44 protein-coding genes and 1 other RNA gene are annotated in these 51,451 nt (G+C 45.8%); 24 read left to right on the top strand and 21 right to left on the bottom strand.

Going from position 1 to position 51,451, the window contains the following annotated elements; translation table 11 throughout:
- Positions 1-189: 189 nt before the first annotated feature.
- Both QZ938_RS13965 and QZ938_RS13960 read right to left on the bottom strand, forming a co-directional pair.
- Positions 190-441, bottom strand: a complete 252-nt coding sequence (locus QZ938_RS13965) for a hypothetical protein (protein WP_293363288.1) — start codon at positions 439-441, stop codon at positions 190-192.
- Positions 425-3,268: a CHAT domain-containing protein gene (locus QZ938_RS13960; RefSeq protein WP_293352087.1), complete on the bottom strand. Its 2,844-nt coding sequence runs from the start codon at positions 3,266-3,268 to the stop codon at positions 425-427. Before QZ938_RS13960 ends, QZ938_RS13965 begins: the two co-directional genes overlap by 17 nt.
- A 392-nt stretch (positions 3,269-3,660) precedes the next feature.
- Between QZ938_RS13960 and QZ938_RS13955 the strand changes: the two genes are divergently transcribed.
- Positions 3,661-3,912 (top strand): hypothetical protein, encoded by a 252-nt coding sequence (locus QZ938_RS13955; RefSeq protein ID WP_293208993.1) that lies wholly within the window; start codon positions 3,661-3,663, stop codon positions 3,910-3,912.
- Complete coding sequence (locus tag QZ938_RS13950; protein ID WP_363318840.1) at positions 3,909-4,034, top strand: type II toxin-antitoxin system PemK/MazF family toxin; 126 nt, start codon at positions 3,909-3,911, stop codon at positions 4,032-4,034. Before QZ938_RS13955 ends, QZ938_RS13950 begins: the two co-directional genes overlap by 4 nt.
- 150 nt (positions 4,035-4,184) lie before the next feature.
- Here the strand turns inward: QZ938_RS13950 and QZ938_RS13945 are convergent, their stop codons facing one another.
- Positions 4,185-4,511 carry a nucleotidyltransferase domain-containing protein gene (locus QZ938_RS13945; RefSeq protein WP_293352085.1) on the bottom strand — a complete coding sequence of 109 codons (327 nt, stop codon included), beginning with the start codon at positions 4,509-4,511 and terminating at the stop codon, positions 4,185-4,187.
- Between the two features lie 139 nt (positions 4,512-4,650).
- Positions 4,651-5,766, bottom strand: a complete 1,116-nt coding sequence (locus QZ938_RS13940; RefSeq protein ID WP_293352083.1) for an HlyD family efflux transporter periplasmic adaptor subunit — start codon at positions 5,764-5,766, stop codon at positions 4,651-4,653.
- 464 nt (positions 5,767-6,230) lie between these two features.
- On the opposite strand from QZ938_RS13940, the gene QZ938_RS13935 reads away from it, so the two are divergent.
- From QZ938_RS13935 to QZ938_RS13915, 5 genes are all read left to right on the top strand, one after another.
- Positions 6,231-6,458: a secretion protein HlyD gene (locus QZ938_RS13935; RefSeq protein WP_293352080.1), complete on the top strand. Its 228-nt coding sequence runs from the start codon at positions 6,231-6,233 to the stop codon at positions 6,456-6,458.
- A gap of 173 nt (positions 6,459-6,631) precedes the next feature.
- The gene (locus QZ938_RS13930; protein ID WP_293352078.1) at positions 6,632-6,823 is read left to right on the top strand and encodes a hypothetical protein; all 192 of its coding nucleotides are present in this window, start codon (positions 6,632-6,634) and stop codon (positions 6,821-6,823) included.
- Between the two features lie 363 nt (positions 6,824-7,186).
- Complete coding sequence (locus QZ938_RS13925) at positions 7,187-7,384, top strand: hypothetical protein (protein ID WP_293352076.1); 198 nt, start codon at positions 7,187-7,189, stop codon at positions 7,382-7,384.
- Between the two features lie 375 nt (positions 7,385-7,759).
- On the top strand, positions 7,760-7,948 hold the full coding sequence (locus QZ938_RS13920; RefSeq protein WP_293352074.1) for a hypothetical protein: 189 nt from the start codon (positions 7,760-7,762) through the stop codon (positions 7,946-7,948).
- A 134-nt stretch (positions 7,949-8,082) separates the two neighbouring features.
- Complete coding sequence (locus tag QZ938_RS13915; RefSeq protein WP_293352072.1) at positions 8,083-10,293, top strand: peptidase domain-containing ABC transporter; 2,211 nt, start codon at positions 8,083-8,085, stop codon at positions 10,291-10,293.
- Between the two features lie 437 nt (positions 10,294-10,730).
- Here the strand turns inward: QZ938_RS13915 and QZ938_RS13910 are convergent, their stop codons facing one another.
- The 3 genes from QZ938_RS13910 to cimA all read right to left on the bottom strand — a co-directional run bounded on the left by QZ938_RS13910 (position 10,731) and on the right by cimA (position 13,518).
- Positions 10,731-11,237: a hypothetical protein gene (locus tag QZ938_RS13910; RefSeq protein WP_293363286.1), complete on the bottom strand. Its 507-nt coding sequence runs from the start codon at positions 11,235-11,237 to the stop codon at positions 10,731-10,733.
- Positions 11,230-11,568, bottom strand: coding sequence for a type II toxin-antitoxin system RelE/ParE family toxin (locus QZ938_RS13905; RefSeq protein WP_293352116.1), 339 nt, complete (start codon positions 11,566-11,568; stop codon positions 11,230-11,232). The genes QZ938_RS13910 and QZ938_RS13905 overlap by 8 nt, the downstream gene beginning before the upstream one ends.
- Positions 11,569-11,850: 282 nt before the next feature.
- A complete protein-coding gene (gene cimA, locus QZ938_RS13900; RefSeq protein ID WP_293131820.1) occupies positions 11,851-13,518 on the bottom strand; it encodes a citramalate synthase in 1,668 nt (555 codons plus the stop codon).
- 117 nt (positions 13,519-13,635) lie between these two features.
- Here cimA and QZ938_RS13895 point away from each other — a divergent pair, with 117 nt between their 5' ends.
- Positions 13,636-13,974, top strand: a complete 339-nt coding sequence (locus tag QZ938_RS13895; RefSeq protein WP_293148139.1) for a 2Fe-2S iron-sulfur cluster-binding protein — start codon at positions 13,636-13,638, stop codon at positions 13,972-13,974.
- Between the two features lie 819 nt (positions 13,975-14,793).
- Positions 14,794-15,879 carry a glycine oxidase ThiO gene (gene thiO / locus QZ938_RS13890; RefSeq protein WP_293352068.1) on the top strand — a complete coding sequence of 362 codons (1,086 nt, stop codon included), beginning with the start codon at positions 14,794-14,796 and terminating at the stop codon, positions 15,877-15,879.
- A gap of 283 nt (positions 15,880-16,162) precedes the next feature.
- Here thiO and QZ938_RS13885 read toward each other — a convergent pair whose 3' ends face one another.
- From QZ938_RS13885 to QZ938_RS13870, 4 genes are all read right to left on the bottom strand, one after another.
- Positions 16,163-16,630: a hypothetical protein gene (locus QZ938_RS13885; protein ID WP_293148143.1), complete on the bottom strand. Its 468-nt coding sequence runs from the start codon at positions 16,628-16,630 to the stop codon at positions 16,163-16,165.
- Positions 16,631-16,898: 268 nt separating this feature from the next.
- Positions 16,899-17,732, bottom strand: a complete 834-nt coding sequence (locus tag QZ938_RS13880) for a sulfurtransferase (RefSeq protein ID WP_293352066.1) — start codon at positions 17,730-17,732, stop codon at positions 16,899-16,901.
- A 45-nt stretch (positions 17,733-17,777) separates the two neighbouring features.
- Complete coding sequence (locus QZ938_RS13875) at positions 17,778-18,203, bottom strand: MAPEG family protein (RefSeq protein WP_293352064.1); 426 nt, start codon at positions 18,201-18,203, stop codon at positions 17,778-17,780.
- 12 nt (positions 18,204-18,215) lie between these two features.
- Entirely contained in the window at positions 18,216-18,644 is a 429-nt protein-coding gene (locus tag QZ938_RS13870) for a DUF6220 domain-containing protein (protein ID WP_293352062.1), read from the bottom strand.
- 90 nt (positions 18,645-18,734) lie between these two features.
- On the opposite strand from QZ938_RS13870, the gene QZ938_RS13865 reads away from it, so the two are divergent.
- The 5 genes from QZ938_RS13865 (at position 18,735) to QZ938_RS13845 (ending at position 23,640) form a co-directional block, all read left to right on the top strand.
- On the top strand, positions 18,735-19,454 hold the full coding sequence (locus QZ938_RS13865) for a helix-turn-helix transcriptional regulator (protein WP_293352060.1): 720 nt from the start codon (positions 18,735-18,737) through the stop codon (positions 19,452-19,454).
- A 236-nt stretch (positions 19,455-19,690) separates the two neighbouring features.
- Positions 19,691-20,833, top strand: coding sequence for a fatty acid desaturase (locus tag QZ938_RS13860; protein ID WP_293352057.1), 1,143 nt, complete (start codon positions 19,691-19,693; stop codon positions 20,831-20,833).
- A 176-nt stretch (positions 20,834-21,009) separates the two neighbouring features.
- The gene (locus QZ938_RS13855; RefSeq protein ID WP_293352051.1) at positions 21,010-22,017 is read left to right on the top strand and encodes a methyltransferase domain-containing protein; all 1,008 of its coding nucleotides are present in this window, start codon (positions 21,010-21,012) and stop codon (positions 22,015-22,017) included.
- A gap of 405 nt (positions 22,018-22,422) precedes the next feature.
- The gene (locus QZ938_RS13850) at positions 22,423-23,202 is read left to right on the top strand and encodes a methyltransferase domain-containing protein (RefSeq protein WP_293352049.1); all 780 of its coding nucleotides are present in this window, start codon (positions 22,423-22,425) and stop codon (positions 23,200-23,202) included.
- 108 nt (positions 23,203-23,310) lie between these two features.
- Entirely contained in the window at positions 23,311-23,640 is a 330-nt protein-coding gene (locus QZ938_RS13845) for a cupin domain-containing protein (RefSeq protein WP_293152232.1), read from the top strand.
- A 297-nt stretch (positions 23,641-23,937) separates the two neighbouring features.
- On the opposite strand, the gene QZ938_RS13840 is transcribed toward QZ938_RS13845, so the two are convergent.
- Complete coding sequence (locus tag QZ938_RS13840; protein ID WP_293152229.1) at positions 23,938-24,639, bottom strand: Crp/Fnr family transcriptional regulator; 702 nt, start codon at positions 24,637-24,639, stop codon at positions 23,938-23,940.
- A 45-nt stretch (positions 24,640-24,684) separates the two neighbouring features.
- Between QZ938_RS13840 and QZ938_RS13835 the strand changes: the two genes are divergently transcribed.
- From QZ938_RS13835 to QZ938_RS13815, 5 genes are all read left to right on the top strand, one after another.
- Positions 24,685-25,194, top strand: coding sequence for a hypothetical protein (locus tag QZ938_RS13835; RefSeq protein WP_293152226.1), 510 nt, complete (start codon positions 24,685-24,687; stop codon positions 25,192-25,194).
- A complete protein-coding gene (locus QZ938_RS13830; protein WP_293152223.1) occupies positions 25,178-26,209 on the top strand; it encodes a thiazole synthase in 1,032 nt (343 codons plus the stop codon). The genes QZ938_RS13835 and QZ938_RS13830 overlap by 17 nt, the downstream gene beginning before the upstream one ends.
- A 78-nt stretch (positions 26,210-26,287) precedes the next feature.
- Complete coding sequence (locus tag QZ938_RS13825; protein WP_293152220.1) at positions 26,288-26,455, top strand: ssl1498 family light-harvesting-like protein; 168 nt, start codon at positions 26,288-26,290, stop codon at positions 26,453-26,455.
- A gap of 570 nt (positions 26,456-27,025) precedes the next feature.
- Positions 27,026-29,254 (top strand): tetratricopeptide repeat protein, encoded by a 2,229-nt coding sequence (locus QZ938_RS13820; protein WP_293352047.1) that lies wholly within the window; start codon positions 27,026-27,028, stop codon positions 29,252-29,254.
- A gap of 129 nt (positions 29,255-29,383) precedes the next feature.
- Complete coding sequence (locus tag QZ938_RS13815) at positions 29,384-30,076, top strand: response regulator transcription factor (protein WP_293152214.1); 693 nt, start codon at positions 29,384-29,386, stop codon at positions 30,074-30,076.
- Between the two features lie 286 nt (positions 30,077-30,362).
- Here QZ938_RS13815 and hemG read toward each other — a convergent pair whose 3' ends face one another.
- The gene (hemG, locus tag QZ938_RS13810) at positions 30,363-31,829 is read right to left on the bottom strand and encodes a protoporphyrinogen oxidase (RefSeq protein WP_293352045.1); all 1,467 of its coding nucleotides are present in this window, start codon (positions 31,827-31,829) and stop codon (positions 30,363-30,365) included.
- A 36-nt stretch (positions 31,830-31,865) separates the two neighbouring features.
- Here hemG and QZ938_RS13805 point away from each other — a divergent pair, with 36 nt between their 5' ends.
- On the top strand, positions 31,866-32,051 hold the full coding sequence (locus QZ938_RS13805; protein WP_293352043.1) for a hypothetical protein: 186 nt from the start codon (positions 31,866-31,868) through the stop codon (positions 32,049-32,051).
- A gap of 95 nt (positions 32,052-32,146) precedes the next feature.
- Here the strand turns inward: QZ938_RS13805 and QZ938_RS13800 are convergent, their stop codons facing one another.
- Both QZ938_RS13800 and QZ938_RS13795 read right to left on the bottom strand, forming a co-directional pair.
- On the bottom strand, positions 32,147-32,401 hold the full coding sequence (locus QZ938_RS13800) for a DUF2811 domain-containing protein (RefSeq protein WP_293152247.1): 255 nt from the start codon (positions 32,399-32,401) through the stop codon (positions 32,147-32,149).
- Between the two features lie 735 nt (positions 32,402-33,136).
- On the bottom strand, positions 33,137-33,796 hold the full coding sequence (locus QZ938_RS13795; protein WP_293152205.1) for a class I SAM-dependent methyltransferase: 660 nt from the start codon (positions 33,794-33,796) through the stop codon (positions 33,137-33,139).
- A 137-nt stretch (positions 33,797-33,933) separates the two neighbouring features.
- Here QZ938_RS13795 and QZ938_RS13790 point away from each other — a divergent pair, with 137 nt between their 5' ends.
- The 3 genes from QZ938_RS13790 (at position 33,934) to QZ938_RS13780 (ending at position 38,102) form a co-directional block, all read left to right on the top strand.
- Entirely contained in the window at positions 33,934-34,224 is a 291-nt protein-coding gene (locus QZ938_RS13790; RefSeq protein WP_293365546.1) for a hypothetical protein, read from the top strand.
- Positions 34,225-34,564: 340 nt separating this feature from the next.
- Positions 34,565-35,836, top strand: coding sequence for a transposase (locus QZ938_RS13785; protein ID WP_293352039.1), 1,272 nt, complete (start codon positions 34,565-34,567; stop codon positions 35,834-35,836).
- A 187-nt stretch (positions 35,837-36,023) separates the two neighbouring features.
- Positions 36,024-38,102, top strand: a complete 2,079-nt coding sequence (locus tag QZ938_RS13780; protein WP_293352037.1) for an ATP-binding protein — start codon at positions 36,024-36,026, stop codon at positions 38,100-38,102.
- A gap of 169 nt (positions 38,103-38,271) precedes the next feature.
- Here QZ938_RS13780 and QZ938_RS13775 read toward each other — a convergent pair whose 3' ends face one another.
- The 6 genes from QZ938_RS13775 to groL all read right to left on the bottom strand — a co-directional run bounded on the left by QZ938_RS13775 (position 38,272) and on the right by groL (position 49,231).
- Positions 38,272-39,369 (bottom strand): Gfo/Idh/MocA family oxidoreductase, encoded by a 1,098-nt coding sequence (locus QZ938_RS13775; RefSeq protein ID WP_293352035.1) that lies wholly within the window; start codon positions 39,367-39,369, stop codon positions 38,272-38,274.
- Between the two features lie 187 nt (positions 39,370-39,556).
- The gene (gene rnc, locus QZ938_RS13770) at positions 39,557-40,264 is read right to left on the bottom strand and encodes a ribonuclease III (protein WP_293152190.1); all 708 of its coding nucleotides are present in this window, start codon (positions 40,262-40,264) and stop codon (positions 39,557-39,559) included.
- Between the two features lie 251 nt (positions 40,265-40,515).
- Positions 40,516-40,950, bottom strand: an RNA gene (rnpB, locus tag QZ938_RS13765) — RNase P RNA component class A.
- Positions 40,951-41,384: 434 nt separating this feature from the next.
- Positions 41,385-42,548 (bottom strand): magnesium/cobalt transporter CorA, encoded by a 1,164-nt coding sequence (gene corA, locus QZ938_RS13760; RefSeq protein ID WP_293152187.1) that lies wholly within the window; start codon positions 42,546-42,548, stop codon positions 41,385-41,387.
- A 111-nt stretch (positions 42,549-42,659) separates the two neighbouring features.
- Positions 42,660-46,895: a PAS domain-containing protein gene (locus QZ938_RS13755; RefSeq protein WP_293352033.1), complete on the bottom strand. Its 4,236-nt coding sequence runs from the start codon at positions 46,893-46,895 to the stop codon at positions 42,660-42,662.
- Between the two features lie 635 nt (positions 46,896-47,530).
- Positions 47,531-49,231: a chaperonin GroEL gene (groL, locus tag QZ938_RS13750; protein WP_293152181.1), complete on the bottom strand. Its 1,701-nt coding sequence runs from the start codon at positions 49,229-49,231 to the stop codon at positions 47,531-47,533.
- Positions 49,232-49,540: 309 nt separating this feature from the next.
- Between groL and QZ938_RS13745 the strand changes: the two genes are divergently transcribed.
- Positions 49,541-51,289 (top strand): ABC transporter ATP-binding protein, encoded by a 1,749-nt coding sequence (locus QZ938_RS13745; protein WP_293352031.1) that lies wholly within the window; start codon positions 49,541-49,543, stop codon positions 51,287-51,289.
- Positions 51,290-51,451: the final 162 nt, after the last annotated feature.

The raw sequence follows: 51,451 nt of genomic DNA, 5'->3' as shown, positions 1-51,451 counted from the left end.
TTACGAATCAAAACCAACCAACTAATAAACCCGCCCCCACCCACGATACCGGGGCGGGTTTTTGGGATTTACGGTGTGGTTTCACAGACAGTAGCGAACCCGCCCCTACAGCAATTATATCTATTTTATACAAGATCAAATTCCCAATTTCAACAAATTTGTAGGGGCGGGTTCACCGAGATTTACGAATCAAAACCAACCAACTAATAAACCCGCCCCCACCCACGATACCGGGGCGGGTTTTTGGGATTTACGGTGTGGTTTCACAGACAGTAGCGAACCCGCCCCTACAGCAATTATATCTATTTTGTGCGACATCACATCACCAATTTCAACAATTTTGTAGGGGCGGGTTCGCCAAGATTTATGAATCAAAACCAACCAACTAATAAACCCGCCCCCACCCATGCAAAAACCCTTAAGCTTATTGTCCAACTGCACAGAAAGCCGCCCAGTATACGGGAGACTCATAAGGTTGATAATCCTGTTTGTAACCGCGACTGTATCTGTCTTGAATTTTCTGTTTATGTTCGCGACTCAGCAACTGCGACGCTTCCACCCATTCTAGCAAACCTTTGACAGTCAAACTCCGCAGCCACAACTGAGACTCCCGCAAAGCCACAGCCACAGCGGGCCGATTTTCCCCACGAAAAAGTTCGTAGAATTTGATGGTTAAAATCGCTGTAGATACATCATTCACAGCCCACAACGTGCTGAGTATACTCGTCACCCCGGCATAGAAAAAACCGCTAGTCAATCCGATATATTCATCTGTGGTATTTTTGGCATCGGTTAACCCAGTTTCGCAGGCGGAAAGGACTACTAAACTGCATTTGCTTAACTGTAAATCAAAGATTTCTGTCAGAGTCAGGCATTCTACGATGTCGTAGTTTTCGCCTCGGCGGGAACGAATATAACGCTTTTCGTCGGAGGGAACCCCAGGCTGGGCGGGCACGGGGGCACCGCCCCTACCAAGGTGGGGAGTTTCATTCTCAGACAAATCATCGTTTTGTAGGGGTAGTGCCCCCGTGCCTACCCTCCCCTCAGACAAATCATCGTTTTGTAGGGGTAGTGCCCCCGTGCCTACCCTCTTCATCAAGGATTTTGCAGGTGTTTCAGGGATTAGGGCGGGCACGGGGGCACCGCCCCTACGAAGAGGGGGAGTTTCTTCTCCTGTCTCCCCCCTTACCAAGGGGGGATTAAGGGGGGTTACTTTTGCGCCGGCTAGGATTAATGCGGATTTTTCGGGATTGAGAAAGTCGAAAAAGCCGTGACAGGAAAAGTGGGCGATATCGGCATTTTGCAAGCTGGCAATTTGTTGTTGCAATCCTGCTTTGCTGGCATTTTGCCGACTCAATATTTCGGCGGGATTGAAGGATTTGGCAATGGCTTCGACTTCGATGTCGGTGAAGTCTAAATCTTCTGTGGGGTTTTGGATGGCAAAAAATTTGCTGGGTGATGTGTCTTCGACAGTCAGATTTACCCGCTGAGATAATTGCAATAGTTGGCAACTGGGTGTGTATCTCACGCCGCCTGGGAAAAGTTCGAGAAGACATCCAGTTTCTACGGTTTTGTCGGCTTTTTGTCGGCTGCTGGTGAGGGCGTGTAGGGGGAATAGGTGCAGGTATCGGAAGGGAACTAAGATTAGTTTTTGGCAGTTTTCGGGGAGGCGAGAAATTATTTCGTCGATGTGCAGAATCTGGGCTAATCTTTCCAGGCGGCTGTCTAGTTGGTTTTTCCAGTTGTCGTATTTTTCCTCGTCTTTGATGTCGTCGAGATATTCCTGTTGTAACTCTTGTAATGCTTGCAAGTCTTGAGAGGAAGATTGCCAGATATCCGGTTGAGGAGAGTCGCGGGTGACAATGAAAACTTTAAAGCCGTTGTCGGTAATGTACCATTCTAAAATTGCTTCGTTTTCAGCTAACAGGCTGCGAATTTCTGCAAAACTAATCCGCTGTACTTGGCTGGGGAGGCTGCGGGCTTTGTGAAACAATTCTACTAGGTTTCTGGTTTTGCTACGTTCGACGTATTCTAGGGCGGCAGTGGAGTTTTCCATTTGTAGGCAAACTTCTACCATTGACTGATAAAGTTTATTCCATTCTTCAGCTAATTTCTGTCTGTCTGCTTCGCCGCCGATAATGATTTCACTCCGCATTAATTCGACTGTCTCGATGGCAGAGTTAAAGGTATTGTAAGCTTCTGGGAGTTGGGAATTATTCTGGTAGGTAAATCCGAGATTATATAAGGTTCCAGCATGATCTATAGGAAATGCGTCGCGGGTGCGAATTTTTAAAGCTGCTTCAAAAGCTGCGATCGCCAATTCCAGATTCTCGGCTTTTTCCCCTCTGATTCTGTAGAGGTACGCCATCCCCAAATTATTTTGACTCCTTGCCCATTCAAAGGGAAATGCGTCGGGGGTGTAAACTTCCAAGGATGCCTCAAAAGCTGCGATCGCCAATTCCAGATTCTCGGCTTTTTCCCCTCTGATTCTGTATAAGTACGCATTCGCCAAATTATTTTGACACGTTGCCCATTCAAAGGGAAATGCGTCGCGGGTGTAAACTTCTAAGGATGTCTCACAAGCTGCGATCGCCAATTCCAGATTCTCGGCTTTTTTCCCTCTGATTCTGTAGTGGTAGGCAGTCGCCAAATTATTTTGACTCCTTGCCCAGTCTTCGGGAAATGCGTCGCGGGTGTAAACTTCCAAGGATGCCTCAAAAGCTGCGATCGCCAATTCCAGATTCTCGGCTTTTTCCCCTCTGATTCTGTAGAGGTACGCCATCCCCAAATTATTTTGACTCCTTGCCCAGTCTTCGGGAAATGCGTCGCGGGTGTAAACTTCCAAGGATGCCTCACAAGCTGCGATCGTCAATTCCAGATTCTCGGCTTTTTCCCCTCTGATTCTGTTTTGGTACGCACTCGCCAGACTGTTTTGAAACCTAGCCCATTTTTCTGGATACGTTTCGCGGGTGACAACAGTTAATCCTATCTCCAGACAAGCAATAGCCACCTCTAAATTACTTGCCCGACTACCTTGCCGAAGATTTTTAAAACTAATATTCAAACCGTATAAAATATTAGCACAATTATATGCTTCTTCTGCATCCAAGGTTGGCAGAGTTTCAGTTGCCCACTCTCGCAAAAACTGGGCAAAACCATCATCTATTAATTCTAGGTTAGCTTGCAGAATCTCGATTTCTTCCTCGCTGGGACAGGTGAGGAGAGAATAAATCAGATTTTGATAGGCTTGGCGACGTACTTCGTTCATTGCTTACAACCCATGTTTTTAGAATTTTACATTCTTTGTCGGGGAAAAACAAGGGGGGAACCCGACTTGCTGAATCGTCTGGAGTCGTTGGAGTGTGCGTCATACCTCAATACGGTTTACTTAAGACTATTTATGCCCCGGAGATCCCCCTAAATCCCCCTTAAGAAGGGGGACTTTAAGAGCTTTCTTATCCCCCCCTTATTAAGGGGGGTTAGGGGGGATCTGTCTTAACTTAACCGTATTGCGTCATAAGCTGCTACGCAACTATGTCGTATAATATAGAAACAAGATAAGTAAGCGATCGCAATAATGAATCTATTCGGAATGGGCCCGGTCTCATTCAAACAAATCTCGATGATTTGCGATGGGGCAAAAAACAAGAGGAAACTAAAATGATTTCACAAACTTTAGTAGAAATTGAACGTTCTATTAGTTCCCTATCGATAGAAGAACAACTTTGGCTGCTGGAACGTATCGCTTGCCGAGTGCGGGAGAAAACTTACATAGCTAATAAACTCGCTAATGCTAAATACCTGGAAGCAGAGATAGCAGAGATGGCCAACGATCCAGATATTCAAGTTGAGATTGCTGCGATCAATCAAGAGTTTATTGTGGCAGAAATGGATGGTTTAGAAGCACTATAAGCATTCAGCGAGGGAAAATTTATTTTGTCAATCTTAACCCAGTTCATGGAAGAGAACAAGCTGGAATGCGACCTGTTTTGGTGCTTTCCATTGATACTATCTTACTTATACAATTTTTTTAAAATCGTCCAACACTCTTCGACCCCCCCTAGCCCCCCCTTGCAAAGGGGGGGGACAAGAATACTGTTGCATTCTTTTTTTAAATTGGTATTATTTAAGGTGGCGGTAGAAGACCAATTAGATTTTGAGGAGTAAGTTTAATTGAGCGGGTGTCAGATTAAAATTCCCTCTCTACGGATATTTCTGAGTAAAGGGCCTTGATAATTAGTAAACCGTTCCTCATTCATAAAGTTGCAGCTAATTACTACGTCATTGTGGAGAGACAAGTCTGCTACAATTGGAATAGTTCGATCGATTTCTTCACCGACTTGGACTTGTCCTTTGAGAACCACCAAAACATCAATATCTGAGTCGGGTTCTGCATCGCCCCGCGCTTGGGAACCGTAGAGTACCATTTGGGTAAGCCGATCGCCATACAGGAGCTCGAAGTGCGATCGCAATTCAGCTAAGATGGTCTTGAGTTTATCGTTGATTTTCATATTGGCGATCGATGTTATTTATTTACTATAGATATAATTACACTCGGCGGTTTAAATCGCACACTCTTCAACCCGCGAAGGCGGGTTTAGTTTGTGTAGACGCGGTTTAAACCGCCGTCTCAAAATAACAACTGACTGATTACCAATCTGTCAGCAACCTTGCTTTCCGCAACACAAATGTCAAGACGGTTTCTTCCCCGGTAATAATATCGGCTCTGCCCTCCATTCCCGCTTGAATTGAATACTGGCGGGGGACATTTGCCTCGGACTTTCCTGAGAATTGACGGCTGCCGGATTCGAGTTTTGTTAAATAGGTTTGTTGGGGCTTAATTGAAACTTCGTAATACGATCCACCTAAATTATTAGCGGGATTTTGAGGCGCGATCGCATCTGGGGCGATCGCACTTACTGTTCCTTTTAGTGTCCCGTAATCTGGGAAGGGTAACGCGGAAATCCTCATCTGCACGGGTTGGCCGATTTGGATGCGGGCGATGTCTTGGGATGTCACTTTGGCTTTGACTACCAGGGGTACGTCGCTGGGGACGATTTGGGCGATCGCACTTCCGGCTTGTACGGTTTGACCGGTACTTTGTACTTCCAATCTGAGAACTGTACCATCAGCCGGCGCGCGGATCACGCTATTTTCGAGTTGTGACTGAATTTGATTGAGCTCTTTTTTAGCTTGAATTAATTGTTGTTGAATGGACGATCGCTTGACGAGCAAAACCCGCCGACTTCTGCCCAGCCTCTCGGCGACATCTGGCTGCGATGTGGCGATTTTGACAAGAGCGGACTCGACTACTTCTTGGGCGGCGGAATTTTGATTTTGGATGGTTTGAAATTGGCCGCTGGCTAAAATTTGATTTTCCAAGTCCCGCAGTTGCTGGTTGATTTGCTGTGCTGCTGTTTGAGACTGATTGACTGTGTCTTGGAACTGCTTTTTTTGACTTCCCAAACGCGAAGCGTTGACAACTGCGATCGCATCTCCGGCTTTTACTGTCTGATTTTCGCTGACTGCAATGCTTTCGATGGTTCCTTCGGTTGCTGCTTGCACGACGCGCACTTCTCCGGCTGGACGGACGATCGCGTCTGCTTTGACTGTAGCACTGTATTTGGTGACGCTCGCAAGGGCGATCGCCCCGCCAAAGGTTGCCACCATCAAAATTCCCCCCAAAGTCGTCCAGCGGCTGACAGGGGGCAAAAACTCGTCGTTATCAAAGGTTTCTGCGGGCATGGGTTCGGTAGTGCGAGGCATGGCGGCTATGGGGGGTGAGAGGAATCGTTGTGAATTTTGAGTTTTTAGTTGGGCCCAGGAGGAGGCTTTTGAGTTTTCATGCCAGTTCAAATAAAGAATGCAACTCTAAGCCAAATCCAAACCCTGATTAAATCAGTCATTTTCTAACTTCAAATCTCAAATCTCAAATGGTATGACTTGGAACAGAGAGAGCGATCGCCTATTTCTTTGGTCACATTTATTTTTTAGCTTTCCGGACACCAAGCATAAGTTTAGAAGTCTAAATCAAAATTCACAGGGTTAAGGTCAAAATCCGCACAGCTTTGCCTTCGCCACCCGGAAATTTCCCCAAATATCAAGAATGGTGTACCCAGCGGGCAACTGCCATGAAAATATAGCGTTTCAGCAAGGATTCTTGGTGCTGTTACCCGGTTTTTCTGGGATGTGTACGTAAGTAACTATATATGTCTTAATAGGAGTTCCTTATGCCGGACAATCAACAAAATTCACTGTTTACCGAATTAACCGATCGAGAATCTGGGACTGTCAGCGGTGGCAGCAGTACCAGCGGTTTCAGCAGTACTAACAGTAACAGCGATACCAAGAACAGCACCAGTAATGGCGTCAATACCCTGTTTTTCGTGCCACAGCCGAGCCAGCTTTTCCTGTACGATCCGATTCGCAATCGCCCTTACAAAACTCTTGTGGTCTAGATAGCTGAGTAAAGTAGTGCGATCGGATAAATCTTAAAATTTTCTCAGTAATATTCCGGGCGATCGCCGAGGCATGGAGAAGTATTAGTTAGTAATTACACGAGGCTATCGAAATTATATAAAGTTTCTAGTTTTCGTTCAATATCATCAACTTAAATGGAGTCCAATTCATCATGCAAGAAACAAAGGAAAACTCATTGTTTGCTGAACTCACCCCTGAAGAATCAGCTAGCGTCAACGGTGGTCACTACTATTCCGAACGCTATTATGGCCGCGGCAACTGTGGCAGCCGGCGCCGTTGGGTCGTGTACCGCCGCAATTGCGACGGTTCCTTCAGAAGAGTAGTTCGCTACGGCTACTGGTAAAGTTTAGTGCCGTGAATGCCGCGATCGCGCTTATTACAAAACCTCAATAGTCTAGATAGGTGAGTCAGGTAGTGCGATCGGGTGAATTTTCAAAACTTCTCAGTGGTATTCCTGACTTTGCACAGGTATTGAGAAGTATTAGTCAGTAATTACCAGAAAGAATTGGTTGAAAGCCGGAACCTGCTCGGGAGAAATTAAAATCCGACTATTCATTACTCCAATCCTCTTCCTCCTAGGTAGAAGTCGTTCTCAAACTGTCAACTGTCAACTGTCAACTGTCAACTGTTGAAACGAGGCTATCGAAATTATATAAAGTTTCTAGTTTTCGTTCAATATCATCAACTTAAATGGAGTCAAATTATCATGCAAGAAACAAAGGAAAATTCATTGTTTGCTGAACTCTCCCCTGAAGAATCAGCTAGCGTCAACGGTGGTCACTACTCTTATTCCGAGCGCTATTATGGCGAGCGCCGCAACTGTGGCAGCCGGCGCCGTTGGGTCGTGTACCGCCGCAATTGCGACGGTTCCTTCAGAAGAGTAGTTCGCTACGGCTACTGGTAAAGTTTAGTGCCGTGAATGCCGCGATCGCGCTTATTACAAAACCCTAATAGTCCAATACGGTTCACTTAAGACAGATCCCCCCTAACCCCCCTTACAAAAGGGGGGGACAAGAATACTCTCAAAGTCCCCCTTCTTAAGGGGGATTTAGGGGGATCTCCGGCGAATAAATAGTGTCAAGTGAACCGTATTGCCTAATAGTCTAGATAGGTGAGTTAGGTAGTGCGATCGGGTGAATTTGCAAAACTTCTCAGTGGTATTCCGGATGAGCGCACAGGCATTGAGAAGTATTAGTCAGTAATTACACGAGGCTATCGAAATTAGATAAAATTTCTAGTTTTCGTTCAATCTCATCAACTTAAATGGAGTCAAATCATCATGCTAGAAACACAGGAAAACTCATTGTTTACTGAACTCACCTCTGAAGAATCAGCTAGCGTCAACGGTGGTCACTACTATCGCGATAGCTATTATGGCGACAACTGTGGCCGCCGGCGCCGTTGGGTCGTGTACCGCCGCAATTGCGACGGTTCCTTCAGAAGAGTCGTTCGCTACGGCTACTGGTAAAGTTTAGTGCTGTCAATTCAGCTCTATAACTGTGGAATCGAGAAAGCACCCATAACTTTATGGGTGCTTTTTGCTGATTGGGTAGTTGGTGATGAGTAATCTTCTTTATGCTCTACCATTATTCATTTTGCAAAATGTTAAAGAACATCCCTTTGATCGGCAAAATGCCATTATTCGGACAAGTTAACAGGTTTAAAAAATATCAGGTTGTACTCCAGCAGAGCGAAGAAGACTGCGGGGCAGCTTGTTTGGCATCCATCGCCAAATTTTACGGACAGAATTTTCCCATTAGCCGTTTGCGAGAATCTGCGGGTACAGGCCAAAAGGGGACGACTCTGCTGGGCTTGAAACAAGGCGCTGAGGCGGTGGGCTTTAATGCTCGATCCGTGCGAGCAGCGGCTGCTATTTTAGACAAAATTGACGAAGCACCTTTACCGGCTATTATTCACTGGAGCGGCTACCACTGGGTTGTTTTGTACGGAAAGCAGGGCGACAAATATGCGATCGGCGATCCGGCTGTCGGTATGCGCTATATTTCCAAAGAAGAATTAGCAGCAGGTTGGACAGATTGGCTGTGCTTGCTAGTAGACCCAGATCCCGATCGATTTTTTGCCCAAGCAGACGGTCAAGTGCCCGCCAATTCCTTACAAAAATGGATGCGTCGGGTTTGGATTTACCGCCAGCTTTTAATTGAAGCACTGTTGCTGAATGTGGTGTTGGGTTTGCTGTCGATTGCTTCGCCTTTTCTAGTGCAACTGCTCACCGACGACATTCTGGTGCGGGGCGACACGCAACTTTTGGCAAGTGTGGCGATCGCAGTTATAGTTATGAACTTATTTAGTAGCAGTTTAGGATTGGTACAGTCGAACTTGATTGCTCAATTTTCCCAGCGTTTAGAGTTGGGATTGGTCATGGAATTCGGGCGTAAATTCCTGCGATTGCCTTTAAGCTTTTACGAAACCAGACGCAGCGGCGAAATCGTCAGTAGATTACAAGATATCCAAGAAATCAATAAATTAGTTTCTCAATTTGCGATCAGCTTGCCCAGTCAATTTTTTATAGCCGTAGTTTCTTTTGTTGTCATGTTGTTTTACAGCAAGGAACTGACACTGGCTGCTACAGTCATCGCCTTGTTCATGACTGCATCTACAATAGTTTTCCTGCCCGTATTGCAGCAAAAAACGCGGAATTTATTTGTACTGGAAGCAGAAACTCAAGGTGTTTTAGTAGAAACCTTTAAAGGCGCGCTGACCGTGAAAACGACTAGCAGCGCCCAGCAACTTTGGGAAGAATTTCAAAGTCGCTTCGGCCGCTTAGCGAGTCTTACTTTTCGCACTACACAAATTGGCATTCTCAACAATATTTTTTCTGGCTTTGTTGCTTCAGCGGGCAGCATTACCCTGCTGTGGTTGGGCAGCAGTTTGGTGATTGACAAAGCATTGAGTATCGGTCAGTTGCTCGCATTTATTAGCATGAATCAAAACGTTACTACTTGGGTAACTTCCTTGGTTGAATGTACTGATGAAATGGCTCGCGTGCAGACAGCAACTCAACGGCTTTCGGAAGTCATAGACGCCGAACCAGAAAGTAAAAGCGATATTAATAAACCTGCGGTAACGCTTCAAGACCGCGATGAAATTGTTTGCAAAAATGTGAATTTTCACTACCCAGGCAGACTTGACTTGTTAGAAAATTTTTCTGTGACGTTTCCTGGCGGTCACGCAATTGCTTTAATCGGTTATTCTGGTTGTGGAAAAAGTACCCTAGCTAAGGTAATTGCTGGTCTGTATCCGCTCCAATCTGGTAATGTGAGAATTGGCGGTTACAATTTACAGGATTTGTCTCTCGATTGTCTCAGACAGCAAGTGGTTCTTGTTCCCCAAGAAGCTCATTTCTGGAGCCGTTCGATTCTCGATAATTTTCAGTTGGGGAGTCCCGATGTCACTTTTGAACAGATTGTGAAAGCTTGCAAAATTGCCGGGGCGGATGAATTTATCAGCCAATTACCGGATAAATATCAAACTGTTTTAGGGGAGTTTGGGGCAAATATTTCTGGGGGACAAAGACAGAGATTGGCGATCGCCCGTGCCATTCTCAATAACCCGCCCGTGTTGATTCTAGACGAGTCTACCGCAGGGCTAGATCCCGCCAGCGAAGCGGAAGTCTTGGAAAATTTGTTGATGTACCGGCAGGGGAAAACTACGATTTTTATCAGTCACAGGCCCCGAGTGATCGATCGCGCAGATTGGATTATTATGTTAGAGCGTGGCAGGTTAAAACTGCAAGGATCTGCTGCAAAATTGCGATCGATTCCCGGAGATCACTTAGACTTTTTGGAACCTTAAAAACTTGTAGGGTGCGTCAGCTACGATTGTCTAATCTAGAAATCGATAGACTCTAAGCTGACGCACCTTATTGCTTATACCTTTTATCAAAAATTCTCAAACAAACAATTGTTGGGCTGAGTCAAACTCAGGGTTGTTTGTCCACCCGATGTGTCAGGTGCGTCGCTACTCGAAAGTTCGATTTAATTTAAGGATTTTTATTGGCGACGCACCCTACGAATACTTAGGGCTTGCTGAATAAAACTAGAAAGCTTGCCAGATAAGGAATTTAAGCTTTTTTGGCTAAAAAAAGTGCAAGTTATAGGATTATAGAGGCTCAAAACCCTTGCACTTTCGTTATTAGTTTCTGGCGAAATTTGGGAATGCAAGCAAGAAACCTAGTATTTTTTAAGCTGTGTAGCGTCGTTTTTCCACTACGCACACTTTTTCAGCAAGCCCTACTTATTATCGAATATCCAGGAAACCCGGTTCTTTGGTTGCCAATAAAAAAAAATCAAGATTTTCACAAATTCAGAAGCTTCATTTGAATCATCTTGATTTTTTATTAGTTTTTGAAGTTGCTCTAATTCACTAATGAATGTCTTATCGTTATCGAACAATTGTTGTGCTAAAACTCTTGTGTATTCACCACTTTGCCTACAATCTTTTTGTCTCACTCCAATCTGTGTTTTTAATCCTAAAGTTTTCAGCAAACCAATAAATCGGTAAATTTCTTCTCCCCCTGATGATTTCAGCAATTCTTGGAGTTTTTCCCAATTCTGTAGCTCTTCTTGGGCGATTGTAGAGACTTCACTTTGAGATTTAACTACATCTCTGAGTACAGTCAGTAATAGTTCAGGTTCTGGTGCTTCTTCTTCTAAAATTGCTTGAATATAAGCAGCAGATTCTTCAATCTCTTTGAGGGATTCAATTAGATAATCATGGTAGCTGTGGGTTTTAGGCATCGTCTCTAGTCCTAAATTCACTGAAGTATTCTTTAGCTTTGCGAATATCTCGATCTTGGGTACTTTTATCTCCACCGCAGAGGAGCAGTATAATAGTTGAGTCTCTTTCTCCAAAATAAACTCGGTAGCCAGGGCCACAATCGATTCTTAACTCTGAAACACCCTCTCCTACTGATTTGCAGTCTCCTAAATTACCAAGAGCAACTCGCTGAAGTCTAGCTTTTATTTTAGCTTTCCCTTCGCGATCGCGCAAAGAGTTAAGCCAATCTTCAAAAGGGATTTTTCCCTCTAAGGTTTCATAGGTCTGAATTGCTCTGGGTTGGGCTTCCATACATATAGTCATGGTAACTAGGAGTTTATTGTACGATCGCCCAGGAATCTTCACAAGCTGGATATCCTTAATTGCGATCGCGATCGGGTACACCACAAGCACCCAGCCCTGTCAAGGTGTATGCTGAACCAAGCTCAAAAGCGACCTTGACACGGCTGGCAGTGTGCACCCTAATGCTTAGGAATGGCAATTTAATAACTTAAGCAATCTCGATCTTTCAATCCTTGCCTGCAAAGCTAGCGGGCGTAAAGATGCTGAAATTATTGAATTTTCATTCCTTAGTTAATGTACGCGACAAACTAGAGGAATCGCCTCTTGATTTTCCAACACCAAACCGTACTCCAAACCCTCAACCACAGCCTGACAAGAAGCATCCAAAATATTAGTAGAAACCCCCACAGTAGTCCACCGCTGCTGATGGTTGCTCGATTCCACCAACACGCGAGTTTTAGCACCAGTACCCGCACCGGAATCCAGAATTCGCACCTTGTAATCTGTCAAGTAAAAATGGGCTATCGCCGGATAAAAATTCACCAAAGCTTTCCGCAAAGCCGCATCCAAAGCCGAAACCGGGCCGTTTCCTTCCGCGCATTCCAGAATATTTGTACCGTTGACTGACAATTTCACAGTGGCTAAAGCCGTACAATCTTCGCCAACCTTATCGCAGTGAACTTGAAATCCATGAATTTCAAACCACCGCTGCCGCTTTTCCAAAGCTTCCCGCATTAACAATTCAAAAGACGCCTCAGCACCCTCAAATTGATATCCCTGACTTTCCAAATCTTTCAACTTTTCCAGAATTTGGCGGCAAGCAGGATTTTTGCGATCGAGTTCAATACCAAAAGTCTTAGCCTTCGCCAAAACATTGCTCAAACCCGATTGATCCGAAATCACAATTCGTCGGATGTTGCCAATTTTTTCCGGTTCCAAGTGTTCGTAAGTTAACGGATTTTTTGCAACCGCCGATACGTGAATTCCGCCCTTGTGAGCAAAAGCGGAAAGACCGACAAAAGGAGCGTGGTCATCGGGAGCAAGATTAACAATTTCGCTGACGGAGCGACTGACTTGAGTTAATTTCGCTAATTGCTCATCTTGAATGCAATCATAACCCAACTTGAGCTGAAAATTAGGAATCAAGGAACACAAATTAGCATTACCGCAGCGTTCGCCATAACCGTTAATAGTTCCCTGTACCATCGTCACCCCTTCCCGCACACCAGCCAGAGCATTAGCAACGGCAACTCCAGAGTCGTTGTGAGTGTGAATTCCTAACTGAATTTTAGACTTTCTCCCCTCCTTAATAAGGGGGGGTTGGGGGGGGTGAATTTCCGATTCCGAAATATCCCAAGTTTCTATTATTCCTGCCACATCACGCACAACTTGACTAACTTCGTCAGGCAAAGTACCGCCGTTAGTATCGCACAACACCAGCCATTCTGCACCAGCATTCGCCGCTGCCATTAAAGTTTTAATTGCATACTCGGGATTGTGTTTGTAGCCGTCAAACCAGTGTTCGGCATCGTAAATAACGCGCCTTCCCTGACTCCGTAAATATTCAATAGTATCTCGAATCATCGCCAGATTTTCTTCTAGCGTTGTCTTCAAACTTTCAATTACGTGCAAATCCCACGACTTGCCAAACAGCGTTACCCAGCGAGTTCCCGCCGACAAGATAGGCTGCAACATTTCATCATTAGCTGCCGTTTTTCCCGGTCGTCTGGTCGAACAAAAAGCGACTACTTCTGCTTGAATTAATGGCTGTTCTTTGAGCTGCCAAAAAAATTGTACGTCTTTAGGATTTGCTCCCGGCCAGCCACCTTCAATAAACGGAATTCCTAAACTGTCTAGCTGTCGAGCAATTCGCACTTTGTCTTCGAGAGATAAGCAGAGTCCCTCGCACTGAGCGCCGTCTCGCAGCGTGGTATCGTAGATCCAGAGCCGATTTTTCATGGGGAATTCTCAATTATCAATTGGTAATATATCACTTATCATATTAGATGAAATTATTTGAAATAAATGCGATAATATATAGGAAAATTAACATAAATGTAATCGGGGTAAATTACTGTGGTCAAGGTACAAGCGCAAGGAAAAACATTTGAGTGCGATCGCGGATCGAATCTCCGTGAAGTCTTGCTCAAAAACGGCATCGATCTCTACAACGGCAACGCCAAAGTCATCAACTGTCACGGTTTGGGGACTTGTGGCACCTGCGCCGTCACCATCGAGGGCGAAGTTTCTGACTCCGAGTGGCGCGAAAAAGCGCGGCTTTCGCTTCCTCCCCATTCTGCGGCATCAAACCGTCGTTTGTCCTGTCAGACTAAGGTTTTGGGCGATATTAAGGTGACAAAATATCAGGGTTTTTGGGGCCAAGACTCGGAGACTGTCTGGAAACCTCAAGGATAGATTTTTTGTCGGGGAAGGCTCATAGGACGATCGCCTTGCAAGATAATATGTAAGACTTGCCCAAAAATTCTCAATGTAAGGTGCACGCACCAGCTATTAGTGTCAACAAATACGTCAAATGTAGCATGAGTCTGCTGTCTGACGATTAGGCCTTCGATCCCCCCTAACCCCCCTTAATAAGGGGGGGACAAGAGCGTCTTGGGCTCCCCGCAACGATTCGGGAACAGCATCAAAGTTCCCCCTTCTTAAGGGGGAACAACAGCATCAAAGTCCCCCTTATTAAGGGGGATTTAGTAGGGTGGTTTTATTGTCAGGATAGGAAATCTCAAACTACCAAAATTATCGCTCAAAGGTCGGCTCGCGTTTGAGTCAAGGTACGTAGTTGCGCTTCAGCGCGCTCTTTATAATATTAGGAAAGAGGGCCCAAGCCCAACTACGTACCTAATTTGTCTGACGACAATAAAACCGCCCTGCTTCTTAAGGGGGATTTAGGGGGATCGGGCCGAGCGTGAGAAACGAGAGATAAAAATAATTTTAGGCGATTGTAGCATGAGTTTGCTATCTGACGATTAGGCCTTCGATCCCCCCTAACCCCCCTTAATAAGGGGGGGACAAGAGTATCAAAGTCCCCCGACTATCAGGGGGAACCTAAAACACATCGAAGTCCCCCTTCTTAAGGGGGATTTAGGGGGATCGGGCCGAGCGTGAGAAACGAGAGATAAAAAGTATTTTAGACGATTGTTGATACCAATCCATACCAGTACCTTACCCTCAAGAAAGTCCTGAGGTAAAAAAGCCAGAAAGTCCATAGAAAAGTTAATGAATTCATCTCAAGATATTCTGATTGTTGGCGGCGGAATAATCGGCCTTTCCCTAGCAGTTGAACTGAAGTTGCGAGGGGCTTCTGTCGCCGTTGTCACCGCCGATTCTAAACAACCGACGGCCCGGGCGGCAGCCGGAATGCTGGCGCCCCAAGCCGAACGAATTCCCCCGAGTCCGATGCTGGATTTGTGCCTGCAAAGTCGCGCGCTGTATGCTTCCTGGGTGGAACGGCTAGAACAGATTACGGGGTTGAAAACGGGATATTGGCGATCGGGAATTCTCGCACCTGTGTGTCAAAATGAGCCTCAACAACAGCCGTGTTTGTCAAACCTTAATTCTCAATGGCTCGACAGAGAGGCGATTCGCCAACATCAATTTGGATTGGGCGATGAAGTAATTGGCGGTTGGTGGTATCCTGACGACGCTCAAGTTGACAACCGCGCTTTATTTCGGACGCTTCAAGCCGCAACTAAAGAATTACAGATTGAGATTATTCAAGATACTGCCAAGGAAATTATTCGACATAAAAATCTAGTTTTTGGTGTAGAAACAACAGCCAGAAAATTGCAAGCAGACCGTTATATTTTGGCGGCAGGGCCTTGGTGCGAGAAGTTATTGAATGTTCCGATTTTTCCCAGAAAGGGGCAAATGCTGTCAGTCTGCGTACCAGAAAATTTGGGAGTGATTCAGCCGCTGCAAACAGTTTTATTCGGGACTGGCATTTATATTGTACCGCGTCAAGATGGCAGAATTATTATTGGCGCAACTAGCGAGAATGTGGATTTTACCCCTGGAAATACTCCAGCGGGAATTCAAAGTTTGCTAGCAGGAGCGATGAAGTTATATCCCGAATTGCAGCATTATCCGATTTTAGAGTTTTGGTGGGGATTTCGGCCGGCTACGACGGATGAGTTGCCGATTTTGGGTGCTTCTGCTTGGGATAATTTGACATTGGCAACGGGGCATTATCGCAATGGCATTTTGTTGGCTCCGGTAACTGCTAAATTGTTGGCTGATTTGATGTTGGAGCAAAAGTCAGATCCGTTGTTGGCTGCTTTTGATTATTCGAGGTTTGGATTTTAAGCACTTACTTAAGCTTATATCTATTGGTACAGAATGTCTCTTACTTCTTAGGTACGTAGTTGCGCTTCAGCGCTCTTTGGCGTTGCTTAATCAGGGTATGAAAATGGACAACTTAAAAATTCAGCTATATTGACTGAATCGCTTGTTTGATTTTTTCACATTGAGTCGTTCATCGCGTAAATTAGCAACGCCCAGCGCTGTTTAAATAGGATTTAAAGAGCGCTGAAGCGCAACTACATACCTTGATGTAACAGTTGCGTCCCGGCCTGTGAGTAAGTCCAAATTAGTTAGATTCTGGTTTTTTGGGTTGGTTCAATTCCCTGCATTTAAGCGCAGCCAAATCGTAAGCATTTTGGTAATCTTTACCGCCTAACATGACATCGCCGTAATATTCATAGGGTTGATTTCCGTAAACAGGCAGCGGGTCGTCTTCTGGATAATCTTCTTTTGACTCCTCTAGAATTGCTTTGAGTTTCTTGACGCTCAATCGCTGGGCGGGGAAGTAATGAATGTCTTGAGCGCTGAAGCCCAGATGCGGAAAAGTTGGGTCAAGAATTCGCTCGTTTAGTTCAATCCAGCTATACTCGATGGGTTTGTAAGGTGCTCCGGGTGCAGCTAAAAATCCTTGGACGTAAATTGCGCCTTCGGTGGTTAAGGCTGCTTTGGAAGCGTTATCAAAGCAGTTTTTCCGGTTGCTTTTGATGCGAGTGGCGATTTCAATAGAAAGCGTCTCATCTAACAGTTCGCTCATAATTCCTTCGAGTCGCGTGTGCGATTAGATTGTAGCAAGTCGGAGCTGCGATCGCAAAAAACGAACGATCGCCAATAACAATCGCTCCTCAAATTCCCGTTTCCACGAGTCGAGCCAAAATCCTCTGCGGTGGTGGATGTTGTGTCACATTTGGGTTTCGGGGGCGGTTTGTCAAAGGCGCAGGCGGGGGTGATACAGGCCGAAAAGTCGATCGCCCGCATCAACTTCCCGGCCAATAAAAAGATTTTGGAGTCGCGCAATATGTGATTTATTGCTCGATGGGCACATCAGCTAGACGGCTCCACTCATTCCACGATCCATCGTAGTTTCGGACGTTGGGATAGCCCAGTAAATACTTCAAAACAAACCAGGTATATGCAGAACGTCCACCAATAGCACAGTAAGGAAACACTTGCTTGTCAGCCGTAATCCCCTGGTTGCTGTAGAGAGTGTATAACTCCTCGGCTGACTTAAAAGTTCCATCTTCATTCAGAGTGAGAGTATGCTCAAGATGCACCGCCCCCGGAATATGTCCCCCGCGTTCGGCCCCTTCTGGTGGTTTTAGCATAAATACTTCGCCACAGTATTCTTGAGGGGTACGGACATCCAGCAACACGCAATCTGTCCGATTAAGAGATGCCTGAACCTCTGCTTGTAGAACCCGCAAATTCGCATCTGGAGATTTTGCACGGTACTGAGTGGGTGCGAAGCTTGACAACTCTGATGTCAGCGGATAACCTTCTGTTACCCATTTCTGATATCCGCCGTTGAGTACATATACTTTGTCATGTCCAAATAATTTCAACAGCCAGAAGATCCAAGCTCCTGTAGCGGGATTACTACCGCAAGCAATCACAGTCGTTTCAGGGAAAATTCCCGATCGCGACAGCAATTTTGCGATCGCAATTGGATCTAGATTTATGCCGAGATTAGGTGTCAGAATATCTGCAAAAATATTCCAGAAAACTGCACCAGGAATGTGAGCATCTTTGTATGGCTCTGGATTCATATCAACTTCAACGACACGCACAGTCGGATCGTTGAGACGATCCATCAGCCATTGCGTATCTACCAAAACTTCTGGGTGAGTATATTGGGACATCGGTTTTATCCTGTCATTTGCATTAAAACTAAATGAAGCGCGTACCTATGTAGCAAAGTGGCTAAATGCTGCACGGATGGCGATGAACCACACCATCAGGGTTGAGAATAGGTAGAGGTAGAAGCGCAGCAGGATCAGATTGAATGTACAATGAACGATGCTGTGCAAAGCGCGAAAGCCAACGAAGATCCAAGCCGCATTCACATAAACTGCATCTACCTGGTTGGTGATGAAAAGGTATAGCACCAGCGCATAAAACAGGACGGGAATCTCGAACAAATTCTTGAAGTTATCGGAGGGATTAGATACCCCTGGTGGCGAGATTTGCGCCAGCATACCAGGTACAGCCAGCTCCTTCGGGGCGAGCTTTGTATTGTTGAGGAAAGTGATACGGCGGATGTAGAGATAAACCCAGACTACCAGTGTCACAAACACCATTGCAAAGAAGGGACTGAAAATTGCATTTTGCATAATTTTTACCTATCAAACTCGCTCATTCTGAAGATGGGCGGGCGATAAAATGCGCCCTACGCTATGTACAAGACTTGAAGAAACAAAGACTAACGTAAATCCAATCAGAGGATGGAGTACCTCTAGGTGAAAAGGAGTCTTGAGATGAATGGTCAAAAATTGTAGTCCCAGCAGTACGGGTAGACTTGCGGTGAGACGTTGTATTTGAGGTGAGAATGGAGTGACGAGCGACCATCCGAGTAATAATAATGACAGCCCGCTATATCCTCGGACTAGCCAAACATGAATATCCCACCACGCAGGATTGACAAAGTAAGCGACTCCAACCGTTAACAATTGAGCAATCAAGCAGAGGTTAAAGACGACTGAAGTCGCATAAAAGCCGATCGGCATCCAACGCATGGGAGTGCGATCGCGCTCAATTTCGGAATTGATGGTCATGTCACGTTTTTTTTGATACTGTTGATAATATAAGCTGAGTAATTCAGCGATCGTAGACCCCGATCGGGTACACTTTTTGCTATCACGACGATGACAAATTCCTTACAGCCTTTATTTGAAGCAATCAATCAAGTCAAGAATGAACAAGATCTGCGATCGCAAGTCGTGCCGCAAATCGGCGAGTATTTTGCCGCTTTGCGATCGGGAGTCTTTTTCTTTGACCAACTGCCTTTGTTAGATAAAAAATTTCATAAAACGCTGGAAATTGCACTATCAATCGAACACAATCCTATTGCACGTTATCTAGTTGAGCGCCATTCTCCAGTCCACGAAGCACTGGTAGCATCACCCAAAGTTTGGACGATGATTTGTCCTCGCCCCGATCATTGGCACGTGATGGCGGGGCCGATTGTAAGTTGCGGTCAATTAGTGGGTGTATTTGGCTGCACTCGGGAACAATCAATGCCTGCTTTTGATACACAAAATATAGCTGATTTGAGTGGAATTTGTTTGCACTTATCTGTCTGGAGTGCAACAGTGCGCGCGCCATACCAGCCTTTCAAAACCAATCGCTTAACGCCTCGTGAATTGGAAATTGCCGAGTTGGTGGCTTTGGGACGAACTAACGCCGAAATTGGGACTGAACTTTGGATTACTGAAAATTCTGTGAAGCAAGCTCTGAAGCGAATGTTCCGCAAGCTTGAGGTTTCATCCCGCGCGCAGATGGTGGCACAACTTTCTGCTACAAAACACCACGCACCTAGCGTAAAACAGTCTGTATCAGATTTGGTGCCCAACGGCGATCGATAACATTTTGCTTGCGCCCTCCCTCACCGATTAGCCAGCCGTGTAGTATAGCCTTTCTCAAAAAGATGAGGTATAACTGATAGCCCACACAACCCTTAAACGTATAGGGCCCAAGCCCAACAACATACCTCATCTTTCTGAGAACCGCTATAGTATGGTATAATTTGATGTTATGTCAATCACCTGCAATCTAAACTATATTCTCACCTAAGCACTTATCCACACTACAGACATACTGAATGAAAAGCGCGATCAAAAAGTCGGATTTTGTGCTATCTCCTTACATGAAGAGCAACAATTTCAAGGCTACATACCAACTACTCAATACAGTCATCCCCTATACATTTTTATGGTTTTTAGCATTTAAAGCTGCTGCCATTTCTGTATGGCTGCTGCCACCGATAATCGTGTTGATGACACTCTTTTCAGGACGTTGTTTCTCTTTGATGCACGATTGCGGACACTATTCTCTGTTTAGTTCCAAAAAAGTCAATCGCACAGTGGGTTTTCTGCTAGGTATCATCAATGCAATTCCTCAGTACCCCTGGTCTAGAGGACACGCTTACCATCACAAAAATAATGGTAACTGGGATATGTACCGAGGCCCTTCGGCGTTAATTTCCACCGAAAAGTTTGCGGCACTCAGTCCATTTAACCAAAAAATCTATCAATTGCTCAGACACCCGCTGATGCTGTTTCCTGGTGGCTTTTTCTACCTGATTATCAAACCAAGACTGGCGCTAATCTTGGGAATTGCTGGTTTTATCCGACATACTTTTGATTGTCTAAATCAAGATTTAGGTATGGGTTTATCTAGAATAATTGCCTCCTACAAATCCAAACATTGGTATACGACGGCTGAGTTTTGGGATTTACTCTTCAACAATATTTGTGTGGTGGGTAGCTGGTTTTATCTGGGTAACTTACTTGGGTTTGGGTTTTTCTGGAGTGTTTACTCAATTGTGATGACTTGTTCGGCGGCGATATTTATCTGCATCTTCTTTGTGCAGCACAATTTTGAGGGTTCCTACGCTCACAAGACAGAGGGCTGGGACTATCTGCTGGGCGCGATCGAAGGCAGCAGTTATCTCAAATTACCAGCTATTCTCAATTGGTTTTCGGCTGATATTGCTTACCACAATATTCATCATCTCTCTGAGCGAATTCCTAATTACAATCTTCGGGCGTGTCACAATGCTAATCTGCACCTGCTTGGTAATTCAAGAATTCTGACAATTCGCGAGATTCCTGATTGTTTCAAGTTCATTCTGTGGGATGCTGCTTCAGATAGTCTGCAATCGATCGCATCATTTCAAGAAAAAGCTGAAAACCAGGCGGTTGCGACCGCTTCTCTACAAGTAAAACAGACATCTCTAAGTTGAAGAACAACTGCTGAAAATCCTGTTATTTTTTCATTCCCTGGGTTCTAGGACATAGTTGGTGTCAAGCGGGTTTCAAACGCCGTCCGATATTTGTCTCAATTGGTTACAATAAGTTAATCGCCATACTTTTGTCGGCAATTTTCTCCTGTATTCTGCTCTGGAAAAAAGGTAAAAAAATGAATTTATTTGTTGTTGTACTTGGAGTTTTGTTTGTACTGCTTGCGATCGCCCTTCTGATCTATTTAATCACGGCTCGCCCTTATCAATCATCCGACTCCGTGGCCAATTCCTACGACGAATGGACGGAAGACGGGATTTTGGAGTTTTATTGGGGCGAACACATCCACTTGGGGCATTACGGTGCACCGCCACAACGCAAAGATTTCCTCGCCGCCAAATCGGATTTTGTGCATGAAATGGTGCGCTGGGGAGGCTTGGATAAATTACCTGCCGGCACTACAGTCTTAGATGTGGGCTGTGGAATTGGCGGTAGCAGTCGCATTCTGGCACAGGATTATAAGTTTGCTGTCACTGGAATTACGATCAGCCCGCAGCAAGTTAAACGCGCTCAAGAATTAACTTCCCCAGAGCTCGATTTGCAGTTTCGGGTGGATGATGCTATGGCGCTGTCGTTTCCAGATGCGAGTTTTGATGTGGTTTGGTCGATCGAAGCTGGGCCGCATATGCCAGATAAAGCCGTGTTTGCGAAAGAGTTGATGAGAGTCGTCAAGCCCGGTGGCGTGCTGGTTGTAGCTGACTGGAATCAAAGAGACGATCGCAAAATCCCGCTCAATTTCTGGGAGAAACCCGTAATGAAACAACTGCTGGATCAATGGTCGCATCCGGCTTTTTCAAGCATCGAGGGCTTTTCAGAACTTTTAGAAGCAACGGGGTTTGTAGAGGGCGCTGTAACCACCGCAGATTGGACGCAAGAAACCCTTCCTTCATGGATAGATTCTATCTGGCAAGGTATAGCTAGACCGGCCGGATTAGTACGTTTTGGTGTATCGGGTTTCATCAAGTCTCTGCGAGAAGTACCGACTCTTTTACTAATGCGTTTAGCATTTGGTGCGGGGCTTTGTCGCTTTGGAATGTTCCGCGCACTCCGAGCCAATTCGGTAGAGAGAAGACTGGCGGTTGAAACCGCATCTACACAGGCAAAACCCGGATGGTGCGCGGGTTGAAGATATAGCGGTTCTCAGAAAGATGAGGTACGTTGTTGGGCTTGGGCCCTCTTAGTTTGAGGGTTATATAAGCTGTCAGTCATACCTCATCTTTTTGAGAAAGGCTATATTGCAATTAAACATTACGTTGGCTAAAAAGAAGACTGGCGGTTGAAACCGCGTCTATACAGGCAAAACCCGGATGGTGCGCGGGTTGAAGATAGTGCAATTAAACATTACGTTATTCTCTTCAGTCCGCGGAGGCGGACTTCGTTTGTGTAGACGCGGTTTCAACCGCCGTCATCGTTTGTGTAAACGCGGTTTCAACCGCCATCTTCCCTATCTTATTTGAATATGAGCTAGATCATAGAAAGCTTTCGGAGAATTTGGCAAACTGAGAGTAAGGTTAAATAGGAGGTCAAATCAATGACCAATACTACTCTCAATTTGCAGACTGCACCCGGCCATGCAGTCCTAGTGGCGGCTGGTAAGAAAATGCTGAGGCCGGGGGGGAAAGCTGCTACCGAAATGTTATTTGAATGGGCGGATTTTGGGCCTGGGGAGACTGTTTTAGAGTTGGCTGCTAGTTTTGGATATAGTTCGATCGCCCTTGCTGAACGTTTTGGCGTTAAAGTAGTGGGAGTTGAGAAGAATCCCGACAGTGTGGCGCGCGCTCGTGCTAACGTTGCAGCAGCGGGTTTGGGCGATCGAGTCCAAATTGTGGAAGGAGATATTTTTCACTTGGATCGGATTTCCCAAGAGTTTGATTGGGTGTTGGCTGAAGCTATCCTGACGATGCAGTCAGGGTGGGGGAAAGCTAAAATTATATCGGGAATTTGCGATCGGCTAAAACCGGGCGGCAAGTTTCTTTCTCACGAACTTTTAGCCAGAAACCGAGAATCAGAAATTCACAAAGCTTTGTCGGAAGTGATTCGGGCTAATTCCACGCCGTTGTCTGAGTCGGGCTGGATTGCGGTTTGCCAAAATGCGGGTTTGCTGGTAGAAAAGTGTCAAACTGGGGCGATGGGACTCCTCAACTTGCGGCGGATGCTTGAGGATGAAGGGTTTGCGGGCACTGTGCGAATTTTGTGGAATGTTCTAAGTAAAGCGCAAATTCGCGATCGGGTTTTAGCAATGCGTCGAGTTTTCCAGCATTACCAACAGGATTTAGGCTACATCATCATCTGTGCCAAAAAACAATCTTAAACCTGTTTCCAAAAAGAATCCAACTATAGCCCCGATTCTCAACCTTAATTCATCAGTCATCCCAATTCAAAATCCAAAATCTAAAATCGCCTTAGGGAGTCAAAAATTATGACTGCTACCATTTTACCGCTACAATCTTCAGCAATCCAACTCAGAGATACAATCGAATATCCCGCCGCCGGAGTGCTGACGAAAATTTTAGTCAAAGACAATAATTGTCAGCATACTTTAGTTTGTCTCGCTGCGGGTTCGGACATTGCCGAACACAGTTCGGCGCGGAATGCCACAGTTAATGTACTCGAAGGAAAGGGAATTTTGACTCTGGAAGGCAAGGATATTGTCTTGGAACCGGGAGTGTTTGTATTCATGCCCGCTCGCGCTCCCCACGCTTTGAAAGCTGAAGAAAACTTGGCATTTATTTTGACATTTTCCGAGTGAAATAATACCGGGCGAATGGAATTCGTGAGAATAATACCGGGCGAATGAAATTCGCGGCTACACAAACAAAACCCGCCTCCGCGGGTTGAAGAATGAGTGGTTAAAATTACCTAATATTCAGTCCGCGTCGGCGTCCTGGGGTTTTTATAGACGCGGTTTCAACCGCCGTCTTACTTCAGTCCGCGTCGGCGTCCTGGGGTTTTTATAGACGCGGTTTCAACCGCCGTCTTACTTCAGTCCGCGTCGGCGTCCTGGGGTTTTTATAGACGCGGTTTCAACCGCCGTCTTATCGGATTGTTAATCTATTTCATCTCCAGAGGCGAGATTCTCCAATTTTCCCCAATCCAACACAGTAATTTTTCCCCCTCGACTGTAGGATACAAACGGCTTTAGTTTCTTAAACAACCGCACGCATTCTTCATAGGTGATGCCAATACTGCGAGCAATTTGATAGTAGGGAAAACGTTTTTCTAAACATACACTATTATCCACAATATTCGTACCTTGCTCGATCGCAAAGTAATGAATGAATCTCGCCAGCCGCACGATCGCCCTTTCCGACACCAAACCGTGTACAGTCTCGTGCAGTTGCTGCAACCGCTGGTTAAAAACCGCCAATATTCGCAAAGCAATCTCAGGATTTTGCCGAATTGCTGCTAGCAAAAATTCCCGTTCTGTGGTAAGAACTTGCACGTCAGTTTCTGCCGTCACCGTTGCCAGCGCAACTCCGTTACCCAGCAAAGCAGGTGCGGCAAAAATATCTCCCTGAAATAAAGTGCGTAAAATTGTTTCTTTGCCCGCCGCCGCTGTTTTTGCCACCCGCAGCGAACCGCTCAAAAGCGTGTATAATTTTTCGGGGATGCGATCGCCCTCATACATCACAACTTCTCCCTGTCGGTAAGTCCGAATTGCTGTATGTTCTTGCAATCGCTCTAATTCAGTTCGGTTTAAGCTGGCAAATATCCCAATTTGAGCCAGTTGCTCGACAGTTGCTTTCATACATTTAACTTTAGGCGATCGGAGTCCATTGAGAGTATAATAACGGTGAATTCAGAATATATCGAGATCGGCAGAGACATCTACGAAAACGCAGAACCGGAATATCAGCGATATTATTTTGATGAGATAGCTGGCGGATTTGTACTCATCCACCAACAACACAATCTTAATAATTCTGAAATCTTTGTTGCTGAAGTTTTAGCTAAAATGGGAAAAAGAGTTAAACTTTTGAGCGAGCAAGCAGCAGAAGGTACGAGAACGCCAGATGCTGAGATAGACGGTCGGATTTGTGAATTTAAGGAGCTAACAGAATCTACTAGAAATATCAGGTATCGAGTTCAAGAAGGAATCAGCAGGGCCAAACGTCAAGGTGCAACAGTCGTAATTATCCATATCAATCGAAAAACTTACGAGTTTTGGAAGATAAACGACGGCATCAGAAAAGCTTTTTATTGGGACGAAGCTCAACTGATTCAAGCAATTATATTAGTATTCAACAGCGAAGAAGTTCAAAATATTGCTAGGGAGGAATGGGAAAATGGAAGACGTTTTTAATGAATTTGAAGAAGCTATACAAGTCGGCTTAAAAAATCATATGTCGCGAGAAGCGAAATTGATTACAGTTGGGCAAATTGTTTATGCAGTTACTCGTGATGAGCTGACAAATAAAGAAGGTTTGCAACTGGAAGAGATGTTGGGCGGTAGAGAACAGTGGAAAGAAGCGCTTGAGTACAGTATTTTTGGCTATCCAGTAGATACGGCAACGCCACCTTTAGACAAACCTCTAATTATTGCTGGCAAAACTTTTCATTCTCGCTTGATGACGGGGACGGGAAAATATCGCAGCATTGCCGAAATGCAGCAAAGTGTCAACGCTAGTCGGTGCGAAATTGTGACTGTGGCTGTGCGGCGAGTGCAAACAAATGCTCCCGGTCATGAAGGATTGGCAGAGGCTCTTGATTGGACTAAAATTTGGATGCTGCCCAATACTGCTGGTTGTCAAACTGCGGATGAGGCGGTTAGAGTAGCTCGTTTGGGTAGGGAAATGGCGAAGCTTTTAGGGCAGGAAGATAATAATTTTGTCAAGTTAGAAGTGATTCCTGATGCTAAATATTTGTTGCCAGATCCGATCGGCACTTTGCACGCCGCAGAGCAATTAGTCAAAGAAGGTTTTGCCGTTTTGCCTTACATCAATGCCGATCCGCTGCTGGCAAAACGCCTAGAAGAAGTCGGTTGTGCGACTGTCATGCCTTTAGGTTCGCCCATCGGTTCGGGGCAAGGGATCAATAATGCTGCCAATATTCAAATCATTATTGACACGGTGAATATCCCTGTGGTGGTGGATGCAGGGATCGGCACTCCCAGCGAAGCAGCCCAAGCAATGGAAATGGGCGCCGATGCACTGTTGATTAATTCTGCGATCGCCAATGCTCAGAATTCTCCGGCCATGGCAAAAGCAATGGGAATGGCCGCAGAAGCGGGACGTTTAGCGTACTTAGCAGGAAGAATGCCGGTCAAAGATTACGCGATCGCCTCTTCTCCTCAAACTGGCACTGTCACGTCCAAATAAATTCCTCGATTTGTCAGGGCGCTTGATAGTCTTTTTTGGTACAGTAATGGAAATCAAAAATATCGAGGATTGTTGCCCATGCCTTATACTACCGAAGAAGACGGACGCTTGAACAACTTTGCCAAAGAGCCGAAGATGTACGACGCCATACCTCCCAACAAGAACCAGCAACGGAACTACATCATCCTGGGTGTTGCAGGAGCCTTGTTAGTCGCTGGTTTGGTGTTTGTGGCTGCTTCTGTGTAAAAACTGGGCTGAGACTCAAAGCTGCTTCAAATCGCAATTTTAAATAATCATTGAACAAACCATGTTTTCCTACCAAGGTCAACATGGTTTTTGTGTTTCAATAAAAAGCAGGTAGTCGCAATAGTCCTGAAGCGTGCCTCGCGAGCTGGAAAACTATCATAAGACAAGCAGAAATTGGGTTTTTTCCTCTGGGCCGTCAAGTTCAGGGACTTGGGTGGCAATTAATCAGACGCGAGCGTCAGTAGATTTTAGATTTTAGATTTACTCCATAGATAAATCTGGGAGATTGAACAGGAGTCTGAAATTTTAAGATCTACACTCCTGAGGGTCGCGGTCTTGTACCATTTTTGGGCGGGTCACCAACATAAAATTGCTAATCGAAAATCTATAATCCTTTGATCGTCACCGGTGCGATTGACTATTCTTCGTGACTGGCGTTGTGAGCTACGAGCATCGAGATTTCAACTCTCAACTCTCAATTCTCAACTCTACAATCTACAATCCCAAATCTAAAATCTAAAATCTAAAATCTAAAATCTAGAATCTAAAATCTAAAATCGCCAGACCGTGATGTCTATTCCTTCCCAAAAAGTTTCTAGCTCTAACAAGCAGATCTATCAACGCTTGAAACAGGCGATCGACCTCAACTTACGCCGTCAAATTTTTATTGCCGCCTGCGACGACTTGTGTTTGCGGGATTGTCTGGCGGCCCGCTTGCAGGCAGAATTAGCCGCCGAGGGCGCCGACTCGATTTCTCGTCCCTACCCGATCGACTATCCCCGATTTGTCAGTTTGGAACTCGACGTGAGCGATCCCAATCCTTGGGACTCGATCGCCGCATGGCTGACTCAACACCCACTGCCCCGAAACGGCGGCAGCTACAGCCGTTTGCCGGGATTTCAAATTCTCGGGGCCGAACACCTGACCAGGCACTCACCAGCCGTGCAGTGGTCGTTCCTGAGCTATTTGAGAGACATCGAGGCAAACCTGCAAATGTGCGAGTCTACTCTGTTGCTGTGGGTGTCGCGCCCTTGGCTGAGTTCGATCGAGCAATCGGCCCCGGAATTTTGGCAATGGCGCACCGGAGTATTTGAGTTTGAAGGCGAACCAACTCCAGCTAAGGGCGACTTCGGGCACTCGGAAGACTTCGGACACTCGGAAAACTTCGGACACTTGCGGGACAACGGAGACTATGGCGACAAACTTTCAATATATTTAAAGTCTTCTGAAGAATCCTCAATTCCCGATTCCGCATCTCCAATTCCCGATTCCCCATCTCCAATTCCCGATTCTGAACCCGCCACAACAGATTCTAAATCCGTCGAACTGGCAGATTTGGTGCTAGCAGCGGCCTCCCAGGAGTTGGAAGTAGAAGATAATCCCGCATCGGAAGACAATTTTCTGCCGCTGCAAACCCTGCAATACATTGCATTGCTGCAAGAACATGAGTGCTGTTCCGAAGCTTTGGCTTTGGCTTATCACAGTTTGGGAAATTATTACCGCGATCGGATTCTGGGCGGAGATTCCTCCCCGCAAAACCTGACAATTGCCATTCGCGCGATCGAGCAAGTGATTGCATACCTCGAACTCGACGACAACTCCCAGGAAAATCAACCACTAACCGAGGAATGCGCGCGGCTAATTTCCCAATTGACACAAAACTTAACTCAGTACGCCGAGGAGTCCCACTCCCTACCGCCAATTTCCGATCTGATCAACGATCTCGGTACTTTTTACTGGATGCTGTCGCGCGATCGCACGCAGCATAACGCAGCCGATCCGGTATCCTGCCTCGAACGCAGCATCGCCCTCTACCTTGAAGGTTTGAACCGCACAGATGCCGACAGCGCACCCCAAACCCGCGTGAGATTAAACAAAAATTTGGGCATCGCTTCGGCAGATTTAGCCCGCTATCAAGACAAGACAGAGAACTTGCAGCAAGCAGTTGCAGCTTACCAACAAGCCCTACTGGATCTAGACCGGGCGGCGGAACCCCAGCAGTACGCGGCGGCTCAGAATAATTTGGCGACAGCATACTGGAATTTAGCTCAAGATGGTCAGCCGATCGTCTATCTCAAAAGCGCGATCTCCGCTTACACTCAAGCCCTTTGCTGTTACAGTCCCGATCGAGAACCGCTAAACTATGCCGGAGTCCAAAACAACCTCGGTACCGCTTGCTGGAACCTCGCCCAGCACGAACCCTCAGAACTCTTGTTAGTCAGGGCGATTGATGCCTACCGCGAAGCCTTGAAATACCGCACCCGAGAAATAGTACCCGCAGCAGCAGCCGCCACCTACAACAATCTCGGTACCGCTTATTGGCATTTGGGGAACCAGTTCCAGCAGAAACAGGCCCGGACGGAATCTTTACAGCAGGCGATTACCGCCTACGAAACTGCACTGGATATCGCCGGCCAGCTCGATCGATCCCAACTCACCTTTGACACCTGGGCCGCCCGCAACAATCTCGGACTAGCCCACTATCAACTAGCCACAGATCTAGATTTTGGCACCAACAAAGCCGCCCAAACCAGCCATTTAGAAGCAGCACTGCACCACCAGTTGCAAGTGTGTGCCGAATGGGGACAACATCTCAACGACAAAGGGTTAACATATGGAGATAAACTTAACCTGCAAGCCCCGCCAAACTCTCAAGCTGCCGATTCCCGGCAAACAGCATTGAGTTATATTGTTAAAACGATTAGAGCTTTCTATAGTGAATGTGGGCTGCAAGGCCAAAATCTAGCCTTATCCAAAGTGCCCGGAGATTTATTGCCTGAAATCTTGCGTAGGTTATAAATATGGCTATAAATATGGCTATAAATATGGCTACAACTATTAAAAGCTCAATTTTTTCGAGATTTGTATCCAGTTTTCTATTATTATGGCTGAATATTCTTGCCTAATTCTTCAAACAAAGTTGTGGTCATGGCCCCTGTAAAAATCCTTGTGGTTGATGACGACCCGGCAATCCGAAATTTAATTCACCGTTTTTTGAGCCAGCAAGGTTATCAAGTTGAGTCGGCCGCAGACGGTCAGACTGCTCTGGAATTATTTGAGCAACTCAATCCTGACTTAGTAGTTCTAGATGTAAATTTACCCGATACTACTGGCTACAAACTCTGTCAAGAAATGCAAAAACGGACGGGCGTGTTTGTGTTGATGCTGACCAGCCGAACCGATGAAGCTGACAAAATGAAAGGGTTTGCCGAAGGTGCTGACGACTACATTACTAAACCTTTTAGTCTTGTAGAAATTGGAGCTCGCGTTGCAGCAATTTTGAAGCGCAAACGCATTGTTACTCCGGCTCAACAACAAAGTCTGACCTTTGGACAGCTACTAATAGATCCCGTCCGGCGCGAGGTAATTCTCGACAGTCAGATAGTTGCTTTGACGGCTTTAGAATTCGACCTGCTGTACTGTTTGGCAAGCAAACCCGGTCGCGTATGGAGGCGATCGGAATTGCTGCAAGAAGTCTGGGACTACGAGTATGTGGGAGCCGATCGCGTGGTGGATGTCCATATCGGTCAAATTCGCCGCAAAATTGAACCAGATACGAATCAAATCTCAATGATTCAAACCGTCCGGGGAGTGGGTTACAAGTTTGAACCAAAAACCTAGTAGTATTAGCCATTCGGCAGCCGGATCTTTAGACACAAGGCTGTAGGCAGGTTAACCAAATATCTTCGATTGATATCCAGGATATTTGTCAACCGGGAGCATCTGAAATTTTTGGAAAAATCATTTTTTCTGTGAGTGCTGTCCCCGCTCGCGAGTTGTATAATACTCGCGAGCCGGGACAGCACTACAAATACAAAAGAGATGCTCCCTATAAACCTGCCCTCCCACGCCATAGGTAAGATCCGCTCCTAAGCATCCGGAGCAACTCAAAACTCAAAACTCAAAACTAGCGATCGTTCAAATATTCGCTTACTTGCACCGCCCGCTCAAAACCCCTCCGCACGCAATCTCCCAAAGCCACACCGCCAAAGTAGTTGGTGCACAAATACAGCCCCGGCAAAGATTTTAAGCCCCGATCGATCTGTTCCAGGCGATCGAAATGACCCAAATTGTACTGAGGAATCGCCCGCTTCCAAATTTTCACAGTCAATACTTTTGGCTGCGCCGCCTCCGGCTTCAGCAAAATCTGAGACAAATCTCGGTGCACCTCCCCAACAATTTGCTCGGCGTCAAGATTGCCAATTCCCGAATCAGTAGCCCCGCCGATATAACTCGTGAGAGTTTGCCAGCCCGCAGGGGCGCGATCGGCAAATAAACTCGATGTCCAAATCGTCCCCAGAGTGCGAATTCCCTGCCCTCTCGGAATTAAATTTCCAAATCCCACTAATTTACCCCTGAGATCCGACATCGGATATGCCAATACAACGGAGGCAACCGTAGGATAAGTAAAAGCTTGTAAAGCGCTGCTAACGGACGGTTGCAGAGGTTGTAACAACTCGGCTGTAACATAGGCCGGCGTTGTCAAAACCACGGTGCGGGCCTCAACTTCCTGCTGTCCGTCGGGTGTAGAAAATACAGCTATGTAAGTGTCGCGTGGCGTGCGATCGAGTCGAGTCAGGTGCCAGTTGAGTTTCAGTCGATCGCCCAAGTTCGCAGCGATCGCCTCTGGCAGAGCCTTCAACCCCCCTTTAAACGAACCCAACTCCCCCGGCTTAGTCTGAGGAACATTCGGATCTGCAACAATCTTTAGCCCCCCCTTACCAAGGGGGGGTTGGGGGGGTCTTTTCCTAGCAGAAAGCAGCGCCCCCGCCACTAGCCCGCCACCCGCATCAGCCATCTTTGTTACCCGGCCAAAAGCAGCCGCCGCGCTAAGTTGTTGGGGATCGCCAGCATAAACCCCAGACACAAAAGGTTCCACCAAGCGCTGCATCACTTCCTTTCCCAGATGACGGCGGAAAAATTGAGAAACAGTTTCCTCATCACCCTGCTGCGAAAGTAGATCGCCCATTGCCGGCGCCACAAACCCCAAAGCCCCAAAGAGCGCCCGCAGTTTCCCCGGAAAACTCAGCAACCGAGACTGAATCATCGCCCCAGGAGTCATCGGCACCGGTTGCAGCTTCTTTTGCCAATAAACAAAACGAGGCAATTTGCGATCGGCAAAAATCAACTCCTGCTTCAAACCCACATCCACAGCCAACTTCAGCAACTCCGGCGTCGGCGAAAAACTATTCGGGCCCTCCTCCCAGAGAAACCCCTCCCCCGTAGCAGTCGTGATATTCCCGCCCACACGTCCCTGACTCTCAGCCACCAAAATCGTCCGTGGCGATGCACTCCTCGCTTCCTTTTGAAGTGCGTGTGCCAAACTCAAACCGCTAATCCCCGCACCCACAATCAAGGTATCTAAAACTTCCATGTTACATATATAAAAATATCGCAATCTTTATGTTACATGGGTTTGCACGGCTTTAGCTCTTTGTTGGGCGTACCGCAAAACCGCTTGCAGATTAACGAATCGGGAATTGGGAATCGGGAATTGGGAATCGGGAATTGGGAATTGGGAATTGGGAATTGGGAATTGGGAATCGGGAATCGGGAATTGGGAATCGGGAATCGGGAATTGGGAATCGGGAATTGAAAATCGGTAAATTCTCCCGTATTTCTAAAGCATTTTTCTCAAAAATTGTCGATTAATCTTCCCCTCTCCCCCTCTCCCCCTCTCCCTCTCTTTAACTAAAAAGGACTTACATTATTGCTGTGCAAGTCTTGAGGCGATTGAAACAGAGTTTCAAGATAAACCCTGGCAGCTTGGCGGTAGCTGCGGGAAGCTTCCGGCGTACCGCTATCGGCATTCTGCAACAAAAACAGCGACAGGGAGGCGGAGAATACTCGATCGAGATCCCATTCGGGATGAGTTTCCAGGTAAATTTTGAGAGAATCGTGCAGCGTTTCGGGAATTTCGGCAAAAATACTGACTGTTGGGTTCATCATTTTTTAGTCTCGCTAATAAATTGAAAATAGAACCCCTTTTCGGCCGGATACAGGTACAGGCACAGCCGAAATCAGAGCGCTTTTTTTAGGTCGGTCGCATCATTGTGCGTATCAATCGGTGGGTTTGTCAATGTTGCAAAATATTACAAAGTCCTTTATGTAAAAAAAAGATTTACGCAATAATAAGCCTTTTAAGGCTTTTTTGTTACATAAGTTTACATATGAGAGGTTTATATCAGGGATTTGGCAAGAGGTTAACGAAATCCCCAATTCCGCAGGAAGATCCGACCGTACCGTTAATTTCTGTGGAAAACTTTTTCAAATCTGTGGAAAACCTCAGACTTGCCTGTGGAAACGCTGTGGAATGTTGAGGGAAAAGTCAGGGAAAAAATAAGAATTGCAAAGGGGATTAATGGGTCATGGGTCATTGGTCATGGGTCATTGATCCTTGGTGTTTTCAGGCATTTTCGCCCCTATAGCCCGATCGAACTTGCACCCCCAGCCCGACAATATAGCCTTTCTCAAAAAGATGAGGTACATAAGGCATAGGCCTGGAGTGGCTTCCGTGGGCATACTTTACTTTTTCGAGAACCGCCATAGCCTTTCGAGCACCAAACCCCAACAGTCATTTTATTTTTGAATCTGAAATTTATCTTTTACTTTTCCTGATGGCCGATTGTCAATTAAGGAAATTAATTCGGCTGACATAGCGCCACTAAAAATACTAAAAATTTATAGATTTTCAGGTTCTCCCTTGAATTTACTAGAACATAGCATTGATTTCCAAAGATAGGGACACCGACCAGCAAATTTAAAATTAATGTCGGTATATCCTTCTGTAGTCAATAATTGAGTCAGGGTCTTTACTGAAAAGAATTTAATGTGTCCGTTGTCCCAAAGCACGGTAAAATGTTTGTCTAACTTGCCAGAAACAGCTAATATCAGGTTTTTTAAATAGCCGTGATAGGGTGTGGAAATAATTAGCACACCTCCCGGTTTTAGACATAGTTTGGCATTTTTAGCCAGTTCTTTTGGATAAAGTAAGTGTTCGATTACTTCAATGGCTAAGACAACATCAAATGAGTTCAGCATATCGGTATCGGGGAGTTCATAAATATCTGCTTGGATAAACTGACACTCTGGGAAACTTTGACGGGAGATGGCAATTCCGGGTGCAGAAGTATCAACGCCGACAACTTCGCAGCCGTGCTCTGCGATGACGTGACTGAGGCTGCCATTGCCACAGCCGAGATCCAAAACTCGGAGTTTTGTCGGGCTGGCATTTTGAACAGTCGCCAGCATTTCTAGAAGGGGAGATACCAAATAAGCGTGATGATATCTGGGACGGTTGTTTGTGTAATAATACGTATAATTGCTGGAGTTTTTTTTCATCGATTGAGCTATGGAAACTATTGCCGAGGCCGCAAATTGACGTGGCGTGGATGCACTGTTTGGGCTAATGTTCGTCAGATTAGGGTTGTGAGAGTCGATCGACGACTCGATCGTCTCATTGTTTGACAGGTAAATTATTGTTACCGCATCAATCCTATGTCAAAAAAAATCTTTCCCAGGGTGCAAAATCTCGCATCGCCCATTTGATGGGGTATCCCTCGAAGGCATTCGCGAATGCCAAAGTGCGATCGAGCCAGAAGTCTCTCTCGATCGCTAGCCCGAGACACAAGTTTTTGCCTCTTACCTTCGGTCGCAACCGTGCATCTATGCGATTCTACCTTCAACCCACTGCCGTCTGTCAGCCTGAAAGATTTTACCCCTGGGCGATCGGCTGCAAATCGAGCCGAGAATTGAAAATGGAAGTGTGATTCAAATCACAGCCATTTGCCCAACAAATTGCTGAGCATCTTTAAGTAAAGACTGGTTATCAGACGTGCAAAATTTCTGCCTAAATCCCTCAAATCTCCGTATCTCGCTCCCATTATTGCAGCCATTCATCCAATTTTTGTCTCAGACGGTTGTGCCAATCCCCTCTCGCCTTTATTTTCGATCTCACACCTACTTTTACATTCGCTTGTAGTGGAATTTTATCAAATGGTTCTTCATTGTGTGGGAGGAAACCTAATCTATTGTGCCTTTTGAAAGTCATTGACATTTTCTATTAGCTGTTGATATATTTGCAGATATACCTGCAAATAGGGTAAAACAATGTACAGTCTGAAACGAGAGCTAAAACTGAATAATAAAGAACGCTCTTTGCTAGATGGCTGTGCAAGTTTGGCGAGGCTTGTTTATAACTTGCGATTATCCATACTAACCCAGTCATGGCAATTTGAAGAAATCAAAGCCAGTGATTCTCAACAATTAGCTGATATTCAGAAAGTCTTTACCAATCAGGTAAAAATCAAGCCTGAGTATGCTTGGATAAAAGGCTATCCATTAGCTATCTATCCATCAGCACTGAATAATTTAGGTAAAGCTATCCAAGGGTGGCGACTAGGTAAATCAGGCTTGACTCGATTCAAATTTAAAAAGAAAGGTGATAGTTTCACCAGCAAAAACAAATCAGGAGTATATCCTGCAAAGGGTGAAGCAATGATGCCATTTACTAATCGCCAAGTCCGACTCAAGAGGAAGCAAAGCACAATCGCTGGTTTGGAAAAATTCAGACTCAAGCAACCAATAGCATTTGTGAGTTATAGCAAAACATTCACTATCTCTAGGGCAGCAGACAAAGGGTTTGTCTCCTGGAATCTGCCTGTTGATGACAAAAATTTACACAGAGTGCATCAAGTTCAGACTGTTGGTGTTGACTTCGGTGTCAAATGCTGTGCCACGTTGTCAGATGGCTTATTCACGATCGCACCACAAATCCTGAAAATATCAAAAATCAAGCCGATCAAGAATCGGTGGTACAACCGCAACCAGAAATCAGGGAACCGTACTCAAGCAATTAGAGCATCTAACAATGGCTGGAAATACTACCAAAAATTACCAATAAAACCCGCAGATATTGCTAACCTCAGACGAATTTTGGGGCAAAAAAAAATAACAACTGATATTATCAGCCGAAAATACTACCAGATTCGGATTGAAGACCTCAATATCTCTGGCACGATCGCTAATCAAAAATTAGCGATCGACCTGGAGACCTTAGGTATTGATGAATTCCGCAGAATTTTGACCTACAAAGTGGCATTTTGGGGAACCAAGGTAGAACTGGTTGACAGGTGGTCTCCTTCGTCTAAAACCTGTTCTTGCTGTGGCAATATTCAGCGAATGCCTCTCAAGGAACCTGTATATAGCTGCGATCGATGTGGTGTTTCCCTCAATTGCAATCTAAATGCAGCAATAATTCTGGAAAATGCCCGCCAGAGCATTGTACCTGAGGCAAGCGCCCAATTAAGGCCTGCGGACAACAAGATGCCGTCATCCTTGGTTGAAGCAGGAAGCAAACGTCAATTTAAGCCAAATGCTTGATTTGAGTAAGTTTTGTGTTGCACACTTAGAATCGAGATTACTACAGTGGCTTCTATAATTGTGTTTAAATGTTGTTTTGAAGCTGTGTTGTCTGGTCAGCAGGGCACCCTAGACCGATTCGCGCTTTCCGTCTGGTTGATTGCACTATGGTCGCTGTTGGTGTTGCACCTTAATTTTGATATGTCCTATGGTTAAGTTAGGTCAATCCTCCTTTCGCCGTATTTTACTGTCGCGGATTTTGTTGCTCAGCGTACCTGTTCTACTGGTGGGGGAGTATGTTACCTATCGCAAGGCACGCTCGACGCTTCTGGAAACTGCTCGTCTAAACTTGACAGAAAGTGCAGTCAGAAAAGCAGAAACTATTGAACAGTGGTCGAAATCGCTGAAGTCCAATCTAATCGGCGCTTCGGAAAACTCAATGTTGCAGTCTGTAGAGCCGAAGGATTATCAAAAGTTTATCGCGCAATTAGGGCAGCGGTTGCCAGCCCAGGTTGATTGCTTGCAATTGACTAATGTACAGACAAATCAAGTGATAGCTAGCACTTGCGGGCAGCAGCCGATTCAGTCGCTACCTGCCAAGTTTTGGCCGCCCGTGCAGCAGCAGCAAACTCTGCTGGATGACAAGAGCGTTTACATCAGTCTGTCGTGGCCTCTCCAGCGACAGGGAAAAGCCAGCAGCAAGAAGGTGGCTTCGGGTGCTGAGGATTTTCCAGATGCGAGTAAAGAAGCTCGCGACAGCCAAGTTAGTTTGGTGTTGAGCGCTCCAGTTTACACTCGTCGGGGCAACACCCGGCAGTTGAGTTATGCTTTGAGTTTGCAGTCGGCCCTGCCGGTGCAAACCAGTGCTCCGAAGGGTTCTCTAGCTGGCTATACGGTGGCTATAGACCAAGATGGGACGATTTTGGCGCATCCGAATATCAACCGCGTGGGCCGCAATATCGATGCTGAGGCAGATGCCGATCGACTAAAAAGTATTCTCAGAAGGGCGATGGCTGGCGGACAGGCTTTTCTCCACCTATTTTCCTTTGAAAGAAATGGTGTAGAGTTGCTAGCAGGATACGCTGCTATCCCGAGTCCTTCAACTAGAAAGGAGAACAGCAAGTGGATTATTTTAGCTGTCTCTCGTTTAGATTATGCTCTGTCAGGTTTGGAAGAAATTCAGCAAGTTTTATTTAATTTAATTGTGGGTTTGGTTGCTGCTAGTATCATCGCGACTTTATATCTGTCTCGCGACTTAGCGCGTCCTTTGGAAAAACTGAGAGACTACGCGCAGACAGTGGATACAGCAGAAGCGCCCCTAGCAGTGCCGGAAAATTTCCAAATTAGAGAATTCAATCAACTATCAGAAGCTCTCAACAGCATGGTACAGCGCCTCAGAACCTGGGCAGGAGAATTGGAAATCGCAACCAAGGAAGCGCAAGTTGCCAATCAGTTAAAAAATGAATTCTTGGGAAATATTTCTCACGAATTGAGAACGCCACTCAACGGAATTATTGGTTTTATTCAAATTGTGCGTGACGGCTACTGCGATGACCGAGATGAAGAGATGGAGTTCTTGCAGCGCGCCCACGACTCTTCAATGCAATTGCTCAATATTATTAATGATATTTTGGACATTGCTAAAATAGAATCCGGCACTTTCTCCCTGATGTTAGAAGTAGTTGATATTACTCAGGTACTTGAAGACGCGATTGATTTGCAAGCGGCTCAAATTGAGGAAAAAGGTTTGAAATTAAACTTGCCACCTGCTCACGATCCGATTATTGTTCATGCAGATCCGGAGAAGCTAAAACAGGTATTTTTAAACGTGTTGAGCAATGCGGTTAAGTTTACAGAGTCGGGCAGCATTAGTATATCTGTGCGGTTAGAAGCCAGGACTAATTCTGGTAGTTTTAACGGGAGTGTGCCGGAAAATGCGTTAGCGCAGCCCTCGGAGAGGATCGCCAACAACACCCAAAGCGATTGGGTGGTTGTGACAATTAAAGATACCGGAATTGGTATAGATCCCGAGCAGCAGCAGAAATTGTTTCAACCTTTTGTGATGGCGGATGGTTCTACAACTCGCAAGTTTGGCGGTAATGGTTTGGGCTTGGCTATCTCCAGAAGGATCATGGAATCTATGATCGGAAGCATTACCCTGCACAGCGCGGGTGTGGATCAAGGTACTGCGGTGATGATTTCTTTGCCGGTCAATCAGCAGTCAAGTTTTTATTTTCACAGCCCGGACTTGGTAAAGGAAAAGGGAAATTTCAAAAGTTATGACTGATATCATCTCTGGTGAATTACCAATAAAAAATGTTTGTAGTGAGGACTTTAGTCCTCGGATTTTCATGAGGACTAAAGTCCTCACTACAAACCAATTTTAGGGCGATCGTATCCGTTGGAACGATCGCATTTTCTGAATCTAAAATCAAAAATAGTATTAAATTTAAAATCTAAAATGGTATCAGGGGCTGTCCGCCAAGTTCGAGGGATTTGCTCAAAGTGCCCAGAATGCGGATTAATTCGACGGAGGCCGCACCGGAAGAACTAGGACAAGGGGTATTTGTTTGCACGCAGTTGAGGAAACGATCGCACACTCGCCGCAGTGGCTCTGCTGGTTCTAAATTTAACACTTCCCGGTACCTGAGACTTGTGGGTGGTGTCCCGATCCTCTTCGAGGGCTTCGCTAACGCACTTTCGCCAAAATTATCCTCATCGTCCCCCCGATTTGAACCACCACGCTGCAAAATTAGAGGAGTTTCCGGCGACATTTCATCAAAAATCAAAGTTCCCAAACTCCCAACAACTGTTAAGCGCCGCTGTTTGTCGGGATTTAGCCAGCACAGGTGAATGAATGCTTGAAATCCGTCGGGATAAGTCAGCGTTACCCAAACTAAATCTGCTAATCCTTCTGCTTGATTTATTGCTTCTTCCCCCTGACTTTTGACTTCTGACTTCGGAAATACAGTACCAGTCGCCCTGACTTGAATAGGGGTTTGTTGCAGCCAAGTATTGAAAATAGCGATATCGTGAACGGCCAAGTCCCAAAGGGCATCAACATCATGCCGCACGGGTTCAAAATGGGTGCGCTGGGCGTAACCGTAGCGCAAGGTTCCGAGTTGATGCTGCTGAATAATCGTTTGACCGCGATCGACTGCGGGATGAAACAGATAAGTGTGATCGACGAAGAGTTGTCGCTGCTGTTTTTGGGCTAATTTGCAGAGTTCTATTGCTTCACTGAGGTTGAGGGCGAGGGGTTTTTCTACTAAGACGTGGTAGCCTTGTTGCAGTGCAGTGGTTGCGAGAGTGTAGTGTGTGGATGCTGGAGTGGCGATCGCCACAGCATCTAGTCCCGGCAATGCTTCCACTTGTGACAAATCGGTAGCTAGAATCACCGAGGGATGCAGATTAAACTGTTTTTGGACAGCCACCAATGAATCTCGATTCGGGTCTACTACCGCTAAAACTTCGCTGTTGGGATGTTCGAGAAAGTTGCGAATTAGGTTGACTCCCCAGCGGCCAGCACCCAATACAGCTATTCCGATTTTCATTGATAATAATTTCAAAAATCGCACAGCTATTATAACATAATTGGTAATTTTTTTAGGTTTTTTAATAAAAAAAATAGTTAGAACGAGGGCCATAAACAAGGTTTGTAGTGAGGACTTTAGTCCTTAAGGCGAAGGACTGAAGTCCTCACTACGAACCTTGTTTGTTACATTTTTTTTAAATTCTCAATTACGGACAATCAACTAATTTATTAAAAGCTGCCTGGGCCGCTGCTTGTTCGGCCGCTTTGATCGATCGACCTTTTCCCTCTGCTACCAACTCTCCCTGAATGTGAACCTCGGCGGTAAAACGATCCTCGCCGCCCTGTACTGTCCCGGTTTCTCGCACGCTATATTTGGGCAAAGTTTTATACTTGCCTTGAGTCAACTCCTGGAGGGCAGCTTTGTAGTTTTGGCGGGCGGGATCGCTGCGAATTTCCGCCGCTAGGCGCTGAAAGTGAGGATCGAGCCAAGGGCGAACTAATTCTAACGTCTGGGCACTCAAATAAAGGGCGGCCAGCAAGGCTTCCAAAGAATCTGCCAGTCTGGGCACTGCGCCTGTTTTGTCCGAGGCGGCGCTGCTGGAAACGATTAAATAGCGATCGAACCCGTAACTGTCAGCGATTTTAGCAAGGATGCGATCGCTCACCAAGATCGATCGAATAGCAGCAAATTCCCCCACCGCACAGTCAGGATAAATTTCAAACAACAATTCCGAAGCCGCCAGCCGCACCACAGCATCGCCGACAAACTCTAATTGCTCGTAATTTGCCTTAGCAGACGCACTAGCATGAGTCAAAGCCAAATCTACAAGATGCCATTTGATCGCAGCATCCTTCGGCAGCCCCAATTTTTCAATTAATATTTCAAGTTGCTTTTGGCGACCTGGATAAATCATACGATTTTAGATTTTAGATTTAGGATTTAGTTTTTTATACTTTAGACTTGAATTTTCAGATAATATTTTATAATTGCAGATTTCGCTTGCTGAATAATATCCGGGTTGGGAGCTTGTATAAAGTAGCATGAATTGTTGAAAAGAATATCAAATTCATTTTAATAAAAAAGCTTGTCATTACAAAACCAAATGTTCAGTTACCCAAATATTTCTGTGGGTGCTGATGGGCGAACCTTACCGAAAAATTGGAGGGGAAAAAGTCGGACATAAGCCGGGTTCTGTTCTCTCAACTGCAAGCAGTTTTCGAGGGCAGTTATCTATCTGGGACGCCTGTTACCAGACGCCTCAAGCGGTACCAAAGAACGGAACCGGTAAAAAACCAACCATAGTCCCTCCGACCTTGCTCCCAACCGGGGTTTACCTAGCCAGCACCTCTCGATGCTGCTGGTGCGCTCTTACCGCACCTTTGCACCCTTACCCCTAACACTTTGCGATTTTTGACGATCGATTTTTGATGCAATCTCCAATCTCCAATCTCCAATCTCTAAATGGGGGGCGGTATCTTTCTGTGGCACTATCCTCACGATCGCTCGCACTGGGCGTTACCCAGCAAGTTTGGTTTTTCGGGAGCCCGGACTTTCCTCAGACCAGCTTCCGCTAATCCGCAACCGCCTGCGCCTACTTTTTCCCCAGATTTATTGTACAGGAAGCCAGCGATTTTAGATTTTAGATTTTAGATTTTAGATTTACTTGCAGAATTGAATCTGGGAGCTTAAGAAGTTTTGATCGATGATATAGCCTTTCTCAAAAAAGTGAGGTATACCCGCGATTCCAATGCCCTGTTTGCCCTGTTTGCCCAATGCCCTATCCCCATGAGTACCTCATATGAGAGATCGAAAGGCTATATCAATGCCCAAATTAGGTACGTAGTTGCGCTTGGGCGCTCTTTCCTAATATTTATAAAGAGCGCCCAAGCGCAACTACGTACCTTGGCTCAAGTGCGAGCCGATCTTTGAGCGATACTTTTGGTAGTTTGAGATTTCCTATCCTGACAATAAAACCGCCCTGCTCTCCTAAAAAATGTCCTGGGTGGCGATCGCATTTTATCGAATTCCTGGGTTCAGTCATCCTTAAGAGTAGAAAAATTCTCAAACCAGCCGCGCCGCCAAAAAAAGTAAACTAAAGTAGAGGCGATCGCTAGCATCAGCCCCCAACAAAGTGGATAGCCAAAATACCAATTCAGTTCCGGCATATTCAACGGTGATTTCTCTGTATTGAAATTCATCCCGTATACTCCCGCCACAAAAGTTAGAGGAATAAAGATACTCGAAATCACCGTCAGCAGTTTCATAATTTCATTCATTTTATTGCCAACCGAAGACAGATAAACATCCATCAAACCCGAAGACAACTCCCGATAAGTTTCCACCATATCCATCACCTGCACCGTGTGATCGTAACAGTCGCGCAGATAAATTCGCACCTCAGGACTAATCAAATCGCTGCTATCGCGAATCAAAACATTAATTGCATCCCGCTGCGGCCAAATGGCGCGGCGCAGCGTCAGCAATTCTCGCCGGATTTTATAAATTTTTTCAAGAGTTTTTCGCGTTGGGCGCACCACCACTTCATCCTCTAACTCTTCAATCCGCTCTCCGTAAACTTCTAATACAGGGAAAAATCCATCTATAATCGAATCTAGGAGAGTATAAGCCAGATAATCTGCTTTGTGCTTGCGAATAGTTCCTTGTCCTTTGCGAATGCGAACTCGCACCGGGTCAAAACAATCATAGTCCGGTTCTTCTTGAACAGTTAGCAGGTAATGCTTGCCCAAAATAAAACTTACTTGTTCTTTATGAAAATTATCTGAATTTGGTTTAATCATCACCATCCAAGCAATGATTAAAAGGTGTTCTTCATAGTCTACAACTTTCGGTCGTTGAGGAACATTAACTACATCTTCCTGAGCCATAACGTGCAAATTAAATACTTCGCCCATTTGTCTCCAGGTTTCTTTGTTTCCCAATCCCAACATATCCACCCAAGAAACAGATTCTGTATCTAAATAGGCAGCAGCTTCTCTAGGATTTGCCAACTCGGCGCGGCTAGCTCCTGTCTCGCAATAGTCAATTAATATAATCTCAGGAGGTGGCGCATCGGGTTCTAAGTCGAGAGTTCCCGGCATCGCTCCTGGATCGTCATAAAAATAGTCAACGTAGGAATCATCATCATCTTTAATTGGTTTGGGAACGGCACTAGAAGTATGTATGCTTTTGTATACCATGTTGATATTTCCGAGTTTTGGAACATTTAATTAGACTATCATTTTTCCAGTATAACCATCAATTTTAAATAACAACTGTCCCAGGTCAACTGTCCCAGGTCAACTGACTAATTACCTTTGCTTAATAGGAATCTCGATCGCAAATTCAGTGCCACCACCGGGCGCGGAAATACAGTCCAGCTTGCCCCTGTGTCTTTCCACCACAATCTGGTAGGAGATAGACAGCCCCAAACCAGTACCTTTACCGACTGGTTTAGTAGTAAAAAACGGGTCAAATATCCGAGATTGAACAGACTCTGCCATTCCTGACCCGTTATCCGAAATTGCGATCGCCACCCGATTGTTCTCCAAAACCTCCGTGCGAATCCGAATCAAAGGAAATGCGTCACAAGCCAAAGGTAAAGTAGAAAAATTTTGCCGTTCCCCATCCGCTGCACTCGCCAATTCCAATTTTCTATTTCTGATATTTGCCAAAGCATCAATCGCATTACTTAGTATATTCATAAACACTTGATTTAACTGTCCGACATAGCACTGTACGGGTGGTAGCATACCATATTCTTTGACTATTTCAATCGGGCGATTTCTACCATTTTCTTTGAGTTTGTGTTGCAAAATTAATAGAGCGCTGTCAATTCCTTCGTGAATATCAACACGCTTAATATCAGATTCTTCCAGTCTGGAAAAATTACGCAAAGACAGAACAATTTCGCGAATGCGATCGGCTCCATTTTCAATTGAATTCAGCAGGCTCGGGAAATCCTCTTGCATAAATTCTACTTCTATTTCTTCAGCAAAATTCGCAATTTCCGTTACTGGTTGCGGGTAATTTTTTTGATACAAACTACACAATTGCAGCAAATTTTTTGCATACTCGTTAGCGTGAATAATATTGCCGTAAATAAAACTAACAGGATTATTGATTTCGTGAGCAATTCCGGCCACTAGCTGTCCCAAACTCGACATTTTTTCTGCTTGAATTAATTGAGCTTGAGTCCGGCCTAATTGTTGCAAGGTTTGCTCTAGTTCGCGATTTTTATCTTTTAATTCTGATTCGGCTTGTTTGCGCTTGGTAATATTGCGGGCGATAACTATTGCCTGATTCGAGTTAAAAGGTAGCAATCTCGCTTCATAGGTTTCTTCCCCAGACGGCATGGATAGGGAATACTCTAGACTAACTGGAGTTCTATTTTCGGCAACTTCCAGTAGAGCCTCTTCTAGCTGGCTAGCGGCGGTTGTTGGCAATATATCGGTCACTTGTTTGCCAAGAAAAGAGTCGGAATTCAGATACAAATCCGCTGAATTTCCTGACAAATAATCCAAAATAATGCCGTCAGCATTGAGGCGGAAATACTGATCCGGCAATGCTAGAAAAACAGATTCCAACTCAGAAGTTTTTTGGCGCAATGCTTCTTGGGCGTAGTAGCGATCGCTAATATCCAAAATCACCCCGTCCAAACAGGAAACGCTCCCATCGGCGTCGAACACTGGAGAACCTTTATCCCACACCCATTTAACCGTGCTGTCTGCTGCTAGCAAGCGGTATTCTAAATTATAAGACTGTTTATTTTCTATTCCTTGCCGAATAGTTGCTTCTACTTTTGCCAAATCTTCGGGGTAAATAATGCTAGCAAAAGTTCTGCCTTTGCTGTCCAAACGCGAAATAAAATCCCCAGCCGGGTAGCCCGCTATTAAGTAAATTGCCTCGCTAATAAAACTTGTAGAAAAATCGCAACGCCAGCGATAAACCACTCCAGGAATATTAGCAACCAAAGACCTAAATCTGGCTTCACTCCTACGCAAAGCTGCTTCCGATTCATGGCGTTTTGTAATATCGTTAGTAAAACCTAGCACTGCAAATATATTACCTTCAGCATCGCGCAGAGGGACTTTTTTGGTATCTAAAATATGTATTGAACCATCAGCAACAGTTGCAGCATCGCAGGGATTGTGGATGATTTCGCCTGCCAGTACAGCAGAATCATCTGTGCGAAATCCTCGGAGATTTTGTGCGGAGTTTCCAAATACTAGCTCTTCTGAAAATCCTAATTCTAAATCTGATTTGCCAATTATTTCTTCGACTGTTTTACCGATCGCTTCGGCTAAACTGTTGTTGGCTAAAATATAGCGAAATTGTTTATTCTTGGCAAAAATCCAGTCACTGGTTTTGTCGATTACCGTCCGCAGCAGTTGTTCCGAACGTTCGGTTTGTGCCAATGCTACTTGCAGTTCTACTTCCAGGCACTTGCGAGCTGTAATATTTTCAAATGCCACGCCTACGGAGTTGTTAGGTAACGGAAAAGCTTTAATAGAAAAAGCAAGAGTTATTTTTCCTGATTCGTCGCAGTCAATATCTTCAACTTCTACGGCTTTTTGAGTGCGAATTACTTCAGCAAATGCTTGGGGAATGTTTTTCGATCGCAAATGCGGAAAAATCTCGTCGATTGTCATGCCCAAAACGTCGGCCATTTCTAGCCCTGTAAACCTAGTGGCAGCGGGATTAGAGGCGATCGCCCTCAAGGTGCTATCATCTTCTATATTTTCCAAGTGATAGACGTACAAACCAATTTGCATATTCTCAACAATTTGGTCGTAGAGGCGCACGCTTTCGTCTACCTGCCTGCGTTCGGTAATATCTTCTGTAATCCCCAAAACGTACTGAGGATGGCCCTGAGCGTCGAGAATTGGCACTTTGCGGGTGTGTAGTATTCTCATACCTTTGTGGCGAGTCTGGATCGGCTCTTCGGCTATTTCTTTAACCAGAGATTGGTTGTGATGACTGGTCAATATTTCCCTGTCTTGAGCGGTAAAAACATCAGCTTGTTCTTTGGAGTAAATATCATAGTCATTTTTGCCGATCGCCTCTTGAGATGTCACACCTGCGATCGTTTCCCCCGCCTTATTCCACAGCACGAATTTTAGCGAAGAAGCATCTTTAGCAAAAACTCCCAAGGGCAGATTTTCTACTACGGAATTGAGGAACCCTCTAGCTGATTTTAATTCAGCTTCTGCACGCTTGCGTTCGATGCCTAAAGCGATGACATCGGCAACGGATCCTAAAGTTTCTTCAAAGGGTACTGTCAGCGACTGGTGGCTGACAATTACCATGACTCCCACTAGCCTTTCTTCGACAATTAAAGGATAGCCGGCGAAGGTAAGAATTTGCTTGGGGATTTGGCAATTTCCCCGATTGTGACTGCTGTCGATAATTGCTAATTGCGAACTGTGTGCTGGCGTGGCTTCCCCGCATTCTTGCTCCTCTAGCCCCAAATGATTCAGTTCAAATCGGCAGTCAAATAGTGGTTTTTGCTGTTCGGCGATCGAGTTAACCTTATTTTGAATAAATCTAGCAACCTCGTCTGTGCGGCTGTAGATTCCAGAGGTTGCTTGCAACTCGCAAATATTGTATTGAGAGTTAAAAGTCCAAATTTCAGCAGAGGCGACATCGAGATTTCGTACCATTGCTTCGCAACAGGGAAGCAGGATATCTTGAGGGTGTTTGGTGAGGGCAATACCGACATCGGCTACCATTGCTGTGAGGCGAGAAGCTTGGGCTTTTTCTGCTTCCAGCCGTTTGCGATCCGTGATATCTTCCACCAAAGAAAGCACTGTAAAAGTGTCGCCGCTGCGAATAATCGAGTTGAACCAACGACACCAAATAACTTGTCCGCATTTGGTTTTATTTTGATTGATTGAAGTATTGCCGTTACCGGAGGCTAGTTCGAGTTCGATCGCACTTACAGCCTCTCGATCGTCCTCGCAAACCAAGTCCAAATCGCCGAAATGCTTGCCCAGCATATCATCGGAAGTCCAGCCAAAGATTTCTTCAGCACGTTTCGACCACTGAACGATCCGAAAATTCTCATCCCAGCCTACCATTGCCAGGGGACTGTTAGCTGCATTCAACCACAGTAAATGATTCGAGCGACGCAACTGTTGAGTTTTCTGCTGCTGCCAGCGGTAGTGTCTGGTGATATCTCTACCGACACCCAAAACCCGCATCTGGTTGGTAGAGACATCCAGCGCTGGCGTGTAAGCCGTTTCGTAGATTTTAATCCCCCCGTCTGCCGCCGTCACCTCGTGAATTGCCAGCTTTTTTTCCCCTGTGATAAATACTTGTTGCAGGCAGGAATCAATCTGAGAGATTATATTTTTTAGAGCTGTATTATTGGGATATAATTTCAACAATTCCCGATTCGTTTTGTTGACTGCTTCAGCCGGCTCCAATCCCATCCAAGCAGCAGCTACAGGATTAATCGATATGTACTTTTGCTGTCGATCGCACTCTAGGAAAGCATCAACAGAGTCAGAGAAAAAAGACTGTAACGAGTTGATAACTTCCTGCATGGGTATTTTTTGATCACTTGCAAGTTAAGCTTTAAATTTTTCCTAAAGTTAGTTTAACTCACTCAAATATTTTTTCGCACTTTACTGCTGGCGTTCCCGGTACAATTTTCGGCCCGTTCCCTATAATACAAAAAATTTCAGGAAATAGTATGTTTTGGAATATAACTTAATTAGAGCATCTGCTCTTTTTTTCAACAAGACGCATCGGATACAAAAGGGAGAGGGGTTCAACAGTTGACAGTTGACAGTTGACAGTTGACAGTTGGGGGAGAGATAGGGAGATAGGGAGATAGGGAGAGGGGGAGAGATAGGGAGAGGGGGAGAGATGGGGAGAGGGGGGAGAGAGAGGGGGTGGGCGCATTCGTGTCAACTCAAGGCTGGAACCATTGATAAATCTCGCTTTTATCGGAGGTGAGATCCCCCTAAATCCCCCTGATTGTTGGGGGACTTTGAGTGCTTCCGGTTCCCCCTTTTTTAACGGGGGCTAGGGGGGATCGGAGGGCTTAATCGTCTATCCGAGGGATCCCCCTAAATCCCCCCTGATAGTCGGGGGACTTTGAGTGCTTCCGGTTCCCCCCTTTTTAAGGGGGGCTAGGGGGGATCGGAACATTAGACGTTAAGTTGACAATAATGGACTACATCATGCCCATGCCGCCCATGCCGCCCATGCCGCCCATGCCGCCCATGCCGCCCATGCCGCCCATGCCGCCCATGCCGCCCATGCCGCCCATGTCGCCCATGTCGCCACCAGCTTTTTTCTTCTCGGGTTTTTCGACAATTACAGCTTCAGTGGTCAAAACCATGCCAGCAATGGAACCGGCATTTTGTAAAGCCGATCGCACTACCTTAGCCGGATCGATAATTCCAGCGGCAATCATATCTTCGTAAACGTCGGTGAGAGCGTTGTAGCCAATGTTCAATTCGCTAGCCCGCACTCGCTCGATCGCGATCGAACCTTCAACACCGGCATTATCAGCGATTTGACGCAAAGGTGCTTCCAAAGCTTTTGCAACCAAATCAGCACCAATTTGCTCTTCAGCGTCTAAAGTGCTTCTGATGGCATCAATTTTTGTAATCAGGTGAATCAGCGTCGTGCCGCCTCCAGCGACGATACCTTCTTCCACAGCAGCTTTAGTAGCGTTGAGGGCGTCTTCAATGCGGAGTTTGCGATCTTTGAGTTCGGTTTCGGTAGCTGCGCCTACTTTAATTACAGCAATACCGCCAGCAAGTTTGGCAATGCGTTCGGTTAATTTTTCCTTGTCGTAGTCAGAATCCGTCGCTGCTAGCTGCTTGCGGATTTGCTCGATCCGTGATAGCACGTCTGCTTTGTGTTCGTCGCCAGCGACAATGATGGTGTTTTCTTTGTCGATCGTAATTTTGCGGGCGGTACCGAGCATTTCTAGTGTTGCGGTATCAATGCTGAGTCCGACTTCTTCAGAAATCAGTTGACCGCCGGTCAGAACGGCGATATCTTGTAGCATGGCTTTGCGTCGCTCGCCAAAACCAGGAGATTTGGTAGCTGCGATATTCAATACACCGCGTGCTTTGTTGATGACCAAAGTTGCCAAAGCTTCACCTTCAATATCTTCGGCGATAATGATCAGCGGTGAACCGGTGCGGGCAACTTTTTCAAGAAGCGGAATTAGTTCTTGAATGGAGTTAATTTTTTTGTCGGTAATCAGGATGCGAGCGTTTTCGTACTCAACTTCCATGCGATCGTTGTTGGTGACGAAATACGGGGAAAGATATCCGCGATCGTACTGCATCCCTTCGACAACTTCCAATTCTGTCAACAGAGATTTCGACTCTTCAACAGTAATGACGCCATCTTTGGTGACTTTTTCCATTGCTTGAGCAATCATGTCGCCGACTTCTTCGTCGTTACCGGCGGAGACAGTGGCGACCTGAGCAATGGCAGATCCTTCAACTGGTTTCGCTAATTTAGCGATTTCTAGGACTAAATGGGCGATCGTTTTTTCAATCCCGCGGCGCAGTGCGACTGGATTGGCGCCTGCTGCGACATTCTTCAAACCTTCGCGAATGAGGGATTGGGCAATCACGGTAGCGGTGGTGGTGCCGTCGCCTGCGATATCTTTAGTTTTGGAGGCGACTTCTTGAATTAAGCGAGCGCCAGCATTTTCGAGAGGATCTTCGAGTTCAATTTCCCTAGCAACGGTGATACCATCGTTAACGATTTGGGGAGTGCCGAATTTCTTTTCGAGTAGGACATTCCGGCCTTTGGGGCCCAAGGTGATGCGGACTGCATCGGCGAGTTGATTGACGCCGCGTTCCAGTGCCCGCCGAGATTTGTCGCTAAATGCAACTATTTTGGTCATGTTTGTCTCCTTGCGCTTACATTAGCAAATTTAGCACTCTCTGACTCTGAGTGCTAAGTCGATCGACTTTAGATTGTAGCGTGTCCCTCAGAAGTGTGGGGCTGGCGGGGGCGGATTTGGGGGAGCAGTCGGGGTGAGTAGAGGACGGCACTGCGGTTTCCCCGCAGATATAATGTTATTTGTGCCATTGCGGGCGATCGGATGGAGTGTCAACTGTCCACTGTCAACTGCTATACGTATCAACGGTTAAATTCGGGTACTAACTGTCAACTGTCAACTGTCAACTGTCAACTGTCAACTGTTATACCTATGGCTCGTTATTCTCGACTGCAAAAACTCATTTCTTATATGCGCCCGCACTGGAAACCCACATTCTGGGGCGTTTTTTCGCTATTAATTGTCAATGCTGTAGGCGTTTATATTCCCCTGCTGATTCGGAATGCAGTTGACACACTCCAAGTGGCGACTAAATTTGACCAAGTTTTCAACTACGTGATACTGATTCTCGTACTAGCTTCAATCATGTGGGGAATTCGGATGGCATCGCGGATTCTGCTGTTTGGCGTCGGGCGTCAAGTAGAATTTGACCTCAAACAGCAAATATTTAATCATTTATTAACATTAGAACCGTCTTATTTTGCTGCCAATACTGTAGGGGATTTAATTAATCGCGCTACTTCCGACTTGGACAATATTCGCCGCTTGGTGGGTTTTGCAGTGCTGAGTTTGGCGAATACAGCCTTTGCTTATGCTTTGACTTTGCCGGTGATGCTGGGGATTAATGTACGGCTGACGCTGTTGGCGATCGCAGTTTATCCATTAATGCTAGTTTTGGTACAGTTATTTAGCGACAAACTTCGCATCCAGCAACTAGCCGTGCAAGAAGAACTCTCGGCAATGAGCGATTTAATTCAAGAGGATATGAGCGGAATGTCCGTAATTAAAATCTATGCTCAAGAAGAAAATGAACGTCGAGCTTTTCGCGATTGTAACGCCAAGTTGCTATCAGCCAATTTGACATTAGCCCAAACTAGAAACTTTATTTTTCCACTGCTGGGCGGTTTGGCAAGCATCAGTTTGCTGGTGCTGCTTTCTGCGGGTGGCGGAGCAATTGCTAAGGGCGACATTAGCATCGGCGATTTTGTGGCGCTGCTAATTTATGTCGAGCGTTTGGTATTTCCCACGGCGCTGTTGGGTTTCACAATTACTGCTTACCAGCGCGGAGAAGTCAGTGTCGATCGCATTGAATCAATTTTAACTGTGGAAGCGCAAATTAAGGATGCTCCCGATGCAGCGGACTTGCCAAGTCCCGTCAAAGGTGAAATAGTCGCTCGCAATTTGAATTATACCTATCCCGGTGCTAAGATACCCGCGCTCAAAGATGTCAATTTTACCATCAAACCGGGCGAAACAGTCTCGATTGTTGGGGCGATCGGTTCTGGTAAATCAACCTTGGCCAATGCCCTGCCGCGCTTGCTGAATATCGATGCAGGTGAGTTGTTTGTAGACGGGCAGGATATTACCGAGGTGAAGTTGAGGGAGTTGCGCGGGGCGATCGCCTACGTGCCCCAAGAAAGCTTTTTGTTCGGTACTACCATCAAGAATAACATCCGCTACGGCAATCCTTTAGCAGAAGAGCCAGAAATTGAAGCAGCCGCGAAACAAGCACAAATACACCCAGAAATCCTCAACTTTCCGCAACAGTACAAAACAGTTGTCGGCGAGCGCGGCATTACCTTGTCCGGCGGACAAAGGCAAAGAACAGCATTAGCTAGAGCCTTGTTAGTTGACGCTCCAGTGCTAATTTTAGATGATGCTCTTTCCAGCGTAGACAATCAAACTGCAACCGATATTTTACAGAACTTGGCAACCGGAACCGATCGCAAAACCGTAATTTTCATCTCGCACCAAATGTCAGCCGCCGCCAGTGCCGATCGCATATTTGTCATGGAAAAGGGAGAAATAGTGCAAAGCGGCACTCACGCAGAATTGGTAAAGGAAACAGGGCTGTATCAGTATTTATGGAACCAGCAAAAACTAGAAGAATTGCTGCATTAAAGGTTCGTAGTGAGGACTTTAGTCCTTCTTCCGACAGGTTCGTAGTGAGGACTTTAGTCCTTCTTCCGACAGGTTCGTAGTGAGGACTTTAGTCCTTCTTCCGACAGGTTCGTAGTGAGGACTTTAGTCCTTCTTCCGACAGGTTCGTAGTGAGGACTTTAG

This window comes from Microcoleus sp. CAWBG27 (assembly GCF_020883145.1).
GTDB lineage: Bacteria > Cyanobacteriota > Cyanobacteriia > Cyanobacteriales > Microcoleaceae > Microcoleus.
This window is presented reverse-complemented; position numbering and strand designations above follow the sequence as displayed.

Excerpts from the sequence above, each read along its gene's own strand:
- rnc (WP_293152190.1), bottom strand. The coding sequence starts at position 40,264 with ATGATTTATCCAGGTCGCCAAAAGCAACTTGAAATATTAATTGAAAAA.
- QZ938_RS13885 (WP_293148143.1), bottom strand. The coding sequence starts at position 16,630 with ATGAGCGAACTGTTAGATGAGACGCTTTCTATTGAAATCGCCACTCGC.
- QZ938_RS13920 (WP_293352074.1), top strand. The coding sequence starts at position 7,760 with ATGCTAGAAACACAGGAAAACTCATTGTTTACTGAACTCACCTCTGAA.
- QZ938_RS13955 (WP_293208993.1), top strand. The coding sequence starts at position 3,661 with ATGATTTCACAAACTTTAGTAGAAATTGAACGTTCTATTAGTTCCCTA.
- QZ938_RS13880 (WP_293352066.1), bottom strand. The coding sequence starts at position 17,732 with ATGTCCCAATATACTCACCCAGAAGTTTTGGTAGATACGCAATGGCTG.
- QZ938_RS13850 (WP_293352049.1), top strand. The coding sequence starts at position 22,423 with ATGACCAATACTACTCTCAATTTGCAGACTGCACCCGGCCATGCAGTC.
- QZ938_RS13935 (WP_293352080.1), top strand. The coding sequence starts at position 6,231 with ATGCCGGACAATCAACAAAATTCACTGTTTACCGAATTAACCGATCGA.
- QZ938_RS13795 (WP_293152205.1), bottom strand. The coding sequence starts at position 33,796 with ATGAAAAAAAACTCCAGCAATTATACGTATTATTACACAAACAACCGT.
- QZ938_RS13820 (WP_293352047.1), top strand. The coding sequence starts at position 27,026 with ATGTCTATTCCTTCCCAAAAAGTTTCTAGCTCTAACAAGCAGATCTAT.
- corA (WP_293152187.1), bottom strand. The coding sequence starts at position 42,548 with ATGGTATACAAAAGCATACATACTTCTAGTGCCGTTCCCAAACCAATT.
- QZ938_RS13915 (WP_293352072.1), top strand. The coding sequence starts at position 8,083 with ATGTTAAAGAACATCCCTTTGATCGGCAAAATGCCATTATTCGGACAA.
- QZ938_RS13815 (WP_293152214.1), top strand. The coding sequence starts at position 29,384 with ATGGCCCCTGTAAAAATCCTTGTGGTTGATGACGACCCGGCAATCCGA.
- cimA (WP_293131820.1), bottom strand. The coding sequence starts at position 13,518 with ATGAAAAATCGGCTCTGGATCTACGATACCACGCTGCGAGACGGCGCT.
- QZ938_RS13800 (WP_293152247.1), bottom strand. The coding sequence starts at position 32,401 with ATGAACCCAACAGTCAGTATTTTTGCCGAAATTCCCGAAACGCTGCAC.
- QZ938_RS13940 (WP_293352083.1), bottom strand. The coding sequence starts at position 5,766 with ATGCCTCGCACTACCGAACCCATGCCCGCAGAAACCTTTGATAACGAC.
- thiO (WP_293352068.1), top strand. The coding sequence starts at position 14,794 with ATGAATTCATCTCAAGATATTCTGATTGTTGGCGGCGGAATAATCGGC.
- groL (WP_293152181.1), bottom strand. The coding sequence starts at position 49,231 with ATGACCAAAATAGTTGCATTTAGCGACAAATCTCGGCGGGCACTGGAA.
- QZ938_RS13830 (WP_293152223.1), top strand. The coding sequence starts at position 25,178 with ATGGAAGACGTTTTTAATGAATTTGAAGAAGCTATACAAGTCGGCTTA.
- QZ938_RS13960 (WP_293352087.1), bottom strand. The coding sequence starts at position 3,268 with ATGAACGAAGTACGTCGCCAAGCCTATCAAAATCTGATTTATTCTCTC.
- QZ938_RS13805 (WP_293352043.1), top strand. The coding sequence starts at position 31,866 with ATGGGTTTGCACGGCTTTAGCTCTTTGTTGGGCGTACCGCAAAACCGC.
- QZ938_RS13845 (WP_293152232.1), top strand. The coding sequence starts at position 23,311 with ATGACTGCTACCATTTTACCGCTACAATCTTCAGCAATCCAACTCAGA.
- QZ938_RS13855 (WP_293352051.1), top strand. The coding sequence starts at position 21,010 with ATGAATTTATTTGTTGTTGTACTTGGAGTTTTGTTTGTACTGCTTGCG.
- QZ938_RS13910 (WP_293363286.1), bottom strand. The coding sequence starts at position 11,237 with ATGCCTAAAACCCACAGCTACCATGATTATCTAATTGAATCCCTCAAA.
- QZ938_RS13945 (WP_293352085.1), bottom strand. The coding sequence starts at position 4,511 with ATGAAAATCAACGATAAACTCAAGACCATCTTAGCTGAATTGCGATCG.
- QZ938_RS13930 (WP_293352078.1), top strand. The coding sequence starts at position 6,632 with ATGCAAGAAACAAAGGAAAACTCATTGTTTGCTGAACTCACCCCTGAA.
- QZ938_RS13870 (WP_293352062.1), bottom strand. The coding sequence starts at position 18,644 with ATGACCATCAATTCCGAAATTGAGCGCGATCGCACTCCCATGCGTTGG.
- QZ938_RS13860 (WP_293352057.1), top strand. The coding sequence starts at position 19,691 with ATGAAAAGCGCGATCAAAAAGTCGGATTTTGTGCTATCTCCTTACATG.
- QZ938_RS13745 (WP_293352031.1), top strand. The coding sequence starts at position 49,541 with ATGGCTCGTTATTCTCGACTGCAAAAACTCATTTCTTATATGCGCCCG.
- QZ938_RS13780 (WP_293352037.1), top strand. The coding sequence starts at position 36,024 with ATGGTTAAGTTAGGTCAATCCTCCTTTCGCCGTATTTTACTGTCGCGG.
- QZ938_RS13905 (WP_293352116.1), bottom strand. The coding sequence starts at position 11,568 with ATGGAAGCCCAACCCAGAGCAATTCAGACCTATGAAACCTTAGAGGGA.
- hemG (WP_293352045.1), bottom strand. The coding sequence starts at position 31,829 with ATGGAAGTTTTAGATACCTTGATTGTGGGTGCGGGGATTAGCGGTTTG.
- QZ938_RS13755 (WP_293352033.1), bottom strand. The coding sequence starts at position 46,895 with ATGCAGGAAGTTATCAACTCGTTACAGTCTTTTTTCTCTGACTCTGTT.
- QZ938_RS13875 (WP_293352064.1), bottom strand. The coding sequence starts at position 18,203 with ATGCAAAATGCAATTTTCAGTCCCTTCTTTGCAATGGTGTTTGTGACA.
- QZ938_RS13865 (WP_293352060.1), top strand. The coding sequence starts at position 18,735 with ATGACAAATTCCTTACAGCCTTTATTTGAAGCAATCAATCAAGTCAAG.
- QZ938_RS13825 (WP_293152220.1), top strand. The coding sequence starts at position 26,288 with ATGCCTTATACTACCGAAGAAGACGGACGCTTGAACAACTTTGCCAAA.
- QZ938_RS13925 (WP_293352076.1), top strand. The coding sequence starts at position 7,187 with ATGCAAGAAACAAAGGAAAATTCATTGTTTGCTGAACTCTCCCCTGAA.
- QZ938_RS13840 (WP_293152229.1), bottom strand. The coding sequence starts at position 24,639 with ATGAAAGCAACTGTCGAGCAACTGGCTCAAATTGGGATATTTGCCAGC.
- QZ938_RS13785 (WP_293352039.1), top strand. The coding sequence starts at position 34,565 with ATGTACAGTCTGAAACGAGAGCTAAAACTGAATAATAAAGAACGCTCT.
- QZ938_RS13775 (WP_293352035.1), bottom strand. The coding sequence starts at position 39,369 with ATGAAAATCGGAATAGCTGTATTGGGTGCTGGCCGCTGGGGAGTCAAC.